Genomic DNA, 57,671 nt, shown 5'->3' on the forward strand with positions numbered 1-57,671 from the left:
TGAAGCGGACAAACAAAAAACCACGCAAAGACTCTCTCCCCCGGACCCTCCGAATTCACGATTTATCTCTTTTTTTCCTGCCGGACACTATTCCGCGCCTTGTCATGGCAAAACAAGTTTGCCTCTGTCCCCGGCTTATCGAAATAGTTCCTGTTTTTATTGAACGGGTACCAATTTGATCTCGGCGGCTTAACGCCCCGAGATCCCTTGTATACTCTGCTTTGTCTTCTTTAAAACGTATATGTAAATATCCTAAAGATCGCTTTTTATATTCCGCTTCCCAGTAATTATTTCCTGAAAGCGGGTGCAAAGATAGAGACTTATTTTTAATCTCCAAAACTTTTGAGAAAGTTTTTTCAATATTTTTTCGCATCCGAAACAAAGGAACTGATTTTCAATCGTTACACTTACTTTATTTCAATCTGCTTGTTTCATTATCTCTATAATGACCCCGCTTTTTGAGCGAAAGGGCTACAAAGATAGTAATTCCTAAGAATAACTTCCAAATATTTCCTCACTTATTTTGAATATTTTTTTACCTGACACTTCTCAGGGAATGAAGGCTAAAAAACAAACAACTAAAGAACAATGCATTATGGATTGCAGAGTCAAAAGCCAAGATTCAAGAGGCAAGACTTCTCCACGTCTAATTTGACTTCGTCCATTTTCTGTCGTCACTCGGCAAGTGCAAGTAAACTTGACTCAGCACTCGTTTCTAAGGAAATTCTATCTTCTTATTTCTCAATCATCACTACTTCCCGGCAAATCGTTAAATCCTCAAATCATACAACCTTCCCACTTTTTTACTTCTTAATCCATTAGTCTTATTGGCACATTATTAATATGCCAGAATATGTGAGCTTGCGGTAACTTGAGGTGTTACTGCAAAATTCAGTTCATTGCCATCCCGCAATACTATTATATTAATGGAGACAGGTGTACTCCAGTCTATATACTGATTAAAATTGAACAGATAGGAAAATGCCGACTTGTAACGCCGGTTATTGGCGATAGCTGTAGATACTGCATTGTATTGCGCCACATCCCAGAACATACAATCTTTAAAACCATTGGAGTCGGTGTAACGAGTATTTTTATCCCTGAGATTCATGGTCTCTGCGATAAAACGGCGATATCCCTCCGTAAGAGTTTGAGTGGTATGGTCAAAATTCTGCCCCTGTATATTAATCACCACATCCCCCGGTAAAATACCCGCTCTTGCGGCCGGAGAGCCGGGATCTACCGATACCACTGTCTTCAGATCATTCATATTATATCCGATACCGGTATAATTGTATTTCAGATAGTTCACATGATAAGTACCAAACGACTTATTCCCCGAGTTTGGGAATTTCTTCAATAGTAACGGAAGGTTCATTTCGAGATAATCAACCAGATCGTAATGACTACTCAGGCGCTCCTGGACTTCACTCTCCCAGATCAGCATCATATCTCCCGCCTCAATAAATTTTCTGTCAAAGAAGCGATATCCGAACTCAAGATTATAAGCGATATCATCCACTCGAACCGCTTCGGAAGGGTTATACAGAGGGAGTCTCACCATTCTGTTGCTTCTTGTGTCGAAGCGCCACACAGGCTGATAACTTCCATAAGTGGGCGATCCGGCCTTATACATCGGATTACTCTCATAATTATAATAGGTCTGAATAATAAAATCGGGATCGCCCGGATCATATTGTAATCCCATTTCAGCCAGAGCACGAATAAAGATAGCATTGATCCGGTCGTCAAGCTGCCGTGTACTCTCATCGGAAGGAGAAAAAGCAAATGTACGGTAGTTATGAAAGAGTGCATTTTCGTTGACAGTCGTTTTCACCGGTATTAAAAAACGCCTGTTCTGTACATCCTCAAGGCTGTAAAAAGAAAATACCGGTGCCAACTGAGCTTCACTGATGGCATTGGCATGACGACAATCTTTTTCGATTGCGACCTCTTTAAAAGCATGTTTGAAATTACGAATGGCAAGGGTCATTGTATGCGGATCCTGATTGAACCACGACATAATAGTCTGGTATGATTTAAGATAAGTCCCATTCTGATTTACAGAAAGAATGATATCATTCAGTTTTAGTCCTGCTTTTTCGGCCGGAGAACCGGGAGTAATATCTACAATAACCGGCTCTTTGTATCCCCAACTTCTGTCGTTACTTATCTCAAATGTAAAACCGAGGCTACAGGTAATATCTGAATTTTGCGCAAACAACCGTCCTGTAAAAATAGAAATGATCAAGAAAATAACCGAAATAATTCGTTTCATTATGAAATTACTGATTTGTTAAACTTAAGTCGCAAAGATATGCATTTTTCTCAATTTTATTTTGTGTACGCTTTTTTACTGTCAAAAATGGAGAGAAATATTTACAATTTCCTATCTTTGCCCTATTGGAATCATAACTTAACAAAAGGAACGATGATTGTTGACAACCTTGCGAATGCAGCTAACTATTATAATTTGCATCCGCTTTTTGAAAAAGCTTTCGAATTTATCGGAAAATTGGATATCAATAATGTGGAGACAGGCACCACTGAGATTGATGGGAATCTGTTGAAGGCCACCATCGCTGAGGCAAAGCTGAAACCGGCCGGAGAAGCAAAACTCGAAACACATAAAAGGTTTATCGATATACAGATACCGGTTACGAAAGCCGAAATGTTCGGATGGAAGTCCCTCTCATCGTTGTCACAGCCGAAAGAGGGTTACGATGTAAATAATGACATTGAATTTTTCGATGACGATCCGTCGACATTTGTCACTCTTGTGCCTGGTGAATTTATTATCTTTTCGCCCGAAGATGGACATGCTCCCCTGATTGGTGAAGGAGAGATCAAAAAAATTATCATAAAGGTAGCGGTAATTTAGCTGTTCCCTTTTAATCTGATACGAAATATGCTTAACATTATCAAGAACGATCCCTGGCTCAATCCCTATGCCGAAGCAATTGGAGGGCGCTATAATTTTTATTTGAAACGGCTATCCGACCTTACACAGGCAGGACGGATCACCCTTTCTGATTTTGCGAGCGGTTATCTCTATTTCGGATTACACAAAACCGGGGATGGATGGGTATTTCGTGAATGGGCTCCAAACGCCACCGAAATTTTTCTGGTAGGTACTTTCAATGATTGGCAGCGGCAGGAATCATTCCGTTTAAAACGGATGGATAATGGAGTCTGGGAGATAAAGATACCGCCCGGACGTATTCACCACGAAGACCTTTACAAATTGTATGTAAGTTGGGAAGGTGGTTCGGGAGAACGGATTCCCGCATGGAGCAGACGTGTGGTGCAGGATCAACAAACACTGATCTTCAGTGCACAGGTGTGGGAACCTGAAACCCGATATAACTTTAAACATACCGGTTTTAAACCGGTATGTTCACCCCTGCTTATTTATGAAACCCATATAGGTATGTCCACGGCTGAAGAAAAAGTGGGAACTTATAACGAATTCAGGGAAAATATACTACCACGGGTAAAGGAGAACGGATACAACGCCATTCAGATCATGGCTATTCAGGAACATCCTTATTATGGTTCATTCGGATACCACGTATCCAGCTTTTTCTCACCTTCTTCCCGCAACGGTACGCCCGATGAACTACGCCAACTGATCGATGCTGCCCACGAAATGGGTATTGCCGTCATCATGGATATCGTCCATTCACACGCTGTAAAGAACGAAATGGAAGGGATAGCCAGGATGGATGGAAGCTACGACCTTTATTTCCCCAGTGATCCGAATAGAAGGATACACCGGGCCTGGGATTCGCTCTGCTTTGATTATGGAAAAGATGAAGTGTTACATTTCCTGCTTTCCAACTGTAAATATTGGCTGGAGGAATTCAAGTTCGACGGGTTCCGTTTCGATGGCGTTACATCGATGTTGTATTACAGCCATGGTTTGGAAGAAAGCTTCAGTTCATATGGTGACTACTATAACGGGCATCAGGATCCGAACGCTATCTGTTATCTCACCCTCGCCAACCAGCTTATTCACGAAGTAAATCCTCACGCTATCACTATTGCAGAAGAAGTAAGCGGCATGCCCGGCCTGGCATTGGATATACAGTCGGGCGGATATGGGTTCGACTACCGTATGGCCATGAATATCCCCGACTTCTGGATCAAGACGATCAAGGAGAAGAGAGACGAAGAGTGGCATCCCAGCGCAATCTGGTGGGAAACAACCAACCGACGTGCCGATGAAAAGACTATCTCCTACGTAGAGAGTCACGATCAGGCGCTGGTCGGTGATAAAACCATTATCTTCAGACTGATCGATGCCGATATGTACTGGTTCATGTCGAAGTTGATGAGCAGTTCCTATGCTGTAGACCGTGGTATCGCACTGCATAAGATGATCCGTCTGGTAACGGCAACGACCATTAATGGCGGTTATCTCAATTTTATGGGAAATGAGTTCGGACACCCCGAATGGATCGATTTTCCACGGGAAGGCAATCAATGGTCTTACAAGTACGCCCGCCGCCAATGGCATCTGGCGGACGACCATAACCTGAAATATCATTACCTGGGTGATTTCGACAAGGCGATGATACGGCTCATCAAGTCCGTCCCCGATTTCCAGGCGTTGCCCTTAGTGAAGATATGGGATAAAGACGATGATAATATACTGGCATATATGCGGAAAGACCTGCTATTTGTCTATAATTTCAATCCACAGAAATCATACAGTGATTATGGTATCCTGGTTCCGGCAGGGGAATATGAGATTGTGCTGGATACCGACAACCAACAGTTCGGAGGTTTCGGGCTGAACGACGATACTATTCATCATTTTACAATGTACGATCCTCTCTACGCAAAAGATAACAAAGGGTGGCTGCGTCTTTATCTGCCTGCCCGGACTGCCATAGTGATGAGACGGATAAATTAAGAGGTGGAAAAGTGGAAAGGTGGTTAGGTGATTTGCACGATAAAAGATAGAAGTGAGGAAGTCAAGAAGTAGAGAAGTTTGAATTGGAAATCGACGTAGTCAAATTTTGAAATTCTGAAATATAAAATCTGAAATTTTACTCTAAATAAAAGATCATATAAAAACTAATAATACAATATGTCTGATAATAATAACAATACAACAGAAAATTCTTCAATCAATAACGGTACACTTTATCCGTTTAAATTCGAACCGATCCTGAAACCGGTTATCTGGGGGGGATCGGATATCTGTCGCTTCAAAAAGATCGAACCTATTCAGAAAGGTATTGGCGAGAGCTGGGAGATATCAGGGGTACGCGGCAATATCTCCCGTATTTCCAACGGCTATTTAGCCGGCACATCGCTGGATGAATTGCTCGACCGTTGCGGAGAAGAACTGGTCGGAAAAAAAGTGTATCAAAAATTTGGAAATACATTTCCCCTGCTCATAAAATTTATAGATGCCCGTGACGATCTCTCCATTCAGGTCCATCCCGATGATGCACTGGGAAAGAAGCGTCATAACTCTTTCGGTAAAACCGAGATGTGGTATGTCATCAACGCCGCACCGGGAGCATATCTCTACTCCGGATTTAAAGAGAGCATTACCCCCGAAGAATATCCGGAGACTGTGAAGAACAATACTTTCACCGATAAACTCATGAAGTATGATGTAAAAGCCGGTGATGTCTTCTATCTTCCTGCCGGACGCGTGCACGCTATTGGCGCCGGATGCTTTATTGCAGAGATACAGCAGACCTCTGATATCACCTACCGCATTTACGACTATAACCGTAAAGATGCTGCCGGAAATAGCCGGGAACTTCATACGGAACTGGCAAAAGATGCGATCGACTTCAAGGTATACGACTCATATAAAACAGAATACGAAAAGAATATAAATCATCCTGTAAAATTAATTACATCACCCTATTTTACGACCCACCTGCTGGAAATGGATAGCCAGATGGAACGGAACTATACCGCGCTCGATTCATTCGTAATTTACATCTGCATGGCTGGCCAATGTACCGTGAAAGATGATAAAGGGAACAGCGAAACTCTTCGTCAGGGTGAATCGATGCTTATTCCCGCGGATACGCAATTGGTGACGATTATACCCGATGAGGCGTCCAAACTACTGGAAACCTATGTAAGGTAATAGAAGTGAAAAGGTGGAAAGGAAGAGATGGCGATTTGATATGGAATGTAGAACTGATAAACGGGAGACCGGATATGAGAGGTATATTATTAATTAATGTGGGGACTCCTGCAAGTACAGAGCCTGGTGACGTAAAGGAATTTATTGCCGCCATGCTTTCGGATCCGCTTCTGACGGGAAAACCGGAATGGTGGTCAAAATTCCTCGCGAAAAATATAATCGCGCCAGGTAGCGGATCGCGGGTCTCAGAGAAATACAAATTAATCTGGCATAACGAAGAGACACCGGTCTCCCCTCTGATTTATCATATGCTGAAATTGGCGGAAAAACTGGAAGAGCGAAAAGGTGTTCCTGTCGAGATCGCCATGCGGTACGGGAAACCGGACGTTGCTTCCGCTTTCCGGGAATTAGAACGAAAATGCCCGCTGCTTCATGAAGTAATCGTCTTCCCGTTGTATCCCCATTATGCGCAATCTACCACGCAGACATCAAAGGATATGATAGGGAATATCTTCTACAAACACCCCCACTCTTTCAGGCTGAAGTTTGCCGAACCCTATTACAATCATCCCGCTTTTATCCAGGCACTCACATCTCATGCGAAACCTTATCTGGAAGATATCGATAAAGTGATATTCACCTATCACAGCCTCCCTCTGGCACAGGTGGAAGCCGGATGGAAAAAAGGAAAGGAATACGACTATGTCTATCAACTGAAAGAGACCAACAGGCTGTTTTGTGAGAAGCGGGATATCGATCCGCATGACACATTCCTTTTCTACTCTTCGCAGAGAGGTAAAAACTGGTTGAATCCTTTTCTCGACACCGATATCAGTGATCTTCCCAAATTAGGATGGAAAAAAGTAGCCGTAATTGCTCCGGGTTTTCCGGTCGATAATCTGGAAACACTTTATGATATCGATATCGAAGCACGTAAACTATTCATGGAAGCAGGGGGTGAAAAGTTCACCTTTGTTCCGGCTCTCAACGGTAGTGATATTTGGGTAGAAGCTATCTGGAAAATTTTAGAGAGAACCTGATATTTGAAAAATTATGCAGAAGAAGACGTTTCTCCTCACCATATTTACTTTCTTTACATTACTGATCCATGTTGAAATATCAGCTCAGCACACTGATATCAGTAGCGAGCTTGTTTTACTGAATGTAGAGACCGGCAAAGAGAAAGTCATCCTGCATGAACAGCGGCACTTTGAAGCGTCCAACTGGTCGAGGGACGGAAAATATCTGATTATTAATGCCAGGGGAAAGCTGGAGAAAGTATCAGTGAAAGGCGAGCATATGGGGATAATTGACACCGGTTTTGCCGATAACTGTAATAATGATCACGGATTATCGTTTGATGGAAAATGGCTTATCATCAGTCACAATGATTCACGTGTATCCTCTTCGGGAGGCAATTCCCGTATCTTCATCCTTCCGGCTAACGGTGGCGTACCCCGTCTTATCACCAGCAATTATCCCAGTTACTGGCACGGGGTGAGCCCCGACAATCAATGGGTGACCTATTGCGCCATGCGTAACGATGAATGGGATGTATATAAGGCACACGTTATTACCGGTGAAGAGATCAGGCTGACAGATGCTGAAGGACTGGATGACGGTCCCGAATATAGTTACGACGGAGAATGGATCTATTTTAACAGCCACAGGACAGGACGTATGCATATTTACCGGATGAGGCCGGATGGAAGTGAGCAGACACAACTCACGTTCGACGACTATGACAACTGGTTTCCCCACCCTGGGCCAGATAACAAAAGTATTGTTTACATCGCTTATATAGAAGATCAGAAAGGAGCACACCCTTTCGGAAAGGATGTAAAACTCAGGTTACTGGACGGAGGGACTGGTGAAAGCCGTGATCTGACATCTGTTTTTTATGGCGGACAGGGTACTATCAATGTACATAGCTGGTCACCCGACGGTAAACAGATTGCCTTTGTAAGATATAAAAGCGAGACAGAGTAACCGGTTCTATCCCTGAAAAACAATATAATCCCTGAAGAACAGAGCAATTGCTCAAAAATACCATAATTATGCTATTTCACACCAATAGAATACTTCCTATTTTTGTCAAAAATTTTAATATATATAATTATGGGAAAGATAGCAGAAAAGTTAACAGACTTAGTGGGTAACACCCCATTAGTAAAACTCAACCAGTTTAAGGAATCTGAAGGAGTTAAAGCCAATCTTATCGCCAAGTTGGAAAGCTTTAATCCTCTGGGAAGCGTGAAAGACCGCATTGCTTTGTCGATGGTAGAAGATGCAGAAAAAAAAGGGTTATTGAAAGCCGGTTCGGTAATCATTGAACCGACAAGCGGCAATACAGGTATCGGATTGGCATTTGTTGCTTCTATCAAAAAATACCGGCTGATCCTCACCATGCCTGAGACCATGAGTCTCGAAAGAAGAAACCTGCTGAAAGCGTTGGGTGCCGAATTGGTGCTGACACCCGGTACCGAAGGGATGAAAGGAGCTATTGCAAAAGCATCGCAGTTACAGGCTGAGTTGCCCAATGCCATAATCCTGCAACAATTCGAAAATCCGGCCAATCCTTCAATCCATTATCACACTACCGGTGAAGAGATATGGCGGGACACAGATGGAAAAGTGGATATCCTGGTGAGCGGGGTCGGCACCGGCGGAACGGTGAGCGGTGCAGGAAAACGACTGAAAGAACTGAATCCCAATATTAAAGTGGTCGCTGTAGAACCAGCTGACTCCCCCGTCCTCTCCGGCGGTGCACCAGGGCCTCACAAGATTCAGGGAATCGGCGCTGGTTTTGTTCCGGGCACCTATAATGCTTCTGTAGTCGATCAGATAATTCCGGTGAGCAATGACGACGCTATTCGCACCAGCCGGAAACTGGCCGCGTCAGAAGGATTATTAGTGGGTATCTCATCAGGAGCAGCCGCCTATGCCGCCCTCCAGCTTGCCCAAAAGCCCGAGAACGAAGGAAAGAATATTGTGGTAGTATTGCCCGATACAGGTGAACGTTATCTCTCGACCCTACTTTACGCATTCGACGAATATCCGTTATAAAGAGCTAGAGATATTAAACCAATGGAGGGTGTTGTCACAATGTGATTTCACTCTCTATTGGTTTGTAACCGAATCTAATCGGAATTTCAAATATCTAATGATAAAAAAAATGACCTCTCTATTTCTATATACCGTCATTTTATATATTACAGACCAAATTATACCAGAGCCTGACAAATGTCATCAAAGAGACTGTCAACGTTCTCCAACCCTACCGACAGCCGGATTGTTGTTTCTTTCACATTCATTGCCTCACGTTGTGCTGCGGTAAATGAACCGAAAATGGTACTGGCCGGATGAATGATCAGCGAGCGGTTATCGAATAGATTGGTGGCGCGGCGGATCAGTTTGAGTTTATTCATAAACCGATAACACTCTTCTCTCGATTCCAGGTCGAATGTGAGCATTGCACCGGGATAGTCCCCGAATTGCTTTTTACTTACCTCATAGAAAGGATTATCCTTTAGACCGGTATAATTGACTGCTTTTACTTCCGGTAATGTTTGCAACTTTTCAGCCAATTCCTTACAGGCGACAGCCTGTCTCTCAAAACGTAATTGCAATGTTTCTAAACCGAGCGACTGCTGATAAGCTACTTCGGGAGTCATATAAGCACCAAGATTCCTGTGCACTTCCTTACGCAGCCTGGTATGAAAAGGCGATTGCGTTGTACCCATGAAGGCTTGTAATGCCGGTGTACGGTATTGATGGAATCGTCCGTAATCGATAATCAGTCCCCCGAGGCTGGTTGCTCCGCCCGAAATATACTTGGTACTAGCTACCACCTCGATATCTACCCCGAAATCAATGGCACGAAAGACGGGGAAAGGTATAATAGTCGTATCTGCGATCAGTGGTACCCCCCTGTCATGGGCAACTTCACTCAACTCTGCCAGATCAGCCACCTCCATTTGTGGATTGGTGATTATTTCCAGGAATAAGCCGCAAGTTTTCTCATCTATAGTCTCCGCCACTTCCTTTGGGTTGGTTAGATCACAGAACCGCACCTCCATACCGAATGCATTCAACGTATTTACAAAAAAGGAATAGGTATTACCAAAGAGGTGACGTGAAGTGATAAGATTGCTACCGCTCCATGCCAATGTAATTAACGTATTACTAATTGCCGCCATACCTGAATTAAGTGCGGTGACACCATATGCACCGGTAGCTTTCTTCACCCGCTCCTCAAAATGTTGTACCGTAGGGTTGGTTATGCGGGAATAGGTATGTTCGTCCGTCCGTCCGCAAAAAGCGGCTTCCATTTCTTCTACCGTCTCAAATTCATAGGCAAGCGCATGGTAAACGGGTATCGACAGTGCGCCATAAGGATCTTGTTTTGGATAAGGCGTACTCAGTAGTTGAGCTTCATATTCTTTTTCGTTCATTTCTTTTCCAGAGTTTGGCAAAGTTCACACTTTGCTCATATTGCTTATCAAAATAGTTTATTAAAAATAGAATATTTCTCACCATGGCGTAGTCTAAGCAAGCTTGACTCTACTCATTTGGCTTAACGAAATAGTGCATCAAAATGTGCCCCCAAAGGTACAACAGAAGATTGGGAAAAGAGTCCGGATTGAGTGTTAAAATGAGAAGGCAGGATCCCGGCAGAAGTTAGAAAATTAAAAATCCGGAAAACGGAACCTGTCGAAAGGAGATCTCAGCGTCTTTCTATATCTGTAGAGCTGATATGCCCAATAAAGGACAAAGCCGGTGATAATATTACATTTCAAAGACATAGTGATTATCTTTTTAGAATCCAGGCATCATTATGCCCGGGAAATTTCTTATGGACTTCTTTTAAATAGACTTTTGCAGCAGCTTCATCGGTAAATGATGCCGCATATACATCGATACGGTCGGGTCGCTCCAGCCACCCTGTCTGATGAAAGCCCTCATCAAGCAACAATTCTGTAGTTTTTTGAGCCGACTCGACTCCTTTATATACCCCCATTACGATATAATATCTGGGTAAATCGTCCGGTACGTTCTGTTCAACAGCATCCATAGCAGGTATATTCATTCCGTTTGAGGTTGTTGAATATTCTTCTGCTTTTTCCGTTTCATTTACTACCAGTTCATCCGTCATGGCAATACGGTTCAACGGTTGTGATGCTTTGGGCTGTAACCACCCGGTTTCAGAAAGCATCCGGGCAGATTGCCGGACAATAGTGGTATCGCTTACAGGAAGGATAAACATCAACAGGGCTACAGCAGCCACGCTGGCGGCAGTAATTGCTGTATTACGGACCCATTTCTGCCTGTTTTCGCTTTTCCGTACCGGTACGGCGGGCTGCATTTGTATCAGCGGTTTCAGGGTAGCCTGGGTCAATCCGAAAAGTGCGGGCCGGACAAATGCTCCGGGAGTATACACAAAACGCTTATCATCATGCATATCAAACGAACCCAGCTTTCCCATATCCACACGGTACTGCTCACGCAATCGCCGTTTTAACATCTGTACATCCTGCTCCACTTTTTGCATGGCCGACTCGAATGTCATACTGTCGTTCTTCATATAGGATTGGGCCAGCAATCCATCATTATGGGTGAGGTCGCGGTTGAATACCAGTTCGCAGACAGGTGCATGAAAAGCTGCTATCCCATCCCTTTGCGGGGGAATAGTATTTACCACAAAACCGCCAAAATCGGGAATAATCACACAATTGTGATCATGCAGTAAAAATTCAATATGGGATATTAGTTGATTCATAAGGCAAAGATAAAAAAATTTGTAATTAATTCCTCACAAAATGATTTTTTTCACTCAAGTCCGTCACTTTTGGCCTCACGCAATCCATTCCTGCTCGGCAAACACAAACAAGTTTATGTTTGTTCTCGCTTACCCGCAGGTCTTGCTTCACACAATATGCTTCCACTCGACAAAGATAAACGAGTTTATCTTTGTTCTCGCTTACCCGCAGATTTCACCTTTTCCGGATTATGGTTCGCATACTCCTTCCAACTCTTGTATTTTTTTTCATCGGTAGAGATATTTGATTGATAGAAGTGGCACAAAGCCGCGGCGAGACCGTCCGACGCGTCCAATTGCGGAAGCATATTCTCATCAGGGATATGGAGCAGTTTCTGTAACATATAGGCAACCTGTTCCTTAGCGGCCCTACCATTCCCGGTAATAGCCATCTTTATTTTCAGGGGAGCGTATTCAAAAATGGGAATATCCCTTGATATGGCAGCAGCCATAGCCACTCCCTGGGCACGCCCCAACTTGAGCATACTCTGCACGTTCTTGCCGAAAAAAGGCGCTTCAATAGCCAACTCATCCGGGAGATATTCTTCGATAAGTCCTATGACCCGTGCATAAATCTTTGCCAGTTTCAAATAGTGATCGTCGTATTTGCCTAACTGCATCACTCCCATCGCTTCCAGATAAGGTTTGTTATCAAGCACACGGAGGATACCATATCCCATTACTTGTGTACCGGGGTCGATCCCCATTATAATCCGTTCTTTCCGTATCATCAACTAATGGTTTGCATCACCGTGGAAAACCCAGCCATCTTCTCTCTGAACTTCTCTAACAATGGGGCATAAACGACCCCGCTCTCTTCACTGTTCCACCGCTCCAGTGCTGCCAGATCGACTGCCTGGAACTCCATGGCAAAAGAATGACCCGCTTCTTCCTCTTTTCCGAATACACGCGATAAACGGGGTGATGTGAGCAAGCCGCTTTTTGTAGACATGGGAATAAAATGCTGCAACATATATTCTACAAATTCTTCATGAATCTCTTCCTCCACATGGAAAGTGGTGTTAAAAACAATCATATTGTCGTGATCTTTTAATTTTCTGAATTATTCCGTTTACAAATATAGCGAAAACCGGGAAAAAAGTCAAACTCGTTTGAGCTTGTCCGAGGCGCAACTTATATTCTATAAATATAAATAAAATCCGTAGCTGCGTATCATCCGAAATCGAAACTGTCTTCCAGGTCTATCTCAACAGGTGCTCCATGATATTCCACTATGCTATTGGTTCTATTAGTCAGATTGATACTGTTCACCAGTGATGAAGGAAGATTATTAAGAAAATATTTTTCATTCGTTTTCTCCGACTCCTGATTGATAGTGTAAACATGGGCCGATTTTAAATTCCTGTAGATATACAGATCATCCATCGCCCTTGTCATCGCTACATATAAACATCGTCTTTCCTCTTCTATGACCGCATTTCCCTGCAGTACTGCCCTCGATGTCGGATAAGCGAAAGTGGATACATTGATGATATAGCACTTTTTCGCCTCTAACCCCTTTGCCGAGTGAATGGTGGATATAATTACCCCATCTTCCGTTTTCCCTTTCCATTTACCAGTCGTTTCGGCTTTAGGATCCAGGACATATTCTGCAATAAAATCGGATATGGAACCCACGGTAGTAGCAAGTTCCTGCAATATGGGAAAATCATCTTTCCGCCAGTTCCATTCCTCCTTATAAATATCTTTCATCCTATCGCCCATCAGCTCGACTACCCTTTGCATAGCCTCTCCCGGATTATCCTGAAGACCGATAATATTGAGTAGTACGGATGAAACAACTTTTTCCAACCCCTCCTGTATCAGCTTTGCAATGCAATCGTCCAGGGTATTTTCTCCGATTATATTATTGATGATCCTTGCCGAGCGGACTTCTCCTACCCCCTGCCACAGCATTAAATACCTCATCCATGCCAGTTCATCTTTATAATTGGAGATAATTCTCATGGCTGAGACGATATCCCTCACGTGCTTTGACTTCATAATACCTGAGCCGCCATAGATTACATAGGGTATTTTCTTCTCAATACAGGAGGCTTCCACTCTTCGCATACCAAAGACAGAGCGCGATAAAACCATATTATCGGAAAACGATAACCCTTCTTCCGTGGTACTTAGCAATATCCTGTCGGTGATATCATTCGCTTCTATCCAGTCGCCGTCGCTGTTGATCACTACAGGGATATTCCCTTTCCCCCTCCTTGCCTTAAGCTCCTTATCATAATTATAAATCGACTCGCTTAAAAGCCAATTCGATAAATCCAGTAATTCCTGCGTGGAGCGGTAATTGATCGTCAGTTTATACTTCTCGGAATCGGGAAAGATATCAGTGAAGTTATACATTGTATTGAAATCGGCCCCTCTGAATGAGTAAATCGACTGTGCATCATCCCCTACAAAATACAAACGGCATTTTTCCTGAAAGGAGGTCAATAATTCATATTGCAACGGATTGGTGTCCTGCGCTTCATCGACCAGTATGTGATCATACAAACTCGACAGCGCATCCCGGGCGGCTTCATCTTTTTTCAGGGTTTTCGACACAATGTTCAGTATATCATCATAATCGAGATATTTACGCTCTTTCTTATATTTGATATACTGTTGTATTATATCCTGATAAAGAGGCTTTACCCGCTGGATCTCTTTTTCTACTGTCTGTTGAATTTGTAAAGTTTCCGGATCCGAAGCATCCGCTCCCTCTGTGCTCCCCTTCCCAAAACCGTCATATACCTTCTCTGAAATAGATTGCGAAAGCGGTATGAGTTTATTGACGGCAAACGAATAAACCTCTTTGATCAATATGGGGGATATCAGCTTCTTATTGTAGTTCTTAAATTTTTTTCCGCAGAGAAATTTAAAAGAACTCTCCCTGTCATCTTCATCTATCACCGTAAAATCGTGGTCTCTGAAAATATTGGGATTGCTTTTGATCATCTCCATGCACCATGAATGGAAAGTCTGTCCTTTTAAATCGGATGCCAGCGATTTATCTATACCCGATTTTATTCGCTCGACAATCTCATTGGCAGATTTACGGGTAAACGAGAGGATCAGGATACGTTTCGGCGACACATCCCGGCCGATCAGATATTTTGCACGGGATATAATGGTCTGCGTTTTACCGGTTCCTGCACCTGCGAGCACCAGCAAATGTTTTCCGTCATACTCTACGGCTTTCCGCTGCTCTTCATTTAATTCAATTGTTCTATTTGTTTCCATCTTGAATAGCTACATCAAATTTACGGCTATTTTATAAGAAAAACAAATCATCCGAAAACAAAGAAATCACGGGATAGAATAGATTATTACAGAATAATTATTATCTTTGCACCGTCTAAAACGATAGACAGTTTTTCTACGAATTCATGGGGGTTTAGCTCATCTGGCTAGAGCGCAACACTGGCAGTGTTGAGGTGACCGGTTCGAGTCCGGTAATCTCCACCTCTTGGGACAAGTCTACAAAAGATAGATTTGTCCCATTTTTTTTGTGTTTTAATTCGTTATTATTCTGATAGATAAGAGCGACCGCAGAATTTAGCACTAAAAATGAACTCTCACTTTAAAATTTAATTTTTACAATAAAAAATAATAATATGAGCCTGTAGGCAAATAATATCTTAGAGGATGTTATTATCTTTGCCGATATTCATAAAATCCAATGATATGTACTCTCCTGAAATGATCAACTATTCCGGTATTATTTTATCATGCTATGCAGATAATAATACATCCTGCGTACATGCTATAAAAGATCACTCGCTTATATATACTTATGCCGGCAAACTTCTGATAGAAGACAAAGGAAAAGAATTGACTATTCTTCCGGGTGAATGTGTATTCATACGTCGGGATCACAGGGTGCAGTTGACAAAATTATATTCCGATACAGAACAGTACAAAGGAATAACATTTTTATTCAGGCGTAATTTTCTCCGTAAATTTTATAATAACATAGGGAAAAAAGAAATGTCCAACAATATAAAGGCGCCTGAAGAGAGTGTTTTCAGAATACCTTTAAGACCTGATATCAGTAGTCTTTTCCATTCATTACTTCCCTATTTTGACTCTTCGGTACAGCCGACAAATGATATTATAAAACTAAAGGAACAGGAGGCTGTCTATTCCCTTTTAAATACGGATAATCAATTTTCTCCTGTTCTGTTCGATTTCACCGAACCCTGGAAGATTGATATTATTGATTTCCTGAACGAGAACTATATGTATGATCTTTCGATGGAAGAGATCGCTTCCTATACCGGACGAAGCCTTGCCACCTTTAAACGTGATTTTGCAAAAGTAAGTGAACTACCCCCTCAAAAATGGCTAATAAATAAAAGGTTGGAAGTGGCATACGATAAGATCGTAAATCAGGATATGAAGGTCAGCGATGTATATGTGGAAGTCGGGTTTAAAAATCTCTCTCATTTTTATAGAGCCTTTAAAAAGCAATATGGTTTTTCACCAAAAAATAAATACAGTAATACGCCTTTAAAGCGTTAAAGTGTAAATTGCACCTCTTGACAAAAAAATTTGAGCCGCGGAGCGAAAATGCTTTGCAGCTTTCATTATAATTTTGCATCATGAAATTAATCAATAACTGTTTGATAAAATATTTATTCATGAGTGCAAAAGACTACCAGCATGATCTATCCGACAATCCGGATATTTATTCTGACTATTGGCTACATAGCGGAAAACATTCTTTCGCCAATATCAGGACAGAGCCAACCTTTTGTCTGGTATACTCCGGAGAATTGATTATCGAGTGCGGTGATGAAACAATATCTATAGGGAAAGGAGATTGCCTGTTCCTGAAAGGAGAACAAATCGTTAATATGGAACAGAAAAATTGTGGGCCTGACAAATTCTGCGGAATATTCATCGAGTTCAATCAATCTTTCTTGCTGGATTTCTACAATAATCGCCGTAGAAAGAGATATTCAGTCAACAATAAGTGCATCTCCGGCAATATGGTTAAACTTCAGAATATTCCATGCATCCGGAGTCTTTATGTTTCAATGATTCCGTTTCTTGAAGCAGGAGAGAAACTCCCAAAATATCTTTTGGAATTGAAGCAGTTGGAAGCTGTTTATAGCTTACTGGTCTTGGATAAAAACTTTTATCCATGCCTTTTTGATGTATGTGATACCAGTCTTATGAACTTACTGCATGAAAACAATATATGTAAAAACTGAAGTAATAAATAACATCAAACCATGGCCGGCATGAATGATGAATACAAAATCATTTACGGTCAATAAACATTTATTTTTATGGATAGGAGAAAATTTATCCAAAAGGGGAGTCAGATCGTATTGGGTTCCCTCGCTGTCCCGATGTTTGCTTCCTCATGCACTGGGGCAAACAGCGCAAAGGCTGTTAACAACACAAATGCCCTTTTAACTGGGAACGATGAACTACCGAAAGTCTATTTTACAAAAGAAATTACTCCCGAATCACTGATGAGGATTTATCAGTCGCTTGGGCGTGAGGCAGTGGGACAAAATGTAGCCGTAAAGGTCACGACCGGTGAACCGGGAGGCCATAACTTCCTGAAACCTGCATTTATGCGTGATTTTGTTCAATCGGTGAATGGTACGATCATCGAGTGCAATACTGCTTATGGAGGGGGGCGTGCCTCAACGGAAGATCACCTGAAAGCTGCCCGGGATCATGGCTTCATGGACATTGCCAATGTGGATATCATGGATGCCGACGGCGAGGTGGAATTGCCTGTCAGGAACGGAACCTGGATTAAGAACGATATCGTAGGGAAGAACTACCTGAATTACGACTTCACGGTTATTCTCTCACATTTTAAAGGACATGCAATGGGCGGCTTTGGTGGAGCAATCAAGAACATGTCCATAGGTATCGCCTCGTCGCATGGTAAGGCATGGATACATTCTGCGGGAAAGACTACAGACCAGACCGAAGTATGGAATAATCTCCCCCCGCAGGATGATTTTCTGGAGGCGATGGCAGAAGCTGCAAGTGCCATTGCCGATCATGCGGGAGATAAGATTATTTATATCAGCGTGATGAATAATCTTTCAGTAGATTGCGACTGCGACTCAAGTCCTGCAGATCCGGAAATGGGTGATATGGGTATCCTTGCTTCGCTCGATCCGGTAGCGCTCGACAAGGCTTGTGTGGATTTGGTATATGCCTCGCCCGATCATGGCAAAATCCACTTAATCGAACGTATGGAATCACGGAACGGAATTCATACACTGGACCATGCTGAAAAACTCGGTATGGGAAGCCAGAAATACAACCTGGTGGATATTGGATAATTGGAGTACGTCAGGAAACCTGTTTTTTGCAGACAAGCGGAATATTGAACACATTGACAAAGTCCGTAAAGGACAAACAAAGAGGTTATCGGATAAAGAACGGAAAAAACTGTTCAGCCTATGAAAGAAGATAGCATTGAGTAGCCTTATTCTACTTTTGTAATTTCTCCGGCTATGCAAGTATTCATTCTATGCCTGATCTCTTTTTCTGAAAGTCTGTGACCCAATAGAAACATCAATTTCGTAACCGCACATTCAGGGGTGCTGTCATATCCGCTAATCACACCTATATCAAGTAGCTGTCTTCCCGTTTCGTAGCGCTGCATTTCTACCATACCGGAAGTACATTGTGTTATATTGACTATGATGATCCCTCTTTCGGTGGCATCTTTCAACTGATTGATAAACCATTCCTTTTGAGGAGCATTTCCCGCACCAAAGGTTTTCAATACAACGGCTTTAAGTTCAGGAACATGTAGTAATGAAGTGATAATGCTTTCCTGGATGCCGGGAAAAAGAGTTAACATGACAACATTGGGATCAAACAGATAATGGGGAAATAAAGGTCGAATTATGCCCGGATATTGAATAAGATTCTGGGCATATTTTATATGTATACCCACACGGGCCAAGGCAGGATAATTAAATGAACGGAAGGCATTGAAGTTTTCTACATTTATTTTCGTAGTTCGGTTACCCCGCATCAAGTGGTTCTCGAAGAAAATACAAACTTCGGGCACGATAGCGGTTCCATCCGGATTTTTAGCTGCCGCTATTTCAATGGCAGTAATCAAATTCTCTTTAGCATCAGTCCGAAGCATTCCGATTGGAAGTTGAGAGCCGGTAAGGATGACCGGTTTACTCAAATTCTCAAGCATAAAACTTAAGGCAGATGCCGTATAAGCCATAGTATCCGTACCGTGGAGAATTACAAATCCGTCATAATTGTCGTAATTGGTACTGATAATTTCTACCAGACGGGCCCAATGTACCGGCTCCATATCAGAGGAATCGATAGGAGGGGAAAATTGGTATGTAGAAATGTGATAATTGAATTTTTTCAGTTCCGGAATGTATTTCAACAGATAGTCAAAATTAAAACTTTCCAGGGCATTGGTCTCCTGGTTTTTTATCATTCCTATAGTTCCGCCTGTATATATTATCAAAACAGAAGTGGTTCCCGTTATCATATTGTCTTTTGTCATATAAATCGGAGGTATGGCCACCAATAACCTTTACTTCTCAAAAAATACCATTGCTTTTGTCTACGACTACAATATTTGCGGTGGCTGAACGGTTTTCTGCATACAAATATACATGATATAAATGGATTATCACACAAATTCATAAAAATGAAGAACTGGACCGAAGAGCTGAACTTGCATATAAGGAATTTTTCATACGTTTTTTGCAGAGTAAGATTTTTCAGTTGGTATTGAACTACAATAACAATTATTATAGAAGATAGATACACTTGATAATTTGAGCCTTAGAGCCAAATAATTTGAGCCGTAAGGCAAAAAAAGCAAAAGGCATAATTCATAATTTTGCATCGTACAAAATTATACGGCTAAATAAAATGGAGAATAATACGATAGATATTTTTGAACGGCTCAAAAACGGTGAATCCATACCGCCTGACGATACTCAGGCATATAAGATGCGTGAGGCTTCGTATGCCACTAAAAAAATACTCCTGCAGATGAATAACTCATCAGACCCGATAGAAATCAGGAATTTATTGGGCAAGATCACGGATAGTGAGATTGACGAAAGCGTGGCTATTTTTACTCCTTTATATATCAATTACGGAAAGAATACCAAAATCGGAAAAAACGTATTCATCAATTTTGACTGCACTTTTCTGGATTTGGGAGGGATTACAATAGAAGATGGCGTACTATTGGCTCCGAAAGTTAATTTGTTATCGGAAGGACATCCCTCATCGCCGGAAAACAGGCATACGTTGACGGTGGGACATATCCACATAAAAAAGAATGCGTGGATTGGAGCAAATGCTACCATATTACCCGGCATAACAGTAGGTGAAAATGCCGTTGTAGCAGCGGGAGCAATTGTTTCAAAAGACGTGCCCGATAATGCGATAGTAGGTGGTATTCCCGCAAAAATCATCAAAACAATCACAAATGACGAATAAAATGAAAAGATTATCAATTCTTGCAGTGGCAGCCCTTATGTTGGTGGGGCAATCCTGCACGCAAAACCAAAGTGTGAACAATCAGAATGAAGAAGATATGAATAATACAGCACAAACTGAACATTATACTTTTGAGTTGAGTGATAAAGTCACCCGTGAAAAAGTAACTTTCAAAAACCGTTATGGAATTACTTTAACAGGCGATTTATACATTCCGAAAGATAGTTCCGGTGAGCCTCTGCCAGCTCTTGCCATTAGCGGGCCTTTCGGTGCGGTAAAAGAGCAATCTTCGGGACTGTATGCCAATCAAATGGCAGAGCGTGGATTTGCCGTACTTGCTTTCGACCCCTCATATACAGGTGAAAGTGGCGGGGAACCCCGTCACGTGGCATCGCCCGATATTAACACCGAAGATTTCAGCGCGGCGGTTGATTATCTTGGAATACAGAATTATGTGGACAGGAACAGGATAGGCATCATCGGTATCTGCGGATGGGCAGGCTTTGCATTGAATGCCACTGCAGTCGATAAACGTGTGAAAGCCGTTGCAACCACAAGCATGTATGATATGTCGAGAGTGAATGCGAAAGGTTATAATGATGCCACAACGTTGGAACAACGTACACAAATATTGGAACAATTAAGCGCACAACGTTGGGTAGATGCAGAGAATGGAGCACCTGCCGTGGGACCGAAAGGATTAGAGGATTTAACCGATGCGCCACAATTTGTAAAGGAATATGCAGACTATTACAAAACGGAGAGAGGTTTTCACGAACGTTCCATTAACTCGAACGGCTCATGGACGATTACCAACCCTATATCCTTTATGAATATGCCGATCCTGACATATATAAAAGAAATATCACCAAGACCGGTATTACTCATTGCAGGAGAAAATGCCCATTCCCGTTATTTCAGTGAAGATGCCTACAAAGCTGCTGTTGAACCAAAAGAGTTGATGATTATACCCAATGCCGTACACGTGGATTTGTATGACAAGGTGGATATTATTCCTTTTGATAAGCTGGAAACGTTTTTCAAAGAAAACCTTGAATAAGGTTTTCTTTGACGCTCCATCATTTTAATAATTGTATAGAATGAAACATTTAAAATATCATATAATTGCTGTTATGGCATTATTTACGGTTGCCATTAGTTTTACAAGTTGCGGTAATGATGACGAACCTGTTATAACACGCACCACTCTTACATACAATACGAATGGAGCGACAAGTGGAACAACACCCGCTGCCATTATGCAGGAAACCGGAATGAGCATCACACTGAACAGCGGAACAGGATTTAGCCGGGATGGATATACCTTTGCCGGTTGGAACACCAACGCTGACGGTACAGGAACCAATTATGCAGGAGGCAGCAGCTATACGCTGAATAGCAATGTAACCCTCTTTGCTAGATGGAATACTGCCTCAAGTTCAAATATGACCGAGCATGGCCGTATAGAAAAATTTGCCAGTCTGCCAAGTACCCCACCGGCCAATCACTCCAATCCCGGTACGATACAAATCGGTGATTTAATGCTATATAGTTCGAGTACGCTGGTGCTTTTTTACACCACGCACAACACTTCCTACAGTTATACACGAATCGGACGGATTGATAATCCTACCGGATTAGCTGCCGCATTAGGTACAGGAAGTGTAACAGTAACATTTGAATTGGACTAAAAAACATAGAAAATGAATAGTATTTGAGCAAATAAAATATTGAGATATGAAACATCTATTTTTAGTAATGATACTCTTTGCATCAACGTTATGCAATGCCGCATCCAGCGACAAGGACAATGATGTTGTGTATTTTGGAAATAATGCGGAAAACAACAAAGGAAAAAACGAAATGGAAACGAATAAAATCAAAATAACGGTCAATTCACAAACCTTTATGGCCACACTTGCGGACAATAAGTCCGCAAAAGCATTTCAGGAAATACTGCCTTTGACTATCAAAATGGTTGATCTGCACAAAAACGAGAAATACTACGATTTGCCTAAAAGTCTGCCGGCCAATTCGTCCAATCCCGGAACGATACAAAACGGGGACTTGATGCTGTACGGCTCACGTACTTTAGTGCTATTTTACAAGACGTTTTCAACCTCTTACAGTTATACGAGGTTAGGAAAGGTGGATAACCCGGCAGGCCTGGCATCTGCATTAGATTCGGGAAATGTTACCGTAACGTTTGAATTGCAATAAACAAATTGTTCAAAAGTCGGATGAGGCGTTGTATGCCATCATAGCATTGCATCCCGGAAAACAATTCAATATTCAGGGTTATCTCAGCAGATTGCCATAGCGTACTACATGCTTCTATTTTTTATCAAGTAGTTTTTCAGATGATGTAAAATAACTCTGAACGGCAGGTTCGAGTGACGTACCAAGACGTCCACAAAGAAAGGGAGTCTTTTGAAAGGATCCCTTATTTTATAATAAATGCTCTTTCATTGTGTAAAATTTCTTCAGCCTCTTAAAGGATAATTTTTTTCGTTTCTTTGAACGGTAAAATCATAAAACTGTTACCTTTGAAAACGGAGATTTATCACATTTCAATATGCAATAACTTGCGTAAATGTAAAAGAAACAAGGAATAGCAATCACCAAACAAAACAGAATAATGTATGACACCGAAACAAAACGAATTTCACGACTGACTGCAATACTAACCCAATTGCAGACCAAACGACTTTTGACGGCTACGGAACTTGCCGACAAATTTTCGGTAAGTGTGAGAACAATATACAGGGACATCAGAACATTGGAACAGGCAGGCGTTCCGATTGTGACCGAAGACGGCAAAGGTTATACACTAATGGAACATTATCGGCTTCCTCCTGTTACGTTTACAGAAAGCGAAGCCAACGCCTTGATTACAGCAGAACAATTAGTGCTGAAAAACAAAGATGCTTCATTTATCAAAGCCTATTCAGAAGCCATTGCCAAAATCAAAACCGTATTAAAACACAGCGTAAAGGATAAAGCCAATTTACTTGCTGAAAGAGTACAAATTATACAGAACACAAACAACGAAAGAACAAGCAGTAATTTGTCCGCTTTGCAATTTGCATTGACCAATTTTCATTTAACGGCAATAACTTACACCAACGAAGCCAACAAGACCACAAACAGAGCCGTTGAACCATTTGCCATATTAAGCACACAAGAAAACTGGCTTGTGTTAGCGTGGTGTCGTTTACGCAATGAATTTAGATTCTTTCGTCTTGACAGAATAAAAAAATTAGATGTCCTTACGGAAAAATTTGAGCCACACAAAATGACCTTGCAGGAATATTTTGAAAGGTATTATTGATTTTTTGCCTACCCCTGACATACTGTTGTCGTAACCCCATTTTAGTTTTGCAGTATCATTCACTAAAAAATAAATATATGAACATCATTGTAGGAGCAACAGGACAAGTAGGCTCAAATCTTATCAACGAACTAAAAAACAAGGGCTTTCCTGTAAGGGCAGTAGTGAGAAATCCCGACAAACTTTCGGACAAAACCATTGAAACCCGAACCGCAGATTTGTTTAATTTGGAGCAACTTACAGAAGCGTTTAATGGTGGAACGGCTGTTTTTGTTTTGACACCTGAAAATCCAACGTCAAATGACATAATTGAAGACACCAGACAAATTGTTGAGAATTACAAAAAAGCCATTCAAGCCACAGGAATTAAAAAAGTGGTGGCTTTATCTTGTGTTGGTTCACATATTGACAGCAATACAGGCAATGTTTTAATGTCGAGAATTTTAGAGCAAACATTAGATGATTTGGATATAGAAAAAGTATTTATCAGACCGTCTTATTATTTCAGTAATTGGTTAGGTTATTTGGAAACAGTTGAACAATACGGGGTATTGCCAACTTTTTTCCCCGAAGGTTTGAAAATTGAAATGCACTCACCCATTGACCTGGCAAAATTCATTGCCAAAGTAATGACCGACACATCATCGGAAAAGAAAAGAATTTATGAATTAACAGGACAACAAAAATACAACTCGCTTGATGTGGCAAATACATTTTCAAAATTGTTGAATAAAAACGTAAGTGTTCAATCCATACCGCAAGACAAATGGAAAGAAACGCTTATGTCAGTCGGTTTTACTGAAAATACAGCGGCAAATCTTTCGGATATGACAAAAGCCGTTATTGACAACAAGACTGTTCCTGAACGGCCAAATGACACGATAAAACTTCCTACAACATTAGAAAAATATATTAACGAACAACTGAAGAAATAACAATGAAATAGAAAAAATCAAGAAAGTGTTATCGTCAATCTATCACAAAACTTCTTTTTTATAAATTTGTCGTTTATAAAGGCAGATATGGCAAAAAACAGAAAACAAGCACACGCCGTTTACACCATTGGTCATTCTACCCATACCTGGGAAGAATTTTTGGCGATACTTCAATCTTTTGGTATCAAAACATTGAATGCAGGCGATGACAAAGAAGTGGTACGAGGCAATATGCCTTAGGGTTTCGGTGGTATAAGAGGACAAATATTATTGACTGAATATTCAATACTTTATATTCTTGAACAGCACCCTGTTTTCACGTGCTTCGTTGAGCCGTGTTAATATTTTCTCCCGGCTATAATCAGAGAAATCATTGTTCCCGCTACCGGTAATCAAATTGAGCAGGTCTCTTAACTCCTGATCCGAAAATTGCTCCATAATCTCGTCGAACGGTTCTTTGGAACCAATCTCAAAGCGGATAAAGGCGAGCCTCGATTTTGCAGTCGGGAAATCGGGTGCAATTTCCAGTAATTCCTGAAGATACCCGGCAGCTTGTTCATATTTCTCCTGTGCCACACTGATATTCGCCAATCTGTCCAACACATCTTCATTGCCTTCTGAGGCAATGGCAGCTTTCATATACGCTGTTTCGGCTGCAGCAAAATCTCCGTCATGAAAAGCCAGTTCTCCCTCCAGCATAAAATAATCAAGTGTTTCTCTTTCAGCTTCCGGAATTTGGGCGAAAATCTCTTTCGCACGTTCATAATCATCTTTATTGATGTAAACAAAAGCTCGTTTGGCCATAATACCTTCACTTCCCAACGCTGCTTCCCTCTTGTCGATAAGATCCATCATCTTATCATACTGCTCCATAGCGCTGTAGGCCTCCAGCAGAGAATCATATATTGCTTCGTCATCGGGCGATTTCTGGAGACACTCCTCAAAAAGGGCAATAGCCGCCTGAAGATTATCATTCAGATAAAAAGACAAAGCCTTCATTTTCAATACATTTACATCATCCTCATTGATGGTAAGCGCAAAATCAAAAGCATCCACAGCCTTGTCATGCTGCTCATTCATGGAATAGAGCTTGCCTATATTCACCCATCCGTCATACGAATAGGGATCAATATCAAGCAGTCGGTTGTTATATTCTATGGCTTTCTCCAGATTTCCCTTCATCTCGTATGCGTAGGCGAGATCAACAATAGCATCGCTGTTCGAATCATTGATCTTCATGCTCTCTTCGAGAAACGAAATGGCACGGTCGAACTGATCCACATCATTGAACATATATCCCAGTTCAGTAATGAAAAAATAGAGATCGTCGATGGGGAGTTCCTGTTTTAGCGTACTATTGATAAGTAGGTCGGCATCACCATGCTTTCCGAGATGCAACAGCGCCTCAATCTTCAAGAGTGCCAGATCCACCTCGCCATTGTCCGAGATCCACTCCATATAATCGAGTGCATCCTGGTACATCTCCGAATAGACAAGGACCTTTGCCTTCATCAGCATCAATTCGGGGCTACCGGGATGCATCTTCAGCCCTTCATTAATGAGCTCTTCCGCTTCCTCGTTATCGCCTTCTGCATTGTAGTACTCAGCAAGCGTGGCGAACTCGTCGGCATCGAAATATATCTTCCTGCCGAGTGCACGCATGTGTTCGTACTTCTCAATCAATGAATTTATGTCCAGTTCGTTATCTTCCATTTAAATCTCCTGTAGCCGTAGAATGTAGCCGCCTAATAAAACCGGTGATTACTTTTTCCAGGAATCCTTAAGGGCAACCGTACGGTTGAATACTAAAGCATTTTCCGTAGAGTCGGCATCCACATTGAAATAACCGATCCGTTGAAACTGGAAGCTATCCAGCGATTTTGCCTCTTTCAGGTATTCCTCCACCTTACACCCTTTTTTCACGATGAGTGAATCGGGATTTAACAATTCCCTGAAATCTTTCTCTTTTTCACCTGCCGGATCCTCTACCATAAAGAGACGGTCATAGAGTCTTACTTCCGCATCCAGACTGTGAGGTGCAGATACCCAGTGAATGGTTCCTTTTACTTTCCGGTTCGAATCGGGCATACCGCTTTTCGTCATCGGATCATATTCAGCATATACCTCTGTCACGTTCCCTTCTTCATCCTTCCTGCAACCGGTACATTTCACGATATAGCCATTCTTCAGGCGCACCTCATTACCGGGTGTCAAACGGAAGTATTTCCTGGGTGCCTCTTCCATGAAATCATCGCGTTCTATCCAAAGTTCACGGCTGAATTTCACTTTTCTGCTGCCCATACTTTCATCTTCCGGATTATTGATCGCTTCCATCTCTTCCACTTTCCCTTCGGGATAATTGGTAAGGATCAGTCTGATCGGATCGATGACACCCGAAACGCGGATTGCACGGGCATTCAGATCCTCACGCACCGCGTGCTCTAATAGTGACACGTCATTGATGGCGTCGTATTTCGTATAACCTATCTTATCTATGAATTTTCGGATCGCCTCCGGAGTGTATCCTCTGCGGCGCATACCGGTCAGCGTCGGCATCCGCGGATCATCCCATCCCGAAACCAGTTTTTCCTGTACCAGTTGCAGTAGTTTACGCTTACTCATCACCGTGTAGGTGAGATTCAGGCGATTGAATTCGGTCTGCCGCGGACGGTAATCACTGTCGGCCAATTGATCGAGGAACCAGTCGTACAACGGGCGATGCACTTCGAACTCCAGCGTACAAAGCGAATGTGTCACTCCTTCGAAATAATCGGATTGCCCATGTGCGAAATCGTACATCGGATAAGCCTTCCACTGTGTACCTGTACGATGGTGGGGAATATGGATCACCCGATAGATAATGGGATCACGGAAATGCATGTTCGATGAAGCCATATCTATTTTGGCTCGCAGCACCATCTTCCCTTCGGGGATCTCTCCGCTATTCATCTTTTCAAACAGTTCCAGCGACTCCCCAGTGGGTCGGTCGCGATATGGACTATGCGTTCCCGGTACGGTGGGCGTTCCCTTTTGTCTGGCAATTTCCTCGGCGGACTGTTCATCCACGTAGGCCTTACCCTCTTTAATCAACTGAATGGCAAAATCCCATAACTGTCCGAAATAATCGGACGCATAATAGACGTTTTCCCAATGAAACCCCAACCATTTTATATCTTCCATGATGGAATCCACATACTCCACATCTTCTTTCACCGGATTGGTGTCATCGAAGCGGAGATTGCAAATACCGCCATATCTTTCCGCGATACCGAAATCAAGGCAGATGGCTTTGGCATGTCCGATATGCAGGTAGCCGTTGGGTTCAGGCGGGAATCGTGTCTGTACACGTCCACCGTTTTTCCCTTCCTTCAGATCATTTTCCACGATCTGTTCTATAAAATTAAGGCTTTTCCTGTTCTCTTCAACTGTGGATTTCTCTTTTTCCAACATACGACCGGGTTATTTTCTCTATTAATAATATTCTCTATACTCTTTTCTCAACGCCTCATAGGGTTTTATTCATTCAATAATGAATTTATAAACACTTATTATACATCTCGTTTTGGGGACTTATAAACAGGTTTATTCACCCTTCAGATTATAACCTGCAAATTTAGTGAAAAATTCATTATGGAAAAGGTCTTCCTCTTTATATTCTATCTTCGGTTGATTTCGATTCTTCATACACCGAAACAATCGGCGTATCACTAAAAGGTTTACAAAAACAAGTAAGATGAGTACTAACCCATAATTATCACGACACCAGGAGACCTGCATTCCTAAAAATATTCCGGGCGTTCTCCAGTCGTTCCTGCGATAATGGAAGTGTGTTTTCCAGACGGTATTCCATTCCTAACTGTTCATATTTGCGGGCACCCATATTATGATACGGCAGCAGTTCCACTTTTTCGATGCAGCGATAGGGAGCAAGGTAATCGGCTGTTCTTTTCAATAACTGATCATCATCTGTCCATCCCGGTACAATCACATGGCGGATCCAGGTGGGTCTGTTTTTTTCTTCCAGATAATTGAGGCATTGCAGCGTATTATCGATCCTCGCCCCGGTCAGTTTTTTATGCTGATCGGCATCGATCGATTTCACATCAAGCAGTACCAGATCCACGATATCAAACACCTTGTACACTACTTGTGAGGCGATAGCTCCGGAAGTATCGAGTGCGGTATGGATACCGCTTTCTTTGCACAAGGAGAAAAATTCGAGCAGGAACTCCGGCTGCAGCAGGGGCTCTCCACCGGTGACAGTCACGCCGCCTTTGGCTATAAAACTCTTATAACGAAGAACTTCTGTCAGCAGTTCTTCAGGGGAAAGGACGTATTTTCCGCTTTGCTTCGGATCCCATGTATCGGGATTATGACAATAAAGGCAACGTAAAGGGCAGCCTTGCAGGAAAACCACAAAGCGAATGCCCGGCCCATCGACCGTACCGAAACTCTCCAATGAATGAATTCGTCCTAACATATAAAAGTATGCAACTAAGGCGTTCGTCTGACGATGTTTTGTGACCCGTTATAGCTCTCGTACGCTAAAAGAGTAGAACTCGCTTCGCTCAAACAGCTACTCTTTTTACGCTCACTGCGAGCTATGGGTACCCCACAAAACATCTAAAGAACTCCGCCTTAGTTACAATTATGGAAAATCTATAGTGAATGATTGATCGTCCTGGAGATCACATCCAACTGTTGCTCTTTGGTCAGCTTCACAAAATTAACCGCATAACCCGAAACACGGATAGTCAGCTGCGGATAATTTTCGGGATGATTCATCGCATCCACCAGCAGATCCTTGTCGAACACATTCACATTGAGATGCTGTCCGCCATCTGAAGTGAAGTATCCATCGAGCAGGCCGACCATATTGGTTATTTGTACGTTCCGCTCCTTTCCGAGCGTTCCCGGAGAAACGGCAAACGTATAGGATATGCCGTCGTGTGCATGCTGGAACGGCAATTTCGCTACCGAAGCCAGTGCGGCTACCGCTCCTTTGGTATCGCGACCGTTCATCGGGTTTGCACCCGGAGCGAAAGGTGTCCCGGCGGGACGGCCGTCAGGTGTTGCACCCGTCTTCTTTCCATATACCACGTTGGAGGTGATGGTAAGGATAGACTGTGTAGGAATAGCATTGCGGTATGTTTCGTGTTGACGAAGATATCCCATGAACTTGCGGGTAATATCCACAGCGATCTGGTCGGTTCTGTCGTCGTTATTTCCGAAAGGTACATAATCGCCTTCCCGTTCGAAGTCTACGGCAATTCCCCGTTCGTCGCGGATCACTTTCACTTTCGTATCGCGGATCGCTGCGAGCGAGTCGGCCACAATAGAAAGACCCGCAATACCTGTCGCCCGGATGCGTTGTACATCACCGTCATGGAGCGACATTTCAAATGCTTCATAAGCGTATTTATCGTGCATGTAGTGGATGATCTTCAACGCATTGACATATACTTTCGCCAGCCAGCGCATCATCTGCTCGAATTTGGCCATTACTTCATCATAATCGAGGTACTCGGAAGTGATACCCTCAAACTTAGGTGCCACCTGCACACCCGATTTCTCATCACGACCACCGTTGATGGCGTACAACAGACACTTGGCCAGATTGGCGCGTGCACCGAACAACTGCATCTGTTTCCCTATCTTCATCGGCGATACGCAGCAGGCAATCCCGTAGTCATCACCATAATCGGGACGCATCAGGTCGTCATTCTCATACTGGATGGCAGAGGTATCTACCGATACTTTTGAACAGAATTTCTTCCAGTTCTCGGGAGAGTTTTGCGACCAGAGTACCGTCAGGTTAGGTTCCGGAGCCGGGCCCAGGTTGTAGAGCGTATGGAGGTAACGGAACGAAGTCCTTGTCACCAAAGTACGTCCGTCCACGGTCTGTCCGCCCAGCGATTCGGTCACCCATACCGGGTCGCCTGAGAAGAGGTCGTTATAATCCGGTGTGCGCAGGAAGCGTACGATACGCAACTTTATGATAAGCTGGTCTATCAATTCCTGTGCTTCTTCTTCAGTCAGTAAACCGGCTTTGATATCTTTTTCGATATAAATATCAAGGAAAGTCGAAGTACGTCCGATCGACATGGCCGCTCCATCCTGGTCTTTTACGGCCGCCAGATAAGCAAAATAAAGGAACTGCACGGCTTCGCGGGCATTCTTTGCCGGTTCGGTCACATTGAATCCATATCCGTTACACATTTTTTCAAAAGCTTTCAACGCTTTGATCTGTTCAGATATCTCTTCACGACGCTGTATTATATCTTCGGTAATTTCCTGGATATCGAGGCGTTTCAGAAAATCTTTCTTTTCTGCAATCAAAGTAGTTGTTCCGTACAGCGGTACACGGCGGTAATCACCGATAATACGGCCGCGACCGTAAGCATCGGGCAATCCGGTAATGATAGCCGACCGCCGGGCAGCGACCATCTCGTCGGTATAAGCCGAAAAAACACCTTCGTTGTGCGTCTTCCGATAGCGGGTATAAATCTCTTTGGTCATGGGATCGAGTTCGTACCCATATGCGTTCAGTGCGTTTTCTACCATGCGGATACCTCCCTTCGGGAAGATCCCGCGCTTGAGCGGCGCATCGGTCTGCAAACCGACGATCACTTCGTTATCCTTGTCGATATATCCCGGCCCGTAGGTGTCAATTTCCTGCGGATATTTGGTTTCGGCATCGTACACGCCTTTGGCTTGCTCTTCCTTGAACATTTCTGTCAACTTGTTCCAGACCTTACGGGTACGTTCGGTGGAAGAAACCAGAAAACTATCATCACCCTCATAGGGTGTATAGTTATTCATAACGAAATCCCTTACGTTGATTTCGTTTCTCCATACATCTCCTTTAAAGCCTTTCCAAGATTCATGCTGATTATTCATCGTTGATATATTTATTTTTGTAATGTTGATATATTGTATTTTTAATTATGCTTATCTGTTTTTTGCGGTTGATGAAGGAACAGGTACCAATAGACCGTTCCGACCAGTAACATGCCACCCACAATATTGCCAAGTGTCGCGGGAAACAGGTTTTTCGAAAGAAAACCGGCCCAGGTGATATCGGCCCCACTATATATCGCCGCCGGAATGAAAAACATATTGGCGACAGAGTGTTCGTAGCCAAGCACAACAAAGATCATGATAGGAATCCAGATAGCTATGCTTTTCCCGGTGATGTCCTTCGCCGTGTATCCCATAAACATACCAAGGCATACCAGCCAGTTAGCTGCGATCCCCTTTATGAATACACGTACGAAATCCTGATTCACTTTTACTTCGGAATAATGATGCAGATAAGATTGCCAGGGTTCCTTATCGAATAAACCTACATTGGCAGATAATACGAAAGCAATGAATTGTGCTCCGACGAAATTAAACAGATAGGAAAGTAGAAGTATTTTTACCACTTTTACCACCGATACATCCCGCTTCAATAATGGGAAGGTCAGACCGGCACAATCGCTGGTGAACAGATCGGCTCCGGTGAGTGAGACCATGATAAGTCCCACCGGGAAGAGTGCCCCTGCCACAAATTTCACCAGTCCCGGATTGGTACTGCCGGTTTCCGGCATTCCTCCGGCGACCATTACAGTCAGCAACCCGCCGAGCGCAATAAACGCTCCACCAAGGATAGCTGCAATAGCAAAATGTAGAAACGGGAGCTTCGACTTATTAATTGCTGTGATCCTAAACGCTTCGGCAGCTTCTGCCGGAGTATAATAATTCATATTGCCTTCCTAAAACATAAACCAAGACCGGTAAAGGGAAGTGCTTTATCGCAAGAAAAGTATTTATTTTCCGTATAACCCTTAACAATCTTAATCAAATCGGGTGCAAAGATACGATTTAACCTTTAATTACGGAAATATTTCCACAATTAATTTCCAAATTTTTTATTCATCTTCATTATCATATCGATACTCTGGCGTAAGGCACCACATCCGGCGCACAAAATTGGCTATCCAGGTATTTATAATATCCGGAAATGGCGACCATGGCGGCATTATCGGTAGTATAAGCAAATTTTGGAATATGTATCTTCCATCCATAACGGCGGCTATATTCTTCAAAAGCAGCCCGCAGACCGGAGTTGGCCGATACACCTCCGGCTACCGCCACTTCTTTTATTTGCAGGTCTTTGGCTGCATGGTAGAGTTTGTCCATCAGGATCTCGATAATAGTCTTTTGTAGCGATGCGCAAAGATCTTCCTTGTTCTTTTCAATAAAACCGTCATCTTTTTTCAACTCATCACGAAGAAAATAGAGGAATGATGTTTTCAATCCGCTAAAACTGTAATCGTAACCCGCGATATGCGGTTTACTGAATTTAAACCTGTCGGGGTTCCCCAATTTAGCCAGCCGGTCTACCACCGGGCCTCCCGGATAACCCAAACCCATCACCTTGGCGCACTTGTCGAACGCTTCTCCCGCGGCATCGTCGATGGTTTGCCCTACAATCTCCATATCGTCATAAGACTTCACCAATATGATCTGTGAATTACCGCCCGAAACCAGCAGGCAGAGAAAGGGAAATTCGGGTTGATTGGTATCATGCTCATCCTCTTTGATAAAATGTGCCAGCACATGCGCCTGAAGATGGTTGATCTCGATCATTGGAATATTCAGTGCCGATGAGAAGCCTTTTGCGAATGATGTGCCGACCAGCAATGAGCCCAACAGTCCCGGTCCCCGTGTAAAAGCCACAGCCGAGATCTCCTCTTTTGTGATGCCGGCCTGCTTCAGTGCGTCATGTACTACGGGGATAATATTTTGCTGGTGCGCACGTGATGCCAGTTCCGGCACTACGCCACCATACCGTTCATGGACTGCCTGACCGGCAATCACGTTCGAGAGGATCACTCCGTCGCGGATAACGGCAGCGGAAGTATCATCACAGGAAGACTCTATACCTAATATTGTAATCATCTGGTTCAATTGTTGTTCAAATTACTTTGCAAATTTAGATGTTTCCTACGCTCAACAGAGTCAAAACAAGTTTTACCTCTGTATTTACTTATCGAAAACATTCAGTTGTTATATGAAGCGATTCACGTGAACTCAACAGGTGAATAACACTTATATATTGTTTGCTGTTCTCCGGAATTTTATATTTGTAAGCACGATGGCAAAGAGGATAAGGAATACTCCTACCCATTGAAGCGCCTGTACATTCTCCTGAAGGATAAAACTGGAAGAGACCACTGCGACCGGCAACTCTGCTGCGCTAAGGATAGCGCCCAGCGAAACTCCGGTACGCGGCATGCCGAAAGAAAAAAACAGAGGAGGGATAACGGTTCCAAGCAATGCCAGCATCAATCCCCATTTATAAAGTCCGTCGAAAAACAGTCCATCAAACAAAAATAACGGTGGAAAAATCATCCAGGTGACAATACAGGAGCCGGTAATCATCAATGCCCCTTTTTTCAAAACCGGCAGATCATTCCCTACCCTGCCGCTTGCTATCAGGAACAGGGCATAACAAAATGCAGCCAACAAGCCAAATCCTATCCCTTTTATATTTAAAGTCACAGCCTCGTTAAATATACCTGCCGCGAACACCGTGCCGACAAGCACTATTGAAGCGGCAATCAGTTGCATTCTATGCGGTTTTTTTCTGAACAGGACCGCTTCAATCAAAATGCTGATCCACAGATATTGCATCAACAGGATAATGGCAATGGATGCGGGTAATAGTTTTACGCACTGATAGTAAAAAATACCAACCAATCCTGTGAAGATCCCGGCAAAAGCCACTTTCCACCAGGCGGTCCGGCCTGGAGAACTATTGTCACCAGCAAGCGACCGGAGGAACTGTTCTCCGCTACGCACTATCCGGCCTGAGGAAGCGTTTCCAGCAGCTCCCAAAGGAGTGCGGTTCCCTGCCCCGAACAGAAACTTTTGCAAGGAATAGAGCGCCCACAACATCACCATTCCCAGGAAAGCCTGGCTTCCGGTTATTTGTCCGAGGGTGTAACCTTCCTCATACGCATTTTTTACAATCGTCGATAGAACTCCGAAGCTGCATGCCCCAAGAAAAACAAAAATACCTCCAGTGAATTTATTCCGATTCATTTCTTTCTATTTCCAACTCACGAAAATCCTAAACACATTTCAAAAATAGTAGTAGCCTTTTTGATAAAACGGATGCAAAGATAATGGAAAAGAATTTAGTAATCGTTTTTTAGCTTTCCCGCTTACAAAGAGTTCAGTCAAATAAATCTTGTAAATTTGGGAGTAAAGTCTTATTTTTGTAGGTATTAAAAGCTATATAGCAATGATGACTACCGATGAATATTTGCAGAAACTGAAACAGTTTAAATTGCAATACGCCGAAGAGTACGGCATAGAGCGTATTGGAATTTTCGGTTCTGTGGCACGCGGCGAACAGACCGAAGACAGCGATATCGATATTTATTACGAAGGCAAGTCGTTGGGATTGAAATCGCTGGTAAGCTTTCCCGCCGAACTCGAAAAGTTTTTCGATATGCCTGTTGATGTTGTGCGCAAACACAAGAACCTGCGTCCTTCTTTCCTTAAACGCATTATGAGTGAGATTGTGTATGCATGATAAGTTTTTGATAATTGAGACATTAGGGCAAGTTGAAACGACGATTGAAAATTTGCTCAAAAGTACGGCTCACATTAAGGATATAGATGAATTGACAAAATCCGCAGATGGAATGTTGCGAACGATATACCTCCACTTTTAGCCGTAATAAAACAAATGAAAAAAGACATAAACGCTGTATCAGAATAACGTTACTTTTTTGTATTACGCGTCTCTCTTTTCTAACACCCACCTCAGGAAGGAGGTGTATTTCAACTCGATTTTCGCGGGAAAAGTAAAGGGCGCCGGTATCTTAATGGCCTGCCCGTCGTGGTCCACGGGATAGACCTCCACTTCGTACCAGCCTCCCGAACGGGAAACATATAGTGTTTCGGGAACGTCTTAAAAGATGAAACGCACCCATCATCAATTCATGAATATTTTGCTAATTGGGAAACATATATTACATTTGTAATACAAAGTAAATAGATATATAACACAAATGTGATTATGGAAACAAGAGTGGCAAAAAAGCAAACGGCTTTTAGGCTGAATGAAAACTTAGTTAGCAGACTGAAAGCAGAGGCAAAAAGAACGAATAGAAGCTTAAGTAACTATGTAGAATGTATTCTCATGGAGAGCGTTTATAACGAGCCGAACGATGAGACAAAGGCAGCCATTAAAGAGGCAAAAGCGGGCAAGTATGCGGGGACTATCGACATGAAAGATTTTGATTCTTTCATGAAATCCGTAAACGATATCGAATGAAAGAGCTTCGTTATAGTACCAAAGCAAAGAAAGACTTAAAGAAGTACAGGAACAATCCCCGTAAGATGGAGAAACTGTATCAAGTCTTATACATGCTCATTAATGATATTGAAATCCCTGAGACTTTCATACCTCATAAACTGATAGGACAGTACAAGGGCTGCATGGAATGTCATATTGATCCCGATTTTTTGCTCATTTGGTTAGACGAGAACAATGAATATATACAGATTGTTCGGATTGGCAGCCATTCGGAATTATTTTAAAGATTTTACCGGAAAATGAATGGAAAGCCACGGTTTATTCCACTTTTCGTACAATCCATTTCAAAAAAGTGGTGTATTTCAACTCTATTTTCGCGGGAAAAGTAAAGGGCGCCGGTATTTTAATGGCCTGCCCGTCGTGGTCCACGGGATAGACCTCCACTTCGTACCATCCTCCCGAACGGGAGACATGCAGCGTGTCGGGCACGTCATGGAAGATGAAACGCACCGGCATGGGGCCTTCCACCGGGGGGCTGCCTGCGATAAATGCGATTTTGTCCCGTTGCGCCATCGCACGCTGCGGTATCCGCGCCGTATAATGCACCTTACCCCTTTCATCCTGCGCAACACCGATCTCAATGGAGATCTTCGGCTGGTACGGGACAAAGGCGGCAATACCTGCCAGTACCAGTAACGCGGCAACGATCATGACTGTGCCGTACCGCACCAGTACAGGTGGCATCCGCCCGATAATGTTCCGCACCTTTTCGCTGCGCAATTCTATTGGTTTATTCTCTTCCATCTTTACTCATGGGTTTGCAATTATCTCATTATCACTACTTACCGAAGAATCGGAACAAGTTATCCCGACTTGTCGGGATCCACTAACCGGCACATTAGTATTTTCACTCCGTGCAATCTGCTCCCGCCCGGCAAACTTAAGTAAACTTGTTTGCCCCCACTTACCCGCAGATTTCACTTTTAGTTTTTAGTTTTCAGTTTTTAGTTTTTCACTTTTAACTGTTAATTCCCCAGCTCCAACTGGTTCTTCACCAGTTCGTAATACTTTCCCCGTTTCCCAGTCAGTTCCCCGTGGGTTCCCGTTTCGGCGATGCGTCCGCCGTCGAGTACCACGATCTGATCCGCATTTTTTACCGTGCTGAGGCGGTGTGCTACTACGACCACCGTTTTGTCCCGGTAGAAGGCTTCCAGGTTCTCCACGATGGTCCGCTCATTGTTCGCGTCCAGCGAGTTGGTCGCCTCGTCGAGGAAGATGAACGGCGGGTCCTTGTACACCACCCGCGCGATAAGGATGCGCTGCCGCTGCCCCTGGCTCACGCCCTGACCGTCCTGCCCGATCCTCGTGTTGTAGCCCAGCGGCAGGCGTCCGATATCTTCCGCAATGTTCGCTATACGGGCGGCATGGCGCAACCGCTCCACATCCACCTCGTCGCCCGCCACGGCGATGTTGCGGGCGATGGTGTCGGAGAACAGGTAACCGTCCTGCATCACCGCCCCGCATTGGGTGCGCCACCAGGTCAGGTTCATGTCTTCCAGTCCGGTTGTCCCAACGGTGATCTGGCCTTCATCGGGGGCGTAGTAGCCCAGTAACAGTTTTACCAGTGTGGTCTTCCCGCTGCCGCTCGCACCCACGATGGCTGTCACCTTCCCTTGGGGTATAACCAGGCCGATGTTGTCCAGCACGTAGTCCGGCCGCGCACCGTCGTATTTGAAGCATAGGTGTTGAACATGGATGGAACGGTCTATGGGCAACTCCGCCACAGTCCGGTGCTCGTCCTCCTCGTTGCGCTGCGTGTGGATCTCGTTCATGCGGTCGAGGCTGATGCCCACGTCCTGCCACTGGTAGATGAAGTTCATTATCTGTTCAACCGGGCTGTTCAACTGACCGATGATGTACTGGATGGCCAGCATCATCCCCAGGGTAAGGTTCCCGCTTATGACGGCGGTGGCCGCCAGCACCGTCACCAGAACATTTTTTAACTCGTTGATTAGAATGCTACCCGCCTCCTGATTCTGTCGCAAATTGAGCGATTGCAGGTTCACGTCGAACAGGTCCGCCTGCACGTCTTCCCACTCCCAGCGCTTGCGCTGTTCGCACCCCTGGAGTTTGATCTCCTGCATGCCGGTGATCAACTGGCACGTCACGTTCCGGTTGATGCCCTGTTGCTCGAACATCTTGTAATCCAACACGCGCCGCTTTTTCAGGAATACCATGATCCACAGGCCGTAGAGGATGCTGCCGGCGAGGAACACGGCGAAGACGGGCACATTGTAGATGAACAGCACCACCGAGAAGATCACGAAGGTAAAGGCGGAGAACAGCACCGTGATGGTCTGGTTGGTGAGGAAGTTCTCAATGCGGCGGTGGTCTTCGATGCGTTGCAACAGGTCGCCCGTGAGCTTGGTGTCGAAGAACTTCATGGGCAGTTTCATCAGTTTGATAAAGAAGTCGGAGATGAGGGAGACGTTGATGCGGGTGCTGATATGCAGCAGTATCTTGCGGCGGATGAAGTCGATTGCGGTGCGGCTGAACAGCAGCATCATCTGGGCGATGAGCACCAGCCAGATAAAGCCGATGTCTTTCCCGGAGATGCCAGTGTCCACGATGGCCTGGGTAAGGAACGGGAAGATGAGTTGCAACAGGCTGCCGATAAACAAGCCGAGGATTAATTGCGTGAAAAAGCGTTTGTATTTGAGCAGGTATTTCCAGAGGAACTTCAGGCGGTTTTGCGTTGGGGCGGCATCTCCTTCCTGTTCATAAAAGAGGCTGGTGGGTTCCAGCAGCAAGGCTACCCCTTTTTCCTCACCACCCGTACGGGTACTGACCCACCGGTCGCAGAACTCTTCGCGTGAATAGATAAGTAGGCCCTTGCCGGGGTCGGCTACAGAAATTTTATAGCCCTTTTTGTTTTTCCTTATCCCGTACACCACCACGAAATGTTCCTGGTTCCAGTGGACGATGCAGGGCAGTGGCGCTTTCTCAGCTAGCTTGTCGAAGGTAAGACGCCCTCCCACGGTATGAAAGCCAAGTTTTTCCGCGGCGCGGCTGATACCCAACAACGAGACCCCGTCACGGCCGATAAAGCAGTTTTCGCGCAGGTGCTCCAGCGTGTACCGCTTGCCGTAATGCCCGGACACCATCCTCAGGCAGGCGGGGCCGCAGTCCATTGCGTCGGGTTGTTGGGTGAAGGGGAAAGGCATGGCTTTGTAGCTTTGAATTATAAAGAAATTCCTTCTTCTTTGCTATTTACAACATTATCCAATTTGATTTTTTGTTTACTGTTTTTTCTGAAAGTATAGCGGAGTAAAATCCAAGGATGAGATGAAGCATCTATCATCCGAATCTTATAGTATGAGTTGTATGTCCCGACTTGGGTTATAGTTTCTGTACTGAGTTTACCAATAAAATAAGGTATTGCTACAGCTACATAAAAATCTTTTGTAAAATTGTAATTTACCTGAAACTGAGAGTATGCGGGGGTTAATTGTTTTATCCTAGAAGTTGGACTAAAAACATAATTTCTATAATTAACATCTCCGCCGAATATCCATTTTTTATAATACACCCATATACCTCCGCTTAAAGAGAAGCTTTGTTTTGCACTCATTTCTTCAAAATAATCGGTATGATGATAAGCCCCTATATAGATATTTCCTCTATTTTCTTTAAAGCGATAAGTAATATTCCCTCCAGTAGAAAGTGACTTATATTTACCCATATTATTGAATGTATTCACAAATGTTCCATTTTCTTTATATCCAAAAGGTTCAATTATATCGTTAGAAAGATTATAAGTAATGGATGGTGTAAAATAAAATCCTTTTGTGTTAAGAGTATAAGATGCTTCTATCTTATGAGTTTGCTCCGGCAGAAGTTTAGGATTTCCCTTAATTATGACTAGAGGATCAGTCGAAGTATTATACGGATTCAATTGTCCGACGTTTGGTGTCTGGTTAGTTAAAGTATAACTAAATCTCGTAGAGTTATTGGAGTTGATTCTGTATGTTCCACTTAATGATGCGCGTGGCCTTACATACTGATTCGAAGATTCACCCGCTTTTAACATGATACTTTCTAATCCCGCCGAAACCATATAAAGAAGATTACCCGCTTTACTACTAAAAGTGGCATATAGGTATTCATTCCATGCTTTATGGTGAAAGACTGGTACATTATCGCTAATCTTATTGATATTATCATTAATATAGTTGGTCGCACTACCGATATTTAAACTGTTTACTTTATTCCACTGCCATGAATAATCAATATTAAGGTTAGCAGAAGAACGATCACTCCTATACTCGAATAGATTATTGTATAAATCATGAGGGTAAGTCTCGGATCGTTCTCCTTTGTTGTTATCACTGTTTTTATTATATGCCAAAGTAGCTTCCAGGGTCTTTTCAGGAGTAAAATCGTGTTTATAATATAAACTTGCTGTTTTGATATCAGCTACATTATTATCGGCAGATGTCAAGGAGAAATTCTCCTTTTGATCCCGATCAAAAATACCTTCGCCCCAAGTTTTTGTATTCTTGTCATTCCATTTTCCATAAACATGAGCTGCTATATAATCGTTTTCGGTTACACTCCATTTAAACAATAGTTCCCCTATACTTACTTTGTTATTGGTTTGTGAATCTCCAGCACTCTCTTTAAAGTAATCAATATCTTTTTGCCATGTACTGAATTCACTATCATCTTTAACTGTTCTGTCTAGGGCTCCTCTTCCATATAACGAATATTTTGGATTGCCAACTTCAAAATAAACCACACCCATACTATATCTCAAAGGAACATCATGTCTTGTTGCTGTTTGGAAGAATTGGTATGGTTCACGTTTGGGTTTTAGTTTAATGTTAAGTATGTTCTTCACACCCATTCTCATATAACGTGCACTTACTACATCAATAACCTCAACCGATTCAATATCTTTAGGATCAATGGGAGTAATTCCGGTGTTAATAATTTTACCATCAATCAGCACCAATAATTTACCTCCATCTATCATGCTTACCGTTTGTAAAGATTCATTTACATTTAATCTTGGAATTTCACGTAAAGCGCGATATGGATCTCCACTGTTTTTTGCACTTTCTGAAAGGTAGAAAATTTCACCAGTAGCCGTTCTTCTCACTAAATTAGTTGGATCAGCCGTTATGATAACGTCGTCCAATTCAATATCCATTTCTTCAACTAATACAAATTCAGCATTTATATTTTTAAAGATATCTCTTTGTTCTTCGATAGGAGTAAAACCAGGATATAATATCTGTAATGAATATTCAGCTTTTGGGAGATTTCCAATGCTGAATTGTCCACGCTCATTAGTTAGACTAACTGCAAATAGTGAATCATTCTTCGACAGAATTATTTGAACTCCTGCCAGTTGTTGATTATTTTTATCTGTAACTTTACCCGAGAATGAATATTGGGCATTCATCAACTGAGAGAGTATAAGAAATGACATTATAAGGGTTATATTTTTCATCAGAATATATTTATATCCAATATTTTTAAATCTGGTGTGCGACTTGATTTAATTCCTCTTTTAGTAAATGGTATTTAAAAGAATACATTAGATACTCCTTGGAATCCATGTTCATAGAATCAAAGGTGCATATAAATTTCCCTGTATGAGCTAGCAATTGTTTGTTACATGGACCAAAACATGCTGGAAACCATTTACACTCCTCACATTCTTTTTGAGTAATGTCCTTGAACCAATTTGCCATCTTGGTTAAATCCCACTTTATTTGTCCAGTCTCAAAATTCAATTTTCCAAGTGATTCTTTTTCATCAAAAGATGAGACGGTTGAACATTTAAATACTTTACCGTCGTAATTGAATAATGTATGTCTTTGCCTTTCTGCAAAACATAGATACCCTTTAGGCATAATATAGTAGTCGAGTAAAAATTTCTTATCGAAAAACTTTTGAATAGCCGAGTGAAGAAGCTCTCTATCAACTTTGTTAGTTGGAATTTGCCATACCTTTTTTAAAATTACAAATGTTGATTTTCTATCCATGAAATCAATGTCATTTATAATTTCATCGATTTTTCTTAAGGCTCGATTATCAAAATTAACTCTGACTGCCACTCCTCGATTTGGTATTTTAGAGTTAATCAAACGTAAAGCTTCTATTGTCTTTTGGTAGGTATCTGTTGATGGATTTAGAATATCCTTTTTGATTGAATTATGGACTTTCCTGTCGCCGTCGAGTGTTATTTGAAAAGATGAATTGAAACTTTTTAGATAATCCACCTTTTCTTCATTTATTAAGGTTGCATTCGTTGTGAATTCAGTAGTAAGAGCGATCTCTTTATTATCGCAGAATTCTTTGGCATAATCCAGTATTTTTTTTACACCTTCAAAATAAAGTAAAGGTTCTCCTCCAAAGAAAGAAACCTTTAAGGTATTATATCTTGCTGATTGATATTCATATTCAATGTTTTTTTTAATCGCTTTTATTGTGTCTTCATTTAAATAGCTCTTTGAAATTCGATTTTCATAACAGTACCAACAATTCAAATTACAATCCAAGGTTGTATTTATCATAATCTGATACATATTGGAATTATATTGCATTTGTCTTTTTAGGTTTTTCACTACCTCAAACTCATCAAAATCATCGGGAACAATGAAATAATTCTCTAATAATTTATTATAAAGAGAATTATCAAATTTCTCAATATCCTCACAATTATATTATTGAAAATCTCATGTTTAGTTTTATTCAATAAAAGAAATTCATTGCTAAAAGAATTGTAATGCAAATAAATTTGTGGCGAGATTTCCTCTTGAAACAAGTAAAAATTCTTTTTCATTTCTATTCTATTTATTTTGCTGATATACTTATATAAATGGGTATACCGTTAATTCTCATTTCGTATCTTCGATTCTTTGTTTATTTCTCTACTTTGACATTACATTCAGTTATCCATTATTTAATAAATATCTGTTTGTAGTGAATAAATAATTGCGGGGACAAATTATCCATAAGGCAATAAAGCAAGGGATTTTCCCTTGCTTTACCGGTTCATTTTCATCGATCAATTATTCAGCTTGCTCTATAGGCTTGCATGTGCCACTGCCATTATTTGGGCCACCATAGCAAACTCCGTCACCGTTATTTACAGCAGCAACACTAGCTCCAGAGCCACCATGTAAAAGCATCATTTCATCCACGTTTAACTGATCTATAATGTCGATTGATAAAGTCATTAAAGTATTCATAATTATATTTTTTTAATTTTTTATACTCATCTCGTTTTTCGGAATGACTTCCGATTATTATTCACTAAAATTTCATCAGATAGTTATATCTCTTCACGAGGCATATCTTATCGAGCATATCACAAACATACTGTTTTTTTTCGCCTCTTAGCTACTTCCCTTCACTGTCCCGGCGGCTTCCGGTAAAAATCTGTTATACCCAAACCCCTGGGTGTTTGAAATTACCGTGTGTTGTGTTAACTTTGCAGTGCCTTTTCTTGTAGGTTTAGTTAAACATCAGGGTTGATTGGTCTCAATTTGGTTGTTCGCTTTCCTGGCAAGGGAAGGCTTTTTTCCTGCTACCGGCCTTTTTTGGCCCTTAGCATTAGGCTTCCCGGGTTCTGAATCCGTTTTACCGTCGTTGGTTTTTGTCTTTACTAAAGCGGTTTCATTTCAATAATTTGTCCTGCACTGTTTCTTCTAACCAAATAGGGTTTTCCGTCAATATAAACTATGTCATACTCTTCTTCAGCACTTGTCGTACCTCCTTTTAGTTGTGCCATAGCTGCACTCTGTAATACATCGGCACATGGCATGCACATGTGATCGATACTTGTTTTCCGGTTCTTCATACGTTATTCTTTAATAGTTCTTTAATGGAGTAAAGTTGGAGCCTTTTTTTGGAACCGTTTCTAACAAATCTCTAACATTTGTCTAACCAATCTAACAAAACAAACACTATTATGCTTTTTTAACTAATATTCCTCCTTCTTGTGTGTGTTTTACTTTATATGGCACATCTGTATTCCTGTTTTTCTTTTTAAATTTGCACAAGGTGCTATAATTGTGTATGAAACGAGTCATGAAAAAATATTTGCTGCTCATCATATCCTTATTGGCAATAGTCTTGCTCATTGTATCACAGATAGTGTGGGTAAGGCAACTGATGATACGCGACAAAGAGCGCTTTGAAACAGATTTGCAGCACAGCTTAAGAAGTATTGTGCCGTTCTGCCTTTCCCGGGAATTAAGTAAAAAAGGAGATGCGAATAGACAGAGCTTCGAACTTATTCCTCTCGATCCTTCTAGCCTACCTCCGGGAGGAATTATCAGGGGCTCTTTCGATACCAAAGAGTACCGGTCGGATAAAAACCTGGGCAATTTCCTGGTAGGCGCCTTTGCCGAAGAGTTATTGCATGATAACAAAATACCGCTGGAACCTATCGACTCCCTCTTCAGAAAAGAATTTATACATTATCCCGAAATCGCGGACTATTCCATGAGTTTGCTTATGAACGACTCCGTGATGCGCGAATTACATGCGGACAGGAAAGCCCATACAGTCTTAAAAAATAATGATACGGGTATTACCGTAAATATTCCGTTAGGAGAGACCGGAACTTACCGCTATATGGCTCACGTAGTGTTCAAACCGGCGGTGTATATACAACGGCTGCGCTCCACTACAACGCTTTCGGCCGTAGCGGTCGTGCTTATTTCCCTGCTTGTGCTGTACCAACTGATGCAGCTGAAGAAAAGAACAGAAGCGCTGGAAGCACACACACAGGCGGTGAGCGGCATTGTGCACGACCTGAAATCACCCCTCTCGTATGTGTATACCATGCTGGGGATATTTGAAAAAAATGAACCGCTTGCCGCAAAGAAAAACATGCTGCACACCGCGAAAACAAGGGTGAAATATCTTTCGGACAAGATTGGCGTATTGCTGACGACCGTAAAAAACGAAAATAACGTCTTGCAAATAGATCCCGCTGCTTACCCTTTCTCCCGGCGGTGCAACGAAATAATACAAGAACTGGAGGTGGTGTATGCCGATAAAAAAATCGCCTGTTCCATTGAACCGGAAACGGAAGTAACGATACAGGCCGACCCGGTTTATTTTGACGGCTGCGTACGCAACCTGCTCGATAATGCCATAAAGTATTCGGGTGAAAAGCCCGAGGTGAGGATCACCGCGGAAACAACCAAAGGCAAGGCAATCCTTACTTTTACCGATAACGGTAAAGGGATGGAAGAAAAAGAACGGAAAAAAGTATTCAGGGAATTTTACCGCTCCGGTACGGGTTCCACGTTAAAAGACCACGGCATCGGGTTGACTTTTGTAAAACAGGTGGTCAATGCGCATAAAGGAAAGATCACCCTGGAAAGTTCACCGGGAAAAGGCAGTACTTTTACGATCATCTTATCTCAATAATTTTTATTATGACAGATCCCATTAAAGTGATACTGGTTGACGATGATACCGACCTGGGAAATCTGGTAAGCACAGCGCTTGCCGCTGACGGCTACAAGGTACATTTTCAAAATTCGCTTGCCGGCATCAATAGTATCATTGAAGAGTTCAAACCCTCCATCCTGGTATTGGATGTGGAGATCGGTGAAGAGGACGGCATTACATGTGCCGAAGATATTCTTAAAATCTATCCGTCGCTTCCGGTGTTGTTTATTTCTTCGCATACCGATACCAAGAGCGTGGCCCGGGGGGTACGTACTGGTGGCGTAGGATATATCCGTAAACCGTTCGACATGGAGGAATTAAAAGTGTTCATTGACCGTTTTGCACATCCCGGAGAGGATCATTCAGGCATTCAGATAGGCCGTGACTATTCTCTAAACGTTAAAACGAGGGAATTGCGTTATCGGGCAACTCCGGTAAAGCAATTGAGCCCTCATGAATTTGAGACTTTATTGTTTTTTGTACAAAACAGGGATAACGTAATATCTTATGAAACACTGTCGGGAAAAGTATGGAGAAAAGAATATTCCGAAACCGAAGCATCCATGAACAATCTGGTCTCCAGATTGAGAAAGATATTGGGAAACGATCCCTGTATACATATTCAAACCGTAAAAAATAGAGGATATCTGCTAATTATTGATCTGTGATTTTTTCAAAAAACATATTATACCTCATACAGTTTCACAATCCCTTTTGCCTCTGCCAGCAACTCACGTGAAACATGGGCGATATTGTAGATAAGCCTTACCCTGTGGTTTCCGGCATCATCCATCATTTTGTCGATCTGTTCGTCCCAACAGTTTGCTTTCCGGAAACTGTCCTCAATCTGCTTTTCATCGGCGTTGTTGGTTAACATCTCCGAAACCAGGCGGAGTACATCGCTCACATCACGGCAAAGGGCAAGTTCTGTTTCCGAGAGATCACCGGCCGACTTATGGACACCGAAAGCGGAGATATAGGACAGCAGGGCATGGTTCAGGTTAGTGAGGTTAAAAGCCTTATCCTGATACCCGCGCCTGTTCTTGGGTTCCAGCCGCATCCATTTCCAGGCGGAAGTCAAGGCGTTGTCGGCATTGTAAGCGGTACGCCGGTTGTGAAGATAATCCTCCTCGGAGACGGAACCGTCATAGATGCTCTCGAAATAACGCCTGTTTTTTGCCACCGCATTCAGCATCAGCCCCGGGAGCTGCTTATACTGCCAATCGGGCCAGATAAAGCGTACAGCCATATAGGCGAGCGTGCCGCCCACCAACGTATCGATGATACGGGGCATCATTACGGCTACTCCCTGGTTAGAAAGCAAATTGAAAGCTGCCAGCACGAAGATAGTGATAAAGACGACAGCGATCGTATAGTTTTTCTTCAGCCAGTAAAAGAAGAAGTAAATGGAGGTGAGCAACAAGAGTATCTGTCCCGGAGTGGTGGGCAGCAGTTGTGCCAGGGCGACCCCTCCAACAACTCCCAGCAAGGTACCGAACACGCGGTGGAAAAGCCGGATACGCGTGGCGCTATAGGTTTGCTGGACAACAATCAGCGATGTCATCAGTATCCACGAACCCTTCCCGAAATTCAAATAAAGCATGATTCCGTATCCCAGCATCCAACACAAGGTAAGCCTCACTGCAAAGCGAAAACGGGGATGAGTGGCATGCAACAGTGATTTCAAACCGGTTCTCTCCGGCTTCCGGGAATGAAAGACCGTCACATCTATCTGGTCGATGGTTTTTTCATTCTCCCGGAGATTTTCTTCCAATCCCGTCAGGTTTCTCAGCAGTAACGACAAAGTAAGATAATAGGGTTCGTCTTTCTCCGCATCGAGCATTGCCCGTAGCGCCGTTATCGTCCATTTCAACGAGAATGGATGCCTGTAAGGTCGTTCGGTCAGCAAGGAGTCGGCATAGAGACGAACTGCTGCTGCAATCTCCCTCATCAGTTTTCCGAACCCTTCCAGCAAATCGCTGCTTTTCACCTGGCGCGATAATAAATCGTACTGCTCATGGCTCGATATGGCCCTTTCCTGCATGGCCTGCAACAAAAACCATTGGCGATAGTAATGATCCGCCACCGGAAGTGCTTCAGGACTGCATTCTTCCGAATAGCTGTAAAGATCGTTCTTGCATGCTTCGATCTGTTGCGCCAGATTTATATTTTTTTGTGCCAGTTGGGTCCTGATCACTTTTTGTACCTGAGGATCGCTGGGGAATAGATTTGCCTTCAGGTCGATATATTCTGCCAGGAAGTGAAACCCACGGGCAAGCTGTTGTTGCAATAGCCGATAAGGCCTGAAGTAAAGTAGCAGGATAGAGATCACGGCATAACAAAAGGCTCCAAGGGTGAAAAACAGGGGGAGATAATACCATTTTTCACTGTTTTCAGCCGCCAGCATGGAATAGACCAAAATAAGCATTGTCCCGAAAGTAACTCCCTGCATCCGTGAATCGATACCTCCAATCAAAAGGAGGGAAAAGGAGAGAACAAGCAACACAATAGCAAACCAGGCCGGCAGAGGTAGAAAGATAGCCACTAAACTACTGGTAATTACGTAAAGTATTAGCGCTATGGAGGAAGATTTGATCCTTCCTTTCGGATGCACATCGGTTTCTCCCAATGCCATCGCCACCACTCCCAGTGCCAGAGTCGTACCAAAAAAGGAGTTATGGAATATCAACTCGGTGGGGATCAGCAGGAAAGCAATGGATACGGTCACCTTCAATGCCCACAAATGATCGGGGCTTTTCCAGAACACATTGATCCAGATGTCGGCTATCCTATCTTTTATCGGTTCTACTCCATTACTCATCTTATCTTTTGGCATATCTATGTAGGAAATTACCAATTGCCAATTGCCAATTGCGAATTACTAATTACCAATTACTAATGACTAATTAATTGGTACGCCAAACATCAACAAATCATCAAATCACCACATTAACAAATCATAACGTTACGTCTACCCTAAAAGCACCGAGAAGGGCATCGGGATGATCCCGATAGGTGAAACGATGAACATACTCCACACGCAAAAGCCCGAGAATATTGGTGATACCGATGGTTCCCTCCACATAAGGAACATTGTCGTATCGATGTGAAACGGATGGAAAGTGATACAGTCCATTCGGAGAAACCGCCGGATTGTTCTTATCACTCAGCCGGCCATGGGCAACCCTCAATGAGGCCAGTTCCCTTAATTGCAATATGTCCGCGACAGGCATTTTTGCCAACAGGAGGTCATCTCCTACAAAAGTCATCCGCAGGGTGTATTGCTCGTCGGCCACAAATTCCAATGCCCGGTTCAGGAAAAAGAAGTTATTCTCAATCTGATAGCGGTAGCGTTGATTAGGATATACCAATAAAGGAAAAGGAACCTTATTCCATACTTTCATTATCTCTCCGACAGCATCCAAACGGCCGGCACTCCCCAGTAAAAAACGCTTCTGGGCTGAAAACTCAGACCTGTGATAGGCTACTTCACCGCCTATGAAACCATTGACACCCATCGTATGGGAAAGAAAAAAGACCGGAGAAGTTATTTCCAAAGGTATTCTTTTCCGTTTTTGCTGATGATAGGCCTCTCTCACCGAGTAGCGTAATAGTACACCTACATCGGTAGTATGTAATTCACCATTCGTGAGGACTATACCCTCCTCAAAATCCTGGTCGAACTGCAACTTTCCCTGGGGAACTAACCGTGACCGTCTCACCCGCAACGTGTGTGCCAGTCCGTTTTTATACTCTCTCTCATAATTAAGCTCTGCAAAATTCCGATAGGTCGCTTCGTTCATCGAACGCCTGTAAGTGATCAGCAGCAGGTCGTTCAGGGCATAGGGATGCATTTCCCCCGGAGAATAGAGATCGTTTTCATACACCAATCTCAGGTTATTTTTCGGGAACTCATCCTCATGATAGGCTTTTTTGTTGAATGAGTAGATGGCCTCACCACGGTATTTGAATCGCTGATCTTTAAAACCATAGGCTGCATATCCTCTCACAAAAAAATGGGGGCTCAACCTGGAATTGGAGGCAATGCCCGCCCTGAGCCGGATTCCTTCAATAGGGTTATAAGTGGGAATAGTCTGAATCCTTCCAAAGTCGAACCAGTTGGTTTCCGGATCTCCAAGCGGAATCCAGTCGTTTGTCACGAACTTTACCGCTCTGGCAAGAAACGCACCGAAGGCTCCTGAATTCACGGCTATACTGTCCTGTATCGCACGAACTCTATCCACATGATCGTCTGGTTCCAGCGCCACGATCAGTCTCTCCGTCTCACGCTCATCCAAAGAAAGAGACATCAGTTGGAATCCCTCTCTCGCGACCATCAGTCGCCTGTCGGTAATTGAATCGGGAACAGAAAGCGAAAATTCTCCTGTATTATCGGCTACGGTTCCGATAGAGGTTCCCTGGATAAAGAGTGCTGCGTAAGGTACCGGAGTGTGATACTTTGCATCCGTCACCACTCCTTTGAGTAGCGTGTTTTGTGCAAATACCGAAACACCGGCACTCATCAAAAACAGGAAAAACAGTATTGAAGTTTTTTTCATCTTTTCCGGTTTTAAAACCAAGAACCTATTTTGATTTACTGATGTAACGATTTGTAGATTTACTGATGATTACTAATTCTCAAATTGGCAAATCGTTAAATCATCACATTGCCTCCTTAATCAGTACACCTTTCCACCTTCTATCACAATTTCCTGTAACGCACCCTTTTCGGCTCCACGTTCCCGAGTCGCATCTTCTTGTTTTCCTCATACTCGCTGTAGGAACCCTCGAAATAGAATACCTCAGAATTGCCTTCGAAAGAGAGGATATGGGTACAGATACGATCCAGGAACCAACGGTCGTGCGAGATCACCACGGCACATCCTGCAAAGTTCTCCAGACCTTCTTCCAATGCACGCAAAGTGTTCACGTCGATATCATTGGTCGGTTCGTCGAGCAACAATACGTTGGCACCAGCTTTGAGAGTCAGCGCCAGATGGAGACGGTTCCGCTCACCACCCGACAGCACACCGCACAGTTTTTCCTGATCGGCACCGGAGAAGTTAAAACGGGAAAGATAGGCACGGGCATTGATCTCTTTTCCGCCTACGCGTACAAATTCCGAACCGCCGGACACTACCTGGTAAACCGTTTTTTCCGGGTCGATAGCTTCGTGTGCCTGATCCACATAAGCCGTTACTACGGTCTCCCCCACTTCAAATTTTCCTGCATCGGGAGTCTCTATTCCCTGAATCAGCCTGAAGAGAGTCGTCTTTCCGGCACCGTTGGGACCAATTACCCCTACAATACCGTTGGGGGGCAACATAAAGTTCAGGTTATCAAACAACAACTTGTCGCCAAATGCTTTTTTCACGTTGACCGCTTCAATCACTTTATTACCCAAACGGGGACCGTTCGGAATAAAAAGTTCCAGTTTCTCTTCCCTCTCCTTCTGATCCTCATTCAACAGCCTCTCGTAAGAATTCAGACGCGCTTTTCCTTTCGCCTGGCGTGCCTTGGGCGCCAGATTGATCCATTCCAACTCCCGTTCCAGCGTCTTACGCCGCTTACTCACCTGCTTCTCTTCCTGCTCCATCCGCTTGGTCTTCTGTTCGAGCCATGAGGTATAATTTCCTTTCCAGGGTATCCCTTCGCCGCGATCCAGTTCGAGGATCCAGCCAGCTACATGATCGAGGAAGTAACGGTCGTGCGTAATGCAGATCACCGTACCCTTGTATTGTTGAAGGTGCTGTTCCAGCCAGTCGATCGACTCGGCATCAAGGTGGTTGGTCGGCTCGTCGAGCAACAGCACATCCGGTTCCTGCAGCAACAACCTGCAGAGTGCCACACGACGGCGTTCACCTCCCGACAGTTCACGAATCGGTTGTTCTTCCGGGGGGCAGCGCAAGGCGTCCATTGCCCGTTCCAACCGGTTATCTATATTCCATGCATCGACAGCATCCAGTTTATCCTGCAATTCGGCCTGACGAGCGAAAAGGGAGTTCATCTTATCTTCATTTTCATAATACTCAGGCAATCCGAATTTCAGGTTGATCTCTTCATATTCATTCAACAAGTCCATCACGGGTTGCACTCCTTCGCGGACAACTTCGATCGCCGTTTTATCCGGATCCAGCGCCGGATCCTGCTCAAGGTATCCCACCGAAAAACTCTTATCGGACACCACTTCGCCCTGATACTCTTTCTCGATCCCGGCAATGATTTTCAACAGCGTCGATTTTCCCGAGCCGTTCAGACCGATAATACCAATTTTAGCACCATAAAAAAAGGATAAATAAATATCTTTCAATACCTGTTTGTGTGGCGGAAACATTTTGCTCACGCCAACCATGGAAAAAATAATCTTTTTATCGTCGGACATATTATTTAATTACTAATTATTAATTACAAATTACTAATTACCAGCAGATTACGATTGGCATCTAATTGATTTTCTAATATGATTTGTTTCGATTGATTTATAATCCTCATTCACGTGGCATGTGAACCAAATAACCACTGGACACAAATCTGAAACGGAGCACAAAGATAATGAACATTTTCGTTATTCTGTTAAGTCAAACGGGAAGAGAGTAAGCTTGTGATTCAGTAACCCTCCATCAATTAAGGACATATTATTAAATCTGAATTATTGATTATATCATATTCTATCATGTCCACTCTGCCGGTAAATACAGAATCCTTTAACTCCATATGAATATCCAAAGAATTTATATAGTCTTCCAACTTTTCGCTCTCGCTGATAGCTTTTCCCTGATCCGACAAAACTGTTGATTCCTTTTGCCCGGAAACACAACCTATCGACAAGACAAAACAAAAAGCAGAAGCAAAAAATATTAGTTTTTTTAATCTCATATCTAAGTAGTGTATATCATCTTTATTCATAGAATATAAGATGCACCTCGGATAAGCACAAGCAAGCTTGGCTCTTCCCTCGGCTTTCATTATATTTTACAAAAGTAAAAAATAGAACGATAGCACTGGTTACTATCTCCGTATATTTCACAGAGAACCGGATGAGACTGTATAAAAGTACGTTTTATCATGCTACACTGAATTTTAATGGGTAAATATAGCCATAAAAAATACTACCCTAAAGTATAGTTTCCTTTTTTTCTTAGAGAAAAGAATTCATCTTTGTACAATACTAATATTTAATAATAAAGAACATTGAAAAAAGAGGAAATCGCATCAAATAATCAAAAAACGATGCAACGTTTTTTTCTTTTTTTCATCTTTATTAATGGAAGGATATTAATTCCGAATTACTAAATATGCAAACCAGCATATTTGGAAGACAGATGGGTGCGATGTCAATTTTATTATTAATATTATGAAGAAAACAATTAAGGCTATTATGCTATCCCTATGCATTTTAATGGGATGTGCGAAAGATGAAGTACCTGATCCATTCCTGATCGAAGGTATTTCCATGGAAAATTATCCAAAAGTGGACTGTTCCACTTCAACACAAATTCTCCAATCGCTCATCGCTTGCAAATTATTGGGTGTGGGTTATGATTGGAAGGAAAACATGCTATTCGGGGGATATTACGATTTAAATATTCAATATGATGATCTGCCCGGCTCCCTTGAGTTCTTTAAGAATCTACGGGTTTCTACCACGCATGGTGCATTCACGAGTCTTATCGACCGGGAAGTTGACCTGATCGTTACTTCCCGCAGCATTTCAAGGGATGAAAAAGCCTATGCCGACGAACAGGATGTCACACTCGATGAAACACCCATTGCCCTGGATGGATTTATATTCATTACCCACAAGAATAATCCCGTCAAATCGCTCACAAAGAAACAGATACAGGATATCTATATGGGAGAGACCACCAATTGGAAAGAAGTCGGCGGAAGAGACCTTGCCATTACTCCTTATATAAGGGAACCCAATTCCGGAAGTCAGGAAAAAATGGAAACAATCGTCATGAAAGGGCTTGAAATGCCAAAATGGGAATTCACACCTTTGCTTGGAATGGGAGGCCCGTTTGACCGGCTTCGATCCGATGAAAGCGGAATATGCTATTCGCTTTATTATTACAATCAATTTTTTGTGGAACCCGAGCTTGTCAATCAACTGGCAGTCGATGGAATTACACCGACCCAACAAGCGATCAGAAACCGGACATATCCCTATACAACCGAGGTCTATACGGCAATCCGTTCAGATACGGACAAAAACTCGATGGCATACAAATTATACCGGCTAATTTGCTCTGATAAGGCGAAAAAAATCATTGAAGAGAGTGGTTATGTGCCAAAATAAGAATTGTAACAGCCTCTGATCCGGGATGCGATGCAGAAAAAATATATTGTCTAAATATCTAAAGATATTTGATGTAAATAATTTTTATTGTGTTTTTGGAAGCGAATTTTGGTGTGAAAAACTATTTATCTTTAACAATTAAAATTTAAGGTATTATGAAGGCATGTAGCATTATGAATGTTATCCTATTTTGTGTGCTCTTCACATTCTCTTCATGTGAAGACAATTCACCGGAACAATCGTCTTTGATCACGGTGACGGGTGAAGCCAAAACAAAATCATCATCCGAAAATGGAGAAAATCCTAATGATGTTGCACCTGTTGTATTTACCGGCAACGATATCGCATGGTTTAATTCAAAAACAGGGGAAATCAAATTCAGGGAAAGTTTCAATCCCAACGATCTTGAGCTTTATCAGAATTTACACTTTTACCTTGCGGGTGACCATCTTTTCACCGTCGTTACGTATGTACTACCTATTCACAGTTTTGCGTCAAATGATCTGGTCTTGTATATTGATGCCGATGGGAAGTGTTATCTACACGATTGCTATCCCCTAAGCCTGATGGAAATCCTACCTGAAGTCAAGGAAAACAAGCAAAAGCGGGAAGTTGCCTGGAATAAATTCATCAATCAACTTAAAAACGAGAAGAAATTAAAGAAGTAATTCCACACGAGTGGTTAAGACAGTTGTTTGTAAATGGCATAACTTCTAATAAATCAAATATATGGAAAGAAATAAACACTCTCTTTTAAAAATAATTTTTTTAAGTTGTTCATTATTCATGTTAAGCATAGGTTTCATAGCTTGTGAAAAAGACAACCTTGGAGAGCCTGAACTTCCCCGTCTCACTGGGCAATTCATACACATGGACAATACCTACGAACTGGATCACGGAATCATGTACAGGAGTGCCGGCTATACTGGAATTCACGGTATTTACCTCTTTTCGGAAGACGAGCGCAATAAAGTGGATGTGTCTTTTATCGTACAGAGTTGGCCGTCCGAAACAGGGCCACCTGTTGCAAGTGACAGGTTACTGCCGGGATGGTATCAATTTATGAACGAAACGGGGCAAACAGTTGGTGACAGGATGAGTGCCAAACTTAGTCTCGCTTATCGTTGCGATTTTTCTGAACGTTTCGAGGACTCATACCCACACTACGGTGTTGAAATTGAAAAAGAGAAAGATGGTAGTGGTTACTATCTTTGAAGAAGATTTTATACATTTTGAACATTCTCCTGAATTCCCTGAAGGCAATGCTGCATTAATGAAATTTTTGTCGGACAGTATGAGATATCCGGTGATTGCGATGAATAACGGCATACAAGGCCTGGGTGATAGTCAATTCTACCGTAAAGGCGACTCAAAACGACTGATGAAATCGAACATTTTCGTTAAGCGAGGGCAAAGTGAATTTATTTATTTTGCCGAGCGCAGAAAATGCCTAATGTAATTGAACATTTTCGTTAAGCTAAGAAAATATCCCGTTTCATTTGTGAAGGCGCTCGTTGAGCAGTTCATAGGATCGCAGCGTACTGTCCGGATTGAGGTAACGATGACGTACCTCTTCGTATTGTTTCAGTATCTTTCCGGCCTTGTAATAAATAACGGAATCGACATGGGCAGTAGGCATATGATCTTTGGGATAAGCATATACAAAGTATCCTTCTTCGTTGGAATAAACAGGGATTTGGAAAAAATTCCGCTCAACGAACTCACCGGTAGAATCTGATTCATGAAAAGCCTTCACGAAAAAGTCGATCGCATAATCGGGGTAACCAAACAGGTAACCGTACCCCCTTAACCGCTCATAACGGTCGTTGAACTCAATAGTATTCAATACGATGGCCGGATCGGTTCCCGGTATCAGTCCGAACTGACCGAAAAAACTTTCCTGCGCCTTCAGCAGGCTGTCGAGTGCACTTACCCGGATCACGTTGACCTGCATAATCCGGTCGCCGCTATAGGACGCCCTGTAAGGAGACATAATAAAACGCAGATCGGGCAGGGACACCTTGTTCAATGCTTGCTGGATTTCATACAGGCGATCCAGCCATACTCCCTGCTCTTCCCTGTTCACAATATCTCTCCTTACCGACGACACCGTATCGGCATTGGCGATGGGAAAAGAGAAAGATACAAGGGAGCTCATCGGTTTAATATCCCCACACATCGTATATAATACTTCATGATCGAGGCCGTATTGCAATATGGAATCGATAAGGAAATATTGATATGTTGCCTCCGGCTCAGGGGTCCGTGGCTGTACGATCTGTTGCGGCGCACGGCATCCCCACAGGAAAAAAATACCGGCTATAAAGATTATATAATGATTATTGCGTTCCATTCAATTAAAATTTAGACACAAGAGCCAAGAATCAAGACACAGGATATTTTAATTATATTCTTATGCGAGAACGGTCTCATGCTCGTTTTATACAATTAAACTTTTTAGAAATTATTTTTTATTTTGAATTTCTTTTTTAAAAATTACAACCAATACTAAAGTGTATATGGCTTCGGTTACCCGAATTGAAATCGTTGGTATGCGAATAAGAGAAAGCTGCTTTGGCAAAGGCAGTCACGCCGGAACGGTCATTCACACACTGTGAATATACAGCCGAGAGGCCGGCCGAGTAAAAACTACTTGACAGATACTCGTAATCGGACTGTTGCAATCCCGTTACCGTAATATATTCCGGGAAGTTGCCGCCATAGCGGTAATGCCCCGAGAGGTTGGCGTTATACCGGGCGTCGGCGCCCAGCAGCAATCGTTTCGAAAGACGGGACGAGAGCAGGATATTCTTTTTGACCCGCAATGCAAAGGAGATGTTTTCATACGCCATTTGAGAGGCCGGAAGCAGGTAATCGTCTTTCTTTTTCGTATAAGCTATTTCACCACCCAAGAGCCAGTCGTACCCGTCGGCACCGTTGGCAAATAAGGTGTAACCGGCTGTCGCCTGCCGTGTACGGTATTTCGAGCGGATATCGCTGTGCAGTATCTCCCATCCGGTGGAATCGTTCAGCAAGGTCACATATTCTATCCCGTCAATATGCCTGTACGCATACTCGAATGTCAGCGCGTGCGAGTAGCGTAGCCCCTGATGAAAAGCCTGGAGACGCGTAACCCATTGCACATCTTTCACCGTACCCTCGTCACGGGGAAGCGTCTGCCCCACCTGTGCATCTTCCACTTTCTTGTCCCACTCCGAAGTGAGCAGTACCTGTACCGGACCATTATACGAATATTGTACGCCCGCTCCTATATTATTACCGATATAAACGCCTTCACGCCCGTTATCTATGCCGGCAGTGCGGCGGGCGTTGCCCAAACCGTACATTTCGTAGGCGTTCTGAAGGATATACAGGTTCAGGATACTCATGTCGGAATACTCCTTCAGGTTGTAATAATGCAGGTTCGCGCCGATATGATGGCCGGGAGCGACGGAATAGACAATGGAGGGCTTCAGATCAACCGTATAGAGGCGGGAGTCCACGCGGATGTCCCTTTGTTTGGCGCCGATCCATGCACGATAAGCCCCTTCGATTCCCAGCATGACTTTCGAAGAAACCGGATGGGCCGCTTTGAATGCAAGGTCGTAACGCTGGTTACTCCAGTTACTGGCATTCTCGTCGATCACATAATAGGGCATACCCCGAAAGGGATCCACAAGTGAAGCGTTGTATTGGGCATCGCCTATCGTTTGACGCAAATAATCGAATCGACCCCACACGTAGGTATTCTTCAATTTTTCCACCCCTTCGGCAGAAAAATTAAGGTTGTTTTCCCTTTCACCCTGTTCGGGCTGGCGGAACGATCCGCGGTAAGTATCGTATGCCGCCGACAGTTCGGCGTACCGGACAGTGTCATCAAGTAATAACCCTG

At 42.9% G+C, this 57,671-nt stretch carries 51 protein-coding genes and 1 tRNA gene (1 of these 52 running past the window's edge); 26 read left to right on the forward strand and 26 right to left on the reverse strand.

Annotated elements, in window-relative coordinates:
- Positions 1–838: 838 nt before the first annotated feature.
- Positions 839–2,278 (reverse strand): PDZ domain-containing protein, encoded by a 1,440-nt coding sequence (locus tag F597_RS0117695; protein WP_019541090.1) that lies wholly within the window; start codon positions 2,276–2,278, stop codon positions 839–841.
- Positions 2,279–2,431: 153 nt separating this feature from the next.
- Between F597_RS0117695 and F597_RS0117700 the strand changes: the two genes are divergently transcribed.
- The 6 genes from F597_RS0117700 (at position 2,432) to cysK (ending at position 9,187) form a co-directional block, all read left to right on the forward strand.
- Positions 2,432–2,881, forward strand: coding sequence for a NanQ anomerase/TabA/YiaL family protein (locus tag F597_RS0117700; protein ID WP_026327607.1), 450 nt, complete (start codon positions 2,432–2,434; stop codon positions 2,879–2,881).
- 27 nt (positions 2,882–2,908) lie between these two features.
- Positions 2,909–4,918, forward strand: coding sequence for an alpha amylase C-terminal domain-containing protein (locus tag F597_RS0117705; protein ID WP_019541092.1), 2,010 nt, complete (start codon positions 2,909–2,911; stop codon positions 4,916–4,918).
- Between the two features lie 177 nt (positions 4,919–5,095).
- Positions 5,096–6,121: a type I phosphomannose isomerase catalytic subunit gene (locus F597_RS0117710; RefSeq protein ID WP_019541093.1), complete on the forward strand. Its 1,026-nt coding sequence runs from the start codon at positions 5,096–5,098 to the stop codon at positions 6,119–6,121.
- A 5-nt stretch (positions 6,122–6,126) separates the two neighbouring features.
- Positions 6,127–7,161, forward strand: a complete 1,035-nt coding sequence (hemH, locus tag F597_RS0117715; protein ID WP_019541094.1) for a ferrochelatase — start codon at positions 6,127–6,129, stop codon at positions 7,159–7,161.
- 13 nt (positions 7,162–7,174) lie between these two features.
- Positions 7,175–8,110: a TolB family protein gene (locus F597_RS0117720; protein ID WP_019541095.1), complete on the forward strand. Its 936-nt coding sequence runs from the start codon at positions 7,175–7,177 to the stop codon at positions 8,108–8,110.
- A 129-nt stretch (positions 8,111–8,239) separates the two neighbouring features.
- Positions 8,240–9,187, forward strand: a complete 948-nt coding sequence (gene cysK / locus F597_RS0117725) for a cysteine synthase A (protein ID WP_019541096.1) — start codon at positions 8,240–8,242, stop codon at positions 9,185–9,187.
- 158 nt (positions 9,188–9,345) lie between these two features.
- Here the strand turns inward: cysK and F597_RS0117730 are convergent, their stop codons facing one another.
- From F597_RS0117730 to F597_RS0117750, 5 genes are all read right to left on the reverse strand, one after another.
- On the reverse strand, positions 9,346–10,575 hold the full coding sequence (locus tag F597_RS0117730; RefSeq protein WP_019541097.1) for a PLP-dependent transferase: 1,230 nt from the start codon (positions 10,573–10,575) through the stop codon (positions 9,346–9,348).
- A 356-nt stretch (positions 10,576–10,931) separates the two neighbouring features.
- The gene (locus tag F597_RS0117735; RefSeq protein ID WP_019541099.1) at positions 10,932–11,900 is read right to left on the reverse strand and encodes an HU domain-containing protein; all 969 of its coding nucleotides are present in this window, start codon (positions 11,898–11,900) and stop codon (positions 10,932–10,934) included.
- Positions 11,901–12,085: 185 nt separating this feature from the next.
- Positions 12,086–12,667: a crossover junction endodeoxyribonuclease RuvC gene (gene ruvC / locus F597_RS0117740; protein WP_026327610.1), complete on the reverse strand. Its 582-nt coding sequence runs from the start codon at positions 12,665–12,667 to the stop codon at positions 12,086–12,088.
- A 2-nt stretch (positions 12,668–12,669) separates the two neighbouring features.
- The gene (locus tag F597_RS0117745; protein WP_019541101.1) at positions 12,670–12,975 is read right to left on the reverse strand and encodes a DUF4286 family protein; all 306 of its coding nucleotides are present in this window, start codon (positions 12,973–12,975) and stop codon (positions 12,670–12,672) included.
- A gap of 137 nt (positions 12,976–13,112) precedes the next feature.
- Positions 13,113–15,182: an ATP-dependent helicase gene (locus F597_RS0117750; RefSeq protein WP_019541102.1), complete on the reverse strand. Its 2,070-nt coding sequence runs from the start codon at positions 15,180–15,182 to the stop codon at positions 13,113–13,115.
- A gap of 148 nt (positions 15,183–15,330) precedes the next feature.
- Here F597_RS0117750 and F597_RS0117755 point away from each other — a divergent pair.
- The 4 genes from F597_RS0117755 (at position 15,331) to F597_RS0117770 (ending at position 18,259) form a co-directional block, all read left to right on the forward strand.
- Positions 15,331–15,404: transfer RNA gene (locus F597_RS0117755), tRNA-Ala, on the forward strand.
- 222 nt (positions 15,405–15,626) lie between these two features.
- On the forward strand, positions 15,627–16,463 hold the full coding sequence (locus F597_RS0117760; RefSeq protein WP_221406114.1) for a helix-turn-helix domain-containing protein: 837 nt from the start codon (positions 15,627–15,629) through the stop codon (positions 16,461–16,463).
- Between the two features lie 119 nt (positions 16,464–16,582).
- Positions 16,583–17,158, forward strand: coding sequence for a hypothetical protein (locus F597_RS0117765; RefSeq protein ID WP_026327611.1), 576 nt, complete (start codon positions 16,583–16,585; stop codon positions 17,156–17,158).
- A gap of 78 nt (positions 17,159–17,236) precedes the next feature.
- Entirely contained in the window at positions 17,237–18,259 is a 1,023-nt protein-coding gene (locus F597_RS0117770) for a DUF362 domain-containing protein (RefSeq protein ID WP_019541105.1), read from the forward strand.
- A 146-nt stretch (positions 18,260–18,405) separates the two neighbouring features.
- Here the strand turns inward: F597_RS0117770 and F597_RS0117780 are convergent, their stop codons facing one another.
- The gene (locus F597_RS0117780) at positions 18,406–19,449 is read right to left on the reverse strand and encodes an asparaginase (RefSeq protein ID WP_026327613.1); all 1,044 of its coding nucleotides are present in this window, start codon (positions 19,447–19,449) and stop codon (positions 18,406–18,408) included.
- 389 nt (positions 19,450–19,838) lie between these two features.
- Between F597_RS0117780 and F597_RS0117785 the strand changes: the two genes are divergently transcribed.
- The 7 genes from F597_RS0117785 to F597_RS22485 all read left to right on the forward strand — a co-directional run bounded on the left by F597_RS0117785 (position 19,839) and on the right by F597_RS22485 (position 24,923).
- Positions 19,839–20,417, forward strand: coding sequence for a DapH/DapD/GlmU-related protein (locus F597_RS0117785; RefSeq protein WP_026327614.1), 579 nt, complete (start codon positions 19,839–19,841; stop codon positions 20,415–20,417).
- A complete protein-coding gene (locus F597_RS0117790) occupies positions 20,407–21,477 on the forward strand; it encodes an alpha/beta hydrolase (protein WP_019541109.1) in 1,071 nt (356 codons plus the stop codon). The genes F597_RS0117785 and F597_RS0117790 overlap by 11 nt, the downstream gene beginning before the upstream one ends.
- Before the next feature lie 40 nt (positions 21,478–21,517).
- Entirely contained in the window at positions 21,518–22,108 is a 591-nt protein-coding gene (locus F597_RS22130) for a cyclophilin-like fold protein (RefSeq protein WP_019541110.1), read from the forward strand.
- A 46-nt stretch (positions 22,109–22,154) separates the two neighbouring features.
- Complete coding sequence (locus F597_RS0117800) at positions 22,155–22,637, forward strand: cyclophilin-like fold protein (protein ID WP_026327616.1); 483 nt, start codon at positions 22,155–22,157, stop codon at positions 22,635–22,637.
- Between the two features lie 418 nt (positions 22,638–23,055).
- Positions 23,056–23,748, forward strand: a complete 693-nt coding sequence (locus F597_RS0117805; protein ID WP_019541112.1) for a helix-turn-helix transcriptional regulator — start codon at positions 23,056–23,058, stop codon at positions 23,746–23,748.
- A gap of 77 nt (positions 23,749–23,825) precedes the next feature.
- Positions 23,826–24,683 carry an NmrA family NAD(P)-binding protein gene (locus F597_RS0117810; protein ID WP_019541113.1) on the forward strand — a complete coding sequence of 286 codons (858 nt, stop codon included), beginning with the start codon at positions 23,826–23,828 and terminating at the stop codon, positions 24,681–24,683.
- Positions 24,684–24,770: 87 nt separating this feature from the next.
- The gene (locus F597_RS22485) at positions 24,771–24,923 is read left to right on the forward strand and encodes a hypothetical protein (protein ID WP_157279229.1); all 153 of its coding nucleotides are present in this window, start codon (positions 24,771–24,773) and stop codon (positions 24,921–24,923) included.
- Positions 24,924–24,965: 42 nt separating this feature from the next.
- Here the strand turns inward: F597_RS22485 and F597_RS0117820 are convergent, their stop codons facing one another.
- From F597_RS0117820 to F597_RS0117850, 7 genes are all read right to left on the reverse strand, one after another.
- The gene (locus F597_RS0117820) at positions 24,966–26,396 is read right to left on the reverse strand and encodes a tetratricopeptide repeat protein (protein ID WP_019541115.1); all 1,431 of its coding nucleotides are present in this window, start codon (positions 26,394–26,396) and stop codon (positions 24,966–24,968) included.
- Between the two features lie 48 nt (positions 26,397–26,444).
- Positions 26,445–28,133 (reverse strand): glutamine--tRNA ligase/YqeY domain fusion protein, encoded by a 1,689-nt coding sequence (locus F597_RS0117825; RefSeq protein WP_019541116.1) that lies wholly within the window; start codon positions 28,131–28,133, stop codon positions 26,445–26,447.
- Between the two features lie 304 nt (positions 28,134–28,437).
- Positions 28,438–29,163 (reverse strand): pyruvate formate-lyase-activating protein, encoded by a 726-nt coding sequence (pflA, locus tag F597_RS0117830; protein ID WP_019541117.1) that lies wholly within the window; start codon positions 29,161–29,163, stop codon positions 28,438–28,440.
- 179 nt (positions 29,164–29,342) lie between these two features.
- A complete protein-coding gene (gene pflB, locus F597_RS0117835) occupies positions 29,343–31,583 on the reverse strand; it encodes a formate C-acetyltransferase (protein ID WP_019541118.1) in 2,241 nt (746 codons plus the stop codon).
- Positions 31,584–31,624: 41 nt separating this feature from the next.
- On the reverse strand, positions 31,625–32,431 hold the full coding sequence (locus F597_RS0117840; protein WP_019541119.1) for a formate/nitrite transporter family protein: 807 nt from the start codon (positions 32,429–32,431) through the stop codon (positions 31,625–31,627).
- Positions 32,432–32,612: 181 nt separating this feature from the next.
- Positions 32,613–33,629 carry a tRNA (adenosine(37)-N6)-threonylcarbamoyltransferase complex transferase subunit TsaD gene (tsaD, locus tag F597_RS0117845; RefSeq protein WP_026327617.1) on the reverse strand — a complete coding sequence of 339 codons (1,017 nt, stop codon included), beginning with the start codon at positions 33,627–33,629 and terminating at the stop codon, positions 32,613–32,615.
- 150 nt (positions 33,630–33,779) lie between these two features.
- Positions 33,780–34,775 (reverse strand): EamA family transporter, encoded by a 996-nt coding sequence (locus F597_RS0117850; protein ID WP_019541121.1) that lies wholly within the window; start codon positions 34,773–34,775, stop codon positions 33,780–33,782.
- Positions 34,776–34,977: 202 nt separating this feature from the next.
- On the opposite strand from F597_RS0117850, the gene F597_RS0117855 reads away from it, so the two are divergent.
- The 3 genes from F597_RS0117855 to F597_RS0117870 all read left to right on the forward strand — a co-directional run bounded on the left by F597_RS0117855 (position 34,978) and on the right by F597_RS0117870 (position 36,284).
- On the forward strand, positions 34,978–35,271 hold the full coding sequence (locus F597_RS0117855) for a nucleotidyltransferase family protein (RefSeq protein ID WP_019541122.1): 294 nt from the start codon (positions 34,978–34,980) through the stop codon (positions 35,269–35,271).
- Positions 35,272–35,760: 489 nt separating this feature from the next.
- Positions 35,761–36,018 (forward strand): hypothetical protein, encoded by a 258-nt coding sequence (locus tag F597_RS0117865; RefSeq protein WP_019541124.1) that lies wholly within the window; start codon positions 35,761–35,763, stop codon positions 36,016–36,018.
- A complete protein-coding gene (locus F597_RS0117870; RefSeq protein ID WP_019541125.1) occupies positions 36,015–36,284 on the forward strand; it encodes a type II toxin-antitoxin system YafQ family toxin in 270 nt (89 codons plus the stop codon). The genes F597_RS0117865 and F597_RS0117870 overlap by 4 nt, the downstream gene beginning before the upstream one ends.
- 34 nt (positions 36,285–36,318) lie before the next feature.
- Here F597_RS0117870 and F597_RS21185 read toward each other — a convergent pair whose 3' ends face one another.
- The 6 genes from F597_RS21185 to F597_RS0117900 form a co-directional block, all read right to left on the reverse strand.
- Entirely contained in the window at positions 36,319–36,780 is a 462-nt protein-coding gene (locus F597_RS21185; protein WP_157279231.1) for a hypothetical protein, read from the reverse strand.
- Between the two features lie 245 nt (positions 36,781–37,025).
- On the reverse strand, positions 37,026–39,224 hold the full coding sequence (locus F597_RS0117880) for a peptidase domain-containing ABC transporter (RefSeq protein WP_026327618.1): 2,199 nt from the start codon (positions 39,222–39,224) through the stop codon (positions 37,026–37,028).
- A gap of 17 nt (positions 39,225–39,241) precedes the next feature.
- The gene (locus F597_RS0117885) at positions 39,242–41,515 is read right to left on the reverse strand and encodes a TonB-dependent receptor (RefSeq protein WP_026327619.1); all 2,274 of its coding nucleotides are present in this window, start codon (positions 41,513–41,515) and stop codon (positions 39,242–39,244) included.
- A gap of 25 nt (positions 41,516–41,540) precedes the next feature.
- The gene (locus tag F597_RS0117890; protein WP_092122827.1) at positions 41,541–42,584 is read right to left on the reverse strand and encodes a radical SAM/SPASM domain-containing protein; all 1,044 of its coding nucleotides are present in this window, start codon (positions 42,582–42,584) and stop codon (positions 41,541–41,543) included.
- A 498-nt stretch (positions 42,585–43,082) separates the two neighbouring features.
- Positions 43,083–43,262, reverse strand: a complete 180-nt coding sequence (locus F597_RS0117895; RefSeq protein WP_019541130.1) for a hypothetical protein — start codon at positions 43,260–43,262, stop codon at positions 43,083–43,085.
- A 416-nt stretch (positions 43,263–43,678) separates the two neighbouring features.
- Positions 43,679–43,873, reverse strand: a complete 195-nt coding sequence (locus F597_RS0117900; protein WP_019541131.1) for a hypothetical protein — start codon at positions 43,871–43,873, stop codon at positions 43,679–43,681.
- 230 nt (positions 43,874–44,103) lie between these two features.
- On the opposite strand from F597_RS0117900, the gene F597_RS0117905 reads away from it, so the two are divergent.
- Both F597_RS0117905 and F597_RS0117910 read left to right on the forward strand, forming a co-directional pair.
- Positions 44,104–45,456, forward strand: a complete 1,353-nt coding sequence (locus F597_RS0117905) for a sensor histidine kinase (RefSeq protein WP_019541132.1) — start codon at positions 44,104–44,106, stop codon at positions 45,454–45,456.
- A gap of 8 nt (positions 45,457–45,464) precedes the next feature.
- Positions 45,465–46,148, forward strand: coding sequence for a response regulator transcription factor (locus tag F597_RS0117910; protein WP_019541133.1), 684 nt, complete (start codon positions 45,465–45,467; stop codon positions 46,146–46,148).
- Between the two features lie 17 nt (positions 46,149–46,165).
- Here the strand turns inward: F597_RS0117910 and F597_RS0117915 are convergent, their stop codons facing one another.
- From F597_RS0117915 to F597_RS0117930, 4 genes are all read right to left on the reverse strand, one after another.
- Positions 46,166–48,316 (reverse strand): FUSC family membrane protein, encoded by a 2,151-nt coding sequence (locus tag F597_RS0117915; protein ID WP_026327621.1) that lies wholly within the window; start codon positions 48,314–48,316, stop codon positions 46,166–46,168.
- A gap of 121 nt (positions 48,317–48,437) precedes the next feature.
- The gene (locus F597_RS0117920) at positions 48,438–50,039 is read right to left on the reverse strand and encodes a DUF5686 family protein (RefSeq protein WP_020700413.1); all 1,602 of its coding nucleotides are present in this window, start codon (positions 50,037–50,039) and stop codon (positions 48,438–48,440) included.
- Between the two features lie 143 nt (positions 50,040–50,182).
- Complete coding sequence (ettA, locus tag F597_RS0117925) at positions 50,183–51,862, reverse strand: energy-dependent translational throttle protein EttA (RefSeq protein ID WP_019541135.1); 1,680 nt, start codon at positions 51,860–51,862, stop codon at positions 50,183–50,185.
- 242 nt (positions 51,863–52,104) lie between these two features.
- Positions 52,105–52,446, reverse strand: a complete 342-nt coding sequence (locus F597_RS0117930; RefSeq protein ID WP_019541136.1) for a hypothetical protein — start codon at positions 52,444–52,446, stop codon at positions 52,105–52,107.
- 388 nt (positions 52,447–52,834) lie between these two features.
- On the opposite strand from F597_RS0117930, the gene F597_RS21190 reads away from it, so the two are divergent.
- The 4 genes from F597_RS21190 (at position 52,835) to F597_RS23175 (ending at position 55,238) form a co-directional block, all read left to right on the forward strand.
- Positions 52,835–53,779: a PstS family phosphate ABC transporter substrate-binding protein gene (locus tag F597_RS21190; RefSeq protein ID WP_081624414.1), complete on the forward strand. Its 945-nt coding sequence runs from the start codon at positions 52,835–52,837 to the stop codon at positions 53,777–53,779.
- A gap of 173 nt (positions 53,780–53,952) precedes the next feature.
- Positions 53,953–54,447 (forward strand): hypothetical protein, encoded by a 495-nt coding sequence (locus F597_RS0117940; protein ID WP_139224063.1) that lies wholly within the window; start codon positions 53,953–53,955, stop codon positions 54,445–54,447.
- 61 nt (positions 54,448–54,508) lie between these two features.
- A complete protein-coding gene (locus F597_RS0117945) occupies positions 54,509–54,994 on the forward strand; it encodes a hypothetical protein (RefSeq protein ID WP_139224062.1) in 486 nt (161 codons plus the stop codon).
- Positions 54,972–55,238: a hypothetical protein gene (locus tag F597_RS23175; RefSeq protein WP_026327622.1), complete on the forward strand. Its 267-nt coding sequence runs from the start codon at positions 54,972–54,974 to the stop codon at positions 55,236–55,238. The genes F597_RS0117945 and F597_RS23175 overlap by 23 nt, the downstream gene beginning before the upstream one ends.
- Before the next feature lie 36 nt (positions 55,239–55,274).
- Here the strand turns inward: F597_RS23175 and F597_RS0117955 are convergent, their stop codons facing one another.
- Together F597_RS0117955 and F597_RS21195 are read right to left on the reverse strand one after the other, a co-directional pair.
- On the reverse strand, positions 55,275–56,132 hold the full coding sequence (locus tag F597_RS0117955) for a hypothetical protein (protein WP_019541140.1): 858 nt from the start codon (positions 56,130–56,132) through the stop codon (positions 55,275–55,277).
- A gap of 136 nt (positions 56,133–56,268) precedes the next feature.
- Positions 56,269–57,671: the 3' portion of a DUF6850 family outer membrane beta-barrel protein gene (locus F597_RS21195; RefSeq protein WP_019541141.1), read on the reverse strand. 187 nt of this gene lie beyond the right edge of the window; only the last 1,403 of its 1,590 coding nucleotides appear in the window; the start codon falls outside the window, past its right edge; the stop codon is at positions 56,269–56,271.

It is taken from the genome of Proteiniphilum acetatigenes DSM 18083 (assembly GCF_000380985.1).
Lineage (GTDB): Bacteria > Bacteroidota > Bacteroidia > Bacteroidales > Dysgonomonadaceae > Proteiniphilum > Proteiniphilum acetatigenes.

What these genes read in the sequence shown, in the direction of transcription:
- tsaD (WP_026327617.1), bottom strand. Translation starts at nt 33,629, where the DNA reads ATGATTACAATATTAGGTATAGAGTCTTCCTGTGATGATACTTCCGCT.
- F597_RS21190 (WP_081624414.1), top strand. Translation starts at nt 52,835, where the DNA reads ATGAAGAAAACAATTAAGGCTATTATGCTATCCCTATGCATTTTAATG.
- F597_RS0117920 (WP_020700413.1), bottom strand. Translation starts at nt 50,039, where the DNA reads ATGAAAAAAACTTCAATACTGTTTTTCCTGTTTTTGATGAGTGCCGGT.
- F597_RS0117700 (WP_026327607.1), top strand. Translation starts at nt 2,432, where the DNA reads ATGATTGTTGACAACCTTGCGAATGCAGCTAACTATTATAATTTGCAT.
- F597_RS23175 (WP_026327622.1), top strand. Translation starts at nt 54,972, where the DNA reads ATGGTAGTGGTTACTATCTTTGAAGAAGATTTTATACATTTTGAACAT.
- F597_RS0117850 (WP_019541121.1), bottom strand. Translation starts at nt 34,775, where the DNA reads ATGAATCGGAATAAATTCACTGGAGGTATTTTTGTTTTTCTTGGGGCA.
- F597_RS0117765 (WP_026327611.1), top strand. Translation starts at nt 16,583, where the DNA reads ATGAGTGCAAAAGACTACCAGCATGATCTATCCGACAATCCGGATATT.
- F597_RS0117840 (WP_019541119.1), bottom strand. Translation starts at nt 32,431, where the DNA reads ATGAATTATTATACTCCGGCAGAAGCTGCCGAAGCGTTTAGGATCACA.
- F597_RS0117900 (WP_019541131.1), bottom strand. Translation starts at nt 43,873, where the DNA reads ATGAAGAACCGGAAAACAAGTATCGATCACATGTGCATGCCATGTGCC.
- F597_RS0117910 (WP_019541133.1), top strand. Translation starts at nt 45,465, where the DNA reads ATGACAGATCCCATTAAAGTGATACTGGTTGACGATGATACCGACCTG.
- F597_RS0117790 (WP_019541109.1), top strand. Translation starts at nt 20,407, where the DNA reads ATGACGAATAAAATGAAAAGATTATCAATTCTTGCAGTGGCAGCCCTT.
- F597_RS0117825 (WP_019541116.1), bottom strand. Translation starts at nt 28,133, where the DNA reads ATGTTGGAAAAAGAGAAATCCACAGTTGAAGAGAACAGGAAAAGCCTT.
- F597_RS0117930 (WP_019541136.1), bottom strand. Translation starts at nt 52,446, where the DNA reads ATGAAAGCCGAGGGAAGAGCCAAGCTTGCTTGTGCTTATCCGAGGTGC.
- F597_RS0117785 (WP_026327614.1), top strand. Translation starts at nt 19,839, where the DNA reads ATGGAGAATAATACGATAGATATTTTTGAACGGCTCAAAAACGGTGAA.
- pflB (WP_019541118.1), bottom strand. Translation starts at nt 31,583, where the DNA reads ATGAATAATCAGCATGAATCTTGGAAAGGCTTTAAAGGAGATGTATGG.
- F597_RS0117730 (WP_019541097.1), bottom strand. Translation starts at nt 10,575, where the DNA reads ATGAACGAAAAAGAATATGAAGCTCAACTACTGAGTACGCCTTATCCA.
- F597_RS0117810 (WP_019541113.1), top strand. Translation starts at nt 23,826, where the DNA reads ATGAACATCATTGTAGGAGCAACAGGACAAGTAGGCTCAAATCTTATC.
- F597_RS0117880 (WP_026327618.1), bottom strand. Translation starts at nt 39,224, where the DNA reads ATGCCTTTCCCCTTCACCCAACAACCCGACGCAATGGACTGCGGCCCC.
- F597_RS0117905 (WP_019541132.1), top strand. Translation starts at nt 44,104, where the DNA reads ATGAAAAAATATTTGCTGCTCATCATATCCTTATTGGCAATAGTCTTG.
- F597_RS0117870 (WP_019541125.1), top strand. Translation starts at nt 36,015, where the DNA reads ATGAAAGAGCTTCGTTATAGTACCAAAGCAAAGAAAGACTTAAAGAAG.
- F597_RS0117805 (WP_019541112.1), top strand. Translation starts at nt 23,056, where the DNA reads ATGTATGACACCGAAACAAAACGAATTTCACGACTGACTGCAATACTA.
- F597_RS0117800 (WP_026327616.1), top strand. Translation starts at nt 22,155, where the DNA reads ATGAAACATCTATTTTTAGTAATGATACTCTTTGCATCAACGTTATGC.
- F597_RS0117955 (WP_019541140.1), bottom strand. Translation starts at nt 56,132, where the DNA reads ATGGAACGCAATAATCATTATATAATCTTTATAGCCGGTATTTTTTTC.
- F597_RS22485 (WP_157279229.1), top strand. Translation starts at nt 24,771, where the DNA reads ATGGCAAAAAACAGAAAACAAGCACACGCCGTTTACACCATTGGTCAT.
- F597_RS0117820 (WP_019541115.1), bottom strand. Translation starts at nt 26,396, where the DNA reads ATGGAAGATAACGAACTGGACATAAATTCATTGATTGAGAAGTACGAA.
- ettA (WP_019541135.1), bottom strand. Translation starts at nt 51,862, where the DNA reads ATGTCCGACGATAAAAAGATTATTTTTTCCATGGTTGGCGTGAGCAAA.
- F597_RS0117710 (WP_019541093.1), top strand. Translation starts at nt 5,096, where the DNA reads ATGTCTGATAATAATAACAATACAACAGAAAATTCTTCAATCAATAAC.
- F597_RS0117695 (WP_019541090.1), bottom strand. Translation starts at nt 2,278, where the DNA reads ATGAAACGAATTATTTCGGTTATTTTCTTGATCATTTCTATTTTTACA.
- F597_RS0117745 (WP_019541101.1), bottom strand. Translation starts at nt 12,975, where the DNA reads ATGATTGTTTTTAACACCACTTTCCATGTGGAGGAAGAGATTCATGAA.
- F597_RS0117940 (WP_139224063.1), top strand. Translation starts at nt 53,953, where the DNA reads ATGAATGTTATCCTATTTTGTGTGCTCTTCACATTCTCTTCATGTGAA.
- F597_RS0117945 (WP_139224062.1), top strand. Translation starts at nt 54,509, where the DNA reads ATGGAAAGAAATAAACACTCTCTTTTAAAAATAATTTTTTTAAGTTGT.
- F597_RS0117750 (WP_019541102.1), bottom strand. Translation starts at nt 15,182, where the DNA reads ATGGAAACAAATAGAACAATTGAATTAAATGAAGAGCAGCGGAAAGCC.
- F597_RS0117865 (WP_019541124.1), top strand. Translation starts at nt 35,761, where the DNA reads ATGGAAACAAGAGTGGCAAAAAAGCAAACGGCTTTTAGGCTGAATGAA.
- F597_RS0117735 (WP_019541099.1), bottom strand. Translation starts at nt 11,900, where the DNA reads ATGAATCAACTAATATCCCATATTGAATTTTTACTGCATGATCACAAT.
- cysK (WP_019541096.1), top strand. Translation starts at nt 8,240, where the DNA reads ATGGGAAAGATAGCAGAAAAGTTAACAGACTTAGTGGGTAACACCCCA.
- F597_RS0117705 (WP_019541092.1), top strand. Translation starts at nt 2,909, where the DNA reads ATGCTTAACATTATCAAGAACGATCCCTGGCTCAATCCCTATGCCGAA.
- F597_RS0117890 (WP_092122827.1), bottom strand. Translation starts at nt 42,584, where the DNA reads ATGATAAATACAACCTTGGATTGTAATTTGAATTGTTGGTACTGTTAT.
- F597_RS0117895 (WP_019541130.1), bottom strand. Translation starts at nt 43,262, where the DNA reads ATGAATACTTTAATGACTTTATCAATCGACATTATAGATCAGTTAAAC.
- F597_RS0117770 (WP_019541105.1), top strand. Translation starts at nt 17,237, where the DNA reads ATGGATAGGAGAAAATTTATCCAAAAGGGGAGTCAGATCGTATTGGGT.
- F597_RS0117915 (WP_026327621.1), bottom strand. Translation starts at nt 48,316, where the DNA reads ATGCCAAAAGATAAGATGAGTAATGGAGTAGAACCGATAAAAGATAGG.
- F597_RS0117885 (WP_026327619.1), bottom strand. Translation starts at nt 41,515, where the DNA reads ATGAAAAATATAACCCTTATAATGTCATTTCTTATACTCTCTCAGTTG.
- F597_RS0117760 (WP_221406114.1), top strand. Translation starts at nt 15,627, where the DNA reads ATGTACTCTCCTGAAATGATCAACTATTCCGGTATTATTTTATCATGC.
- pflA (WP_019541117.1), bottom strand. Translation starts at nt 29,163, where the DNA reads ATGTTAGGACGAATTCATTCATTGGAGAGTTTCGGTACGGTCGATGGG.
- F597_RS22130 (WP_019541110.1), top strand. Translation starts at nt 21,518, where the DNA reads ATGAAACATTTAAAATATCATATAATTGCTGTTATGGCATTATTTACG.
- F597_RS0117720 (WP_019541095.1), top strand. Translation starts at nt 7,175, where the DNA reads ATGCAGAAGAAGACGTTTCTCCTCACCATATTTACTTTCTTTACATTA.
- F597_RS0117780 (WP_026327613.1), bottom strand. Translation starts at nt 19,449, where the DNA reads ATGATAACGGGAACCACTTCTGTTTTGATAATATATACAGGCGGAACT.
- F597_RS0117855 (WP_019541122.1), top strand. Translation starts at nt 34,978, where the DNA reads ATGATGACTACCGATGAATATTTGCAGAAACTGAAACAGTTTAAATTG.